General features: G+C 69.1%; 56 protein-coding genes (2 of these 56 only partly in view). 31 read left to right on the top strand and 25 right to left on the bottom strand.

Features of this window, described 5'->3' with window-relative positions; genetic code table 11:
* Nucleotides 1–1,321, top strand: partial view of an MMPL family transporter gene (locus JOF40_RS14520; RefSeq protein ID WP_188111844.1) — the 3' portion only. The gene continues 713 nt to the left of window position 1, outside the view; the window shows 1,321 of its 2,034 coding nt (coding positions 714–2,034); its start codon lies off the left edge, out of view; the stop codon is at nucleotides 1,319–1,321.
* Nucleotides 1,318–1,536: a hypothetical protein gene (locus JOF40_RS14525; protein WP_129184252.1), complete on the top strand. Its 219-nt coding sequence runs from the start codon at nucleotides 1,318–1,320 to the stop codon at nucleotides 1,534–1,536. The genes JOF40_RS14520 and JOF40_RS14525 overlap by 4 nt, the downstream gene beginning before the upstream one ends.
* Here JOF40_RS14525 and JOF40_RS14530 read toward each other — a convergent pair.
* Nucleotides 1,533–2,114, bottom strand: a complete 582-nt coding sequence (locus JOF40_RS14530; protein ID WP_129184250.1) for a flavin reductase family protein — start codon at nucleotides 2,112–2,114, stop codon at nucleotides 1,533–1,535. The two genes, JOF40_RS14525 and JOF40_RS14530, sit on opposite strands and share 4 nt — an antisense overlap.
* On the bottom strand, nucleotides 2,111–2,521 hold the full coding sequence (locus tag JOF40_RS14535; protein ID WP_129184248.1) for a DoxX family protein: 411 nt from the start codon (nucleotides 2,519–2,521) through the stop codon (nucleotides 2,111–2,113). The genes JOF40_RS14530 and JOF40_RS14535 overlap by 4 nt, the downstream gene beginning before the upstream one ends.
* 124 nt (nucleotides 2,522–2,645) lie before the next feature.
* Here JOF40_RS14535 and JOF40_RS14540 point away from each other — a divergent pair, with 124 nt between their 5' ends.
* Nucleotides 2,646–4,121: an MFS transporter gene (locus tag JOF40_RS14540; protein WP_129184246.1), complete on the top strand. Its 1,476-nt coding sequence runs from the start codon at nucleotides 2,646–2,648 to the stop codon at nucleotides 4,119–4,121.
* On the opposite strand, the gene JOF40_RS14545 is transcribed toward JOF40_RS14540, so the two are convergent.
* Nucleotides 4,093–4,869: a hypothetical protein gene (locus tag JOF40_RS14545; RefSeq protein ID WP_129184244.1), complete on the bottom strand. Its 777-nt coding sequence runs from the start codon at nucleotides 4,867–4,869 to the stop codon at nucleotides 4,093–4,095. The two genes, JOF40_RS14540 and JOF40_RS14545, sit on opposite strands and share 29 nt — an antisense overlap.
* A 52-nt stretch (nucleotides 4,870–4,921) precedes the next feature.
* On the opposite strand from JOF40_RS14545, the gene JOF40_RS14550 reads away from it, so the two are divergent.
* The 3 genes from JOF40_RS14550 to JOF40_RS14560 are packed head-to-tail and all read left to right on the top strand — an operon-like array spanning nucleotide 4,922 to nucleotide 7,012.
* A complete protein-coding gene (locus JOF40_RS14550; protein ID WP_188111843.1) occupies nucleotides 4,922–5,653 on the top strand; it encodes a CPBP family intramembrane glutamic endopeptidase in 732 nt (243 codons plus the stop codon).
* Nucleotides 5,654–5,663: 10 nt separating this feature from the next.
* Nucleotides 5,664–6,515, top strand: coding sequence for a phosphatase PAP2 family protein (locus JOF40_RS14555; protein WP_129184240.1), 852 nt, complete (start codon nucleotides 5,664–5,666; stop codon nucleotides 6,513–6,515).
* Nucleotides 6,419–7,012 carry a hypothetical protein gene (locus JOF40_RS14560; RefSeq protein ID WP_129184238.1) on the top strand — a complete coding sequence of 198 codons (594 nt, stop codon included), beginning with the start codon at nucleotides 6,419–6,421 and terminating at the stop codon, nucleotides 7,010–7,012. Before JOF40_RS14555 ends, JOF40_RS14560 begins: the two co-directional genes overlap by 97 nt.
* Here the strand turns inward: JOF40_RS14560 and JOF40_RS14565 are convergent.
* From JOF40_RS14565 to JOF40_RS14575, 3 genes are all read right to left on the bottom strand, one after another.
* Nucleotides 6,963–8,384, bottom strand: coding sequence for a glycoside hydrolase family 16 protein (locus JOF40_RS14565; protein ID WP_129184236.1), 1,422 nt, complete (start codon nucleotides 8,382–8,384; stop codon nucleotides 6,963–6,965). The two genes, JOF40_RS14560 and JOF40_RS14565, sit on opposite strands and share 50 nt — an antisense overlap.
* 73 nt (nucleotides 8,385–8,457) lie before the next feature.
* Nucleotides 8,458–9,843, bottom strand: a complete 1,386-nt coding sequence (locus JOF40_RS14570; protein ID WP_129184234.1) for a VWA domain-containing protein — start codon at nucleotides 9,841–9,843, stop codon at nucleotides 8,458–8,460.
* Nucleotides 9,840–10,718 carry an AAA family ATPase gene (locus JOF40_RS14575; protein WP_209674624.1) on the bottom strand — a complete coding sequence of 293 codons (879 nt, stop codon included), beginning with the start codon at nucleotides 10,716–10,718 and terminating at the stop codon, nucleotides 9,840–9,842. Before JOF40_RS14575 ends, JOF40_RS14570 begins: the two co-directional genes overlap by 4 nt.
* Before the next feature lie 15 nt (nucleotides 10,719–10,733).
* Here JOF40_RS14575 and JOF40_RS14580 point away from each other — a divergent pair, with 15 nt between their 5' ends.
* Both JOF40_RS14580 and JOF40_RS14585 read left to right on the top strand, forming a co-directional pair.
* Nucleotides 10,734–11,129 carry an SRPBCC family protein gene (locus tag JOF40_RS14580; protein ID WP_129184232.1) on the top strand — a complete coding sequence of 132 codons (396 nt, stop codon included), beginning with the start codon at nucleotides 10,734–10,736 and terminating at the stop codon, nucleotides 11,127–11,129.
* Nucleotides 11,130–11,152: 23 nt separating this feature from the next.
* Complete coding sequence (locus JOF40_RS14585) at nucleotides 11,153–12,445, top strand: M20/M25/M40 family metallo-hydrolase (RefSeq protein ID WP_129184230.1); 1,293 nt, start codon at nucleotides 11,153–11,155, stop codon at nucleotides 12,443–12,445.
* Nucleotides 12,446–12,458: 13 nt separating this feature from the next.
* Here JOF40_RS14585 and JOF40_RS14590 read toward each other — a convergent pair whose 3' ends face one another.
* Nucleotides 12,459–12,644: a DUF5703 family protein gene (locus JOF40_RS14590; protein WP_129184837.1), complete on the bottom strand. Its 186-nt coding sequence runs from the start codon at nucleotides 12,642–12,644 to the stop codon at nucleotides 12,459–12,461.
* 14 nt (nucleotides 12,645–12,658) lie between these two features.
* A complete protein-coding gene (locus JOF40_RS14595; protein WP_129184228.1) occupies nucleotides 12,659–13,612 on the bottom strand; it encodes an aldo/keto reductase in 954 nt (317 codons plus the stop codon).
* A 48-nt stretch (nucleotides 13,613–13,660) separates the two neighbouring features.
* Here JOF40_RS14595 and JOF40_RS14600 point away from each other — a divergent pair, with 48 nt between their 5' ends.
* Together JOF40_RS14600 and JOF40_RS14605 are read left to right on the top strand one after the other, a co-directional pair.
* Entirely contained in the window at nucleotides 13,661–14,491 is an 831-nt protein-coding gene (locus tag JOF40_RS14600; RefSeq protein WP_129184225.1) for an undecaprenyl-diphosphate phosphatase, read from the top strand.
* Between the two features lie 10 nt (nucleotides 14,492–14,501).
* Nucleotides 14,502–15,173: a class I SAM-dependent methyltransferase gene (locus JOF40_RS14605; RefSeq protein WP_129184223.1), complete on the top strand. Its 672-nt coding sequence runs from the start codon at nucleotides 14,502–14,504 to the stop codon at nucleotides 15,171–15,173.
* A gap of 10 nt (nucleotides 15,174–15,183) precedes the next feature.
* On the opposite strand, the gene corA is transcribed toward JOF40_RS14605, so the two are convergent.
* A complete protein-coding gene (corA, locus tag JOF40_RS14610; protein ID WP_129184221.1) occupies nucleotides 15,184–16,143 on the bottom strand; it encodes a magnesium/cobalt transporter CorA in 960 nt (319 codons plus the stop codon).
* 30 nt (nucleotides 16,144–16,173) lie between these two features.
* Here corA and mshC point away from each other — a divergent pair, with 30 nt between their 5' ends.
* Nucleotides 16,174–17,400, top strand: a complete 1,227-nt coding sequence (gene mshC, locus JOF40_RS14615) for a cysteine--1-D-myo-inosityl 2-amino-2-deoxy-alpha-D-glucopyranoside ligase (RefSeq protein WP_129184219.1) — start codon at nucleotides 16,174–16,176, stop codon at nucleotides 17,398–17,400.
* 11 nt (nucleotides 17,401–17,411) lie between these two features.
* Here mshC and JOF40_RS14620 read toward each other — a convergent pair whose 3' ends face one another.
* From JOF40_RS14620 to metH, 5 genes are all read right to left on the bottom strand, one after another.
* Entirely contained in the window at nucleotides 17,412–18,296 is an 885-nt protein-coding gene (locus JOF40_RS14620) for an FHA domain-containing protein (RefSeq protein WP_129184217.1), read from the bottom strand.
* A 2-nt stretch (nucleotides 18,297–18,298) separates the two neighbouring features.
* Nucleotides 18,299–18,544, bottom strand: coding sequence for a hypothetical protein (locus tag JOF40_RS14625; protein ID WP_129184215.1), 246 nt, complete (start codon nucleotides 18,542–18,544; stop codon nucleotides 18,299–18,301).
* A gap of 52 nt (nucleotides 18,545–18,596) precedes the next feature.
* Nucleotides 18,597–19,448, bottom strand: a complete 852-nt coding sequence (locus JOF40_RS14630) for a PAC2 family protein (RefSeq protein WP_246152856.1) — start codon at nucleotides 19,446–19,448, stop codon at nucleotides 18,597–18,599.
* Complete coding sequence (locus JOF40_RS14635) at nucleotides 19,445–20,755, bottom strand: hemolysin family protein (protein WP_129184213.1); 1,311 nt, start codon at nucleotides 20,753–20,755, stop codon at nucleotides 19,445–19,447. The genes JOF40_RS14630 and JOF40_RS14635 overlap by 4 nt, the downstream gene beginning before the upstream one ends.
* An 83-nt stretch (nucleotides 20,756–20,838) precedes the next feature.
* Nucleotides 20,839–24,549: a methionine synthase gene (gene metH, locus JOF40_RS14640; RefSeq protein ID WP_245343699.1), complete on the bottom strand. Its 3,711-nt coding sequence runs from the start codon at nucleotides 24,547–24,549 to the stop codon at nucleotides 20,839–20,841.
* A gap of 278 nt (nucleotides 24,550–24,827) precedes the next feature.
* Here metH and JOF40_RS14645 point away from each other — a divergent pair, with 278 nt between their 5' ends.
* On the top strand, nucleotides 24,828–25,481 hold the full coding sequence (locus tag JOF40_RS14645) for an HAD family hydrolase (RefSeq protein WP_129184209.1): 654 nt from the start codon (nucleotides 24,828–24,830) through the stop codon (nucleotides 25,479–25,481).
* Here the strand turns inward: JOF40_RS14645 and JOF40_RS14650 are convergent.
* Nucleotides 25,471–25,962 (bottom strand): hypothetical protein, encoded by a 492-nt coding sequence (locus JOF40_RS14650; protein ID WP_129184207.1) that lies wholly within the window; start codon nucleotides 25,960–25,962, stop codon nucleotides 25,471–25,473. The genes JOF40_RS14645 and JOF40_RS14650 overlap by 11 nt on opposite strands.
* Nucleotides 25,959–26,795, bottom strand: coding sequence for a RecB family exonuclease (locus JOF40_RS14655; RefSeq protein ID WP_129184205.1), 837 nt, complete (start codon nucleotides 26,793–26,795; stop codon nucleotides 25,959–25,961). The genes JOF40_RS14650 and JOF40_RS14655 overlap by 4 nt, the downstream gene beginning before the upstream one ends.
* 57 nt (nucleotides 26,796–26,852) lie before the next feature.
* Here JOF40_RS14655 and JOF40_RS14660 point away from each other — a divergent pair, with 57 nt between their 5' ends.
* The 17 genes from JOF40_RS14660 (at nucleotide 26,853) to JOF40_RS14740 (ending at nucleotide 44,464) form a co-directional block, all read left to right on the top strand.
* The gene (locus JOF40_RS14660; protein ID WP_129184203.1) at nucleotides 26,853–27,788 is read left to right on the top strand and encodes a M50 family metallopeptidase; all 936 of its coding nucleotides are present in this window, start codon (nucleotides 26,853–26,855) and stop codon (nucleotides 27,786–27,788) included.
* Nucleotides 27,785–28,675 carry a tRNA (adenine-N1)-methyltransferase gene (locus tag JOF40_RS14665; protein ID WP_129184201.1) on the top strand — a complete coding sequence of 297 codons (891 nt, stop codon included), beginning with the start codon at nucleotides 27,785–27,787 and terminating at the stop codon, nucleotides 28,673–28,675. The genes JOF40_RS14660 and JOF40_RS14665 overlap by 4 nt, the downstream gene beginning before the upstream one ends.
* Nucleotides 28,676–28,758: 83 nt before the next feature.
* A complete protein-coding gene (gene arc, locus JOF40_RS14670; RefSeq protein WP_129184199.1) occupies nucleotides 28,759–30,465 on the top strand; it encodes a proteasome ATPase in 1,707 nt (568 codons plus the stop codon).
* On the top strand, nucleotides 30,466–30,948 hold the full coding sequence (locus JOF40_RS14675; RefSeq protein WP_129184197.1) for a GNAT family N-acetyltransferase: 483 nt from the start codon (nucleotides 30,466–30,468) through the stop codon (nucleotides 30,946–30,948).
* 9 nt (nucleotides 30,949–30,957) lie between these two features.
* Nucleotides 30,958–32,460, top strand: a complete 1,503-nt coding sequence (gene dop / locus JOF40_RS14680; protein WP_129184195.1) for a depupylase/deamidase Dop — start codon at nucleotides 30,958–30,960, stop codon at nucleotides 32,458–32,460.
* Between the two features lie 16 nt (nucleotides 32,461–32,476).
* Nucleotides 32,477–32,674 (top strand): ubiquitin-like protein Pup, encoded by a 198-nt coding sequence (locus JOF40_RS14685; RefSeq protein ID WP_129184193.1) that lies wholly within the window; start codon nucleotides 32,477–32,479, stop codon nucleotides 32,672–32,674.
* Complete coding sequence (gene prcB / locus JOF40_RS14690; RefSeq protein ID WP_129184833.1) at nucleotides 32,674–33,495, top strand: proteasome subunit beta; 822 nt, start codon at nucleotides 32,674–32,676, stop codon at nucleotides 33,493–33,495. The genes JOF40_RS14685 and prcB overlap by 1 nt, the downstream gene beginning before the upstream one ends.
* Before the next feature lie 27 nt (nucleotides 33,496–33,522).
* A complete protein-coding gene (gene prcA, locus JOF40_RS14695; protein ID WP_129184191.1) occupies nucleotides 33,523–34,218 on the top strand; it encodes a proteasome subunit alpha in 696 nt (231 codons plus the stop codon).
* A gap of 117 nt (nucleotides 34,219–34,335) precedes the next feature.
* Nucleotides 34,336–35,367: a hypothetical protein gene (locus tag JOF40_RS14700; RefSeq protein ID WP_129184189.1), complete on the top strand. Its 1,032-nt coding sequence runs from the start codon at nucleotides 34,336–34,338 to the stop codon at nucleotides 35,365–35,367.
* A 58-nt stretch (nucleotides 35,368–35,425) separates the two neighbouring features.
* Nucleotides 35,426–36,787 (top strand): Pup--protein ligase, encoded by a 1,362-nt coding sequence (gene pafA, locus JOF40_RS14705; RefSeq protein ID WP_129184187.1) that lies wholly within the window; start codon nucleotides 35,426–35,428, stop codon nucleotides 36,785–36,787.
* A gap of 68 nt (nucleotides 36,788–36,855) precedes the next feature.
* Nucleotides 36,856–37,788 (top strand): FKBP-type peptidyl-prolyl cis-trans isomerase, encoded by a 933-nt coding sequence (locus JOF40_RS14710; RefSeq protein ID WP_129184185.1) that lies wholly within the window; start codon nucleotides 36,856–36,858, stop codon nucleotides 37,786–37,788.
* Nucleotides 37,789–37,800: 12 nt separating this feature from the next.
* Complete coding sequence (locus tag JOF40_RS14715; protein WP_129184183.1) at nucleotides 37,801–38,772, top strand: helix-turn-helix transcriptional regulator; 972 nt, start codon at nucleotides 37,801–37,803, stop codon at nucleotides 38,770–38,772.
* A complete protein-coding gene (locus JOF40_RS14720) occupies nucleotides 38,769–39,743 on the top strand; it encodes a helix-turn-helix transcriptional regulator (protein ID WP_129184180.1) in 975 nt (324 codons plus the stop codon). The genes JOF40_RS14715 and JOF40_RS14720 overlap by 4 nt, the downstream gene beginning before the upstream one ends.
* Nucleotides 39,743–39,982 carry a Sec-independent protein translocase subunit TatA gene (gene tatA, locus JOF40_RS14725; RefSeq protein ID WP_129184178.1) on the top strand — a complete coding sequence of 80 codons (240 nt, stop codon included), beginning with the start codon at nucleotides 39,743–39,745 and terminating at the stop codon, nucleotides 39,980–39,982. The genes JOF40_RS14720 and tatA overlap by 1 nt, the downstream gene beginning before the upstream one ends.
* Nucleotides 39,983–39,985: 3 nt before the next feature.
* Complete coding sequence (tatC, locus tag JOF40_RS14730) at nucleotides 39,986–40,843, top strand: twin-arginine translocase subunit TatC (protein WP_245343142.1); 858 nt, start codon at nucleotides 39,986–39,988, stop codon at nucleotides 40,841–40,843.
* 3 nt (nucleotides 40,844–40,846) lie between these two features.
* Entirely contained in the window at nucleotides 40,847–41,728 is an 882-nt protein-coding gene (locus JOF40_RS14735; RefSeq protein WP_129184176.1) for a YegS/Rv2252/BmrU family lipid kinase, read from the top strand.
* 9 nt (nucleotides 41,729–41,737) lie between these two features.
* The gene (locus tag JOF40_RS14740) at nucleotides 41,738–44,464 is read left to right on the top strand and encodes a DEAD/DEAH box helicase (RefSeq protein ID WP_129184174.1); all 2,727 of its coding nucleotides are present in this window, start codon (nucleotides 41,738–41,740) and stop codon (nucleotides 44,462–44,464) included.
* Nucleotides 44,465–44,467: 3 nt separating this feature from the next.
* Here the strand turns inward: JOF40_RS14740 and JOF40_RS14745 are convergent, their stop codons facing one another.
* From JOF40_RS14745 to JOF40_RS14760, 4 genes are all read right to left on the bottom strand, one after another.
* Nucleotides 44,468–45,010, bottom strand: a complete 543-nt coding sequence (locus tag JOF40_RS14745; RefSeq protein ID WP_129184171.1) for a hypothetical protein — start codon at nucleotides 45,008–45,010, stop codon at nucleotides 44,468–44,470.
* Between the two features lie 76 nt (nucleotides 45,011–45,086).
* Nucleotides 45,087–46,331 (bottom strand): HNH endonuclease signature motif containing protein, encoded by a 1,245-nt coding sequence (locus JOF40_RS14750; protein ID WP_129184169.1) that lies wholly within the window; start codon nucleotides 46,329–46,331, stop codon nucleotides 45,087–45,089.
* 74 nt (nucleotides 46,332–46,405) lie between these two features.
* Complete coding sequence (locus JOF40_RS14755; protein WP_129184167.1) at nucleotides 46,406–47,311, bottom strand: 5'-3' exonuclease; 906 nt, start codon at nucleotides 47,309–47,311, stop codon at nucleotides 46,406–46,408.
* A 22-nt stretch (nucleotides 47,312–47,333) separates the two neighbouring features.
* Complete coding sequence (locus JOF40_RS14760) at nucleotides 47,334–47,714, bottom strand: PLD nuclease N-terminal domain-containing protein (RefSeq protein WP_223148478.1); 381 nt, start codon at nucleotides 47,712–47,714, stop codon at nucleotides 47,334–47,336.
* A gap of 109 nt (nucleotides 47,715–47,823) precedes the next feature.
* On the opposite strand from JOF40_RS14760, the gene JOF40_RS14765 reads away from it, so the two are divergent.
* Together JOF40_RS14765 and lnt are read left to right on the top strand one after the other, a co-directional pair.
* Nucleotides 47,824–48,903, top strand: coding sequence for a M24 family metallopeptidase (locus JOF40_RS14765; protein ID WP_129184163.1), 1,080 nt, complete (start codon nucleotides 47,824–47,826; stop codon nucleotides 48,901–48,903).
* Nucleotides 48,900–50,393, top strand: a complete 1,494-nt coding sequence (gene lnt, locus JOF40_RS14770; RefSeq protein ID WP_129184161.1) for an apolipoprotein N-acyltransferase — start codon at nucleotides 48,900–48,902, stop codon at nucleotides 50,391–50,393. The genes JOF40_RS14765 and lnt overlap by 4 nt, the downstream gene beginning before the upstream one ends.
* A 56-nt stretch (nucleotides 50,394–50,449) precedes the next feature.
* Here lnt and JOF40_RS14775 read toward each other — a convergent pair whose 3' ends face one another.
* The 5 genes from JOF40_RS14775 to JOF40_RS14795 form a co-directional block, all read right to left on the bottom strand.
* Nucleotides 50,450–50,842 (bottom strand): RNA polymerase-binding protein RbpA, encoded by a 393-nt coding sequence (locus tag JOF40_RS14775; protein WP_129184159.1) that lies wholly within the window; start codon nucleotides 50,840–50,842, stop codon nucleotides 50,450–50,452.
* A 74-nt stretch (nucleotides 50,843–50,916) separates the two neighbouring features.
* Nucleotides 50,917–52,248, bottom strand: coding sequence for an MFS transporter (locus tag JOF40_RS14780; protein ID WP_129184157.1), 1,332 nt, complete (start codon nucleotides 52,246–52,248; stop codon nucleotides 50,917–50,919).
* Nucleotides 52,245–53,012 (bottom strand): glycerophosphodiester phosphodiesterase family protein, encoded by a 768-nt coding sequence (locus JOF40_RS14785; protein WP_129184155.1) that lies wholly within the window; start codon nucleotides 53,010–53,012, stop codon nucleotides 52,245–52,247. Before JOF40_RS14785 ends, JOF40_RS14780 begins: the two co-directional genes overlap by 4 nt.
* A 35-nt stretch (nucleotides 53,013–53,047) precedes the next feature.
* Entirely contained in the window at nucleotides 53,048–54,583 is a 1,536-nt protein-coding gene (locus JOF40_RS14790) for a UDP-N-acetylglucosamine 1-carboxyvinyltransferase (RefSeq protein ID WP_129184153.1), read from the bottom strand.
* A 15-nt stretch (nucleotides 54,584–54,598) separates the two neighbouring features.
* A protein-coding gene (locus JOF40_RS14795) for an MBL fold metallo-hydrolase (protein ID WP_188111841.1) crosses the window boundary here: on the bottom strand, nucleotides 54,599–55,207 show its 3' portion. Its footprint extends 45 nt past the window's final position; 609 of the gene's 654 nt are visible here — the last part of the coding sequence; its start codon lies beyond the right edge, outside the window; its stop codon occupies nucleotides 54,599–54,601.

Raw genomic sequence — 55,207 nt, forward strand, 5'->3', positions numbered from 1 at the left:
GTTGCTGATCGCGCGCTACCGGGAGGAGCTGCGCCGGCACGACGACCGCTTCGCCGCGATGCGTGCCGCCTGGCGACAGGCGGCGCCGGCGATCCTCGCGAGCTCCGGCACCGTGACGCTCGCGCTGCTGACCCTGTCGTTCGCCGACACGCCGTCCAACCGCGCCCTCGGCTGGTCGGCCGCGATCGGCATCGTCGTCGCGGTGCTGTTCGGCCTGCTCGCGCTGCCCGCCGCGATGGTGCTGTTCGGACGCGGCCTGTTCTGGCCCTTCGTGCCACGTGTCGGCCAGGACGAGCCGTCGCGCACAGGCACCTGGTCGAAGGTGGGGCACCGGGTCGTCACCCGTCCGAAGACCTTCGTCGCCGCATCGCTGGTCTTCCTGGCGGTCCTGTCGGTCGGTGCCGTGGGACTGGACGTCGGGTTGACGCAGAACGACCGCTTTCGGCAGACCCCCGAGTCGGTGCTGGGGCAGGAGACCCTGGCCAAGGCGTTCCCGGCCGGCTCCACCCAGCCGACCGTCGTGCTCGCCCGGCCCGGCGCCGTCGCCGACGTGGCCGCGCGCGTCGACGGCGTCGACGGCGTCTCGTCGGTGAAGGGTGGGGCGTCGTCGTACGAGTGGACGTCCCTCGACGTCGTGCTCGACAGCGACCGGGGCTCCGCACGGGCGGCCGACACCGTCGAGCGACTGCGCACCGAGCTTGGCGACGATGCTCTGGTCGGCGGTCCGGACGCGCAGGACCTCGACGCCGCCGAGGCCGCTGCGCACGACAGGCTGTTGATCATCCCGCTCGTGCTGGCGATCGTGATGCTGATCCTGCTGGTGCTGCTGCGTTCGGTCGTGGCTGCCGTCGTCCTGGCGCTGACGGTCGTCGCGACCTACGTGACCGCGATGGGTGCCGGGTGGTTCGTGTTCACCCACGTCTTCGACTTCCCGGCCCTCGACCTGCCGGTGCCGCTGTTCGCGTTCATCTTCCTGGTGGCCTTGGGTGTCGACTACAACATCTTCCTGACGACCCGTGCGCGCGAGGAGGCGGCCTCGCAGCCCGTCGCCGGCGCGATGACGACGGCGCTGGCCGTCACCGGCGGGGTCATCACGAGCGCCGGCGTGGTGCTGGCCGCGGTGTTCGCGGTGCTCGGCGTGCTGCCGGTCGTGGCGCTCACCCAGATCGGGGTCATCGTCGGGATCGGTGTGCTGCTCGACACCCTGGTCGTTCGAAGCCTGCTGGTGCCCGCGCTGGCGACGCTGATCGGCGAGCGGTTCTGGTGGCCCAGCCATCCGGGACGGTTGGTGCCGTCGGACCGGGGTACGCCGCGATCATGAGTGACTACGAGAGCGAACAGATCGAAGCCATCCAGAACGTCGTCGACCGCGTGGCGGCCTACCAGGACGGGGCCACCGAGGTCGTCGTCGTCGAAGAGCTGCGCAAAGGGTTCGACGAGGTCGCGGTCGAGGTGCAGCCCGACGACGTCACCACGATCGCCGACGCGATCGAGTCCGAGGACGGCGACGTATCGGTGCAGGAGCTGCTGGGCTAACGCGGTCGGTCGACCGCCCTGACCTCGGGGGGCAGCCCCCATTCGTTGATGCCCAGCCGGGAGACCGTCTGCAGCTTCGCGAAGTCGGGGTGGTCGCCGTCCATCGCGTCCTCGTCGACCGTCACCACGACGACGTCGCCCAGCACCAGCACCGAGTCGCCGAGGTCGATCGTCGAGTGCAGCGCGCACTCCAGCGATGCCGGCGAGCTCACGACTCGTGGTACGGCGACACGCTCGCTGGGCTCCATCGCGATGCCGAGCTCTTGGCACTCGTCGATCGTGGCATCGAAGCTCGCGCTGGTGGCGTTGACCAGATCGAGGTCGGGGAGCGTGGCCAGGTTCACCACGAACTCCCCGGTGGCGAGCACGTTGGCCAGCGTGTCCTTGTGGCCGACCGACGTCCAGGAGATGATCGGCGGGTTCGCGCAGGCAATGCTGAAGAACGAGTGCGGCGCGAGGTTGCCGATGCCGTCGACCGACACCGTCGAGATCCAGGCGATGGGGCGCGGCACGACCAGCGAGTTGAGCAGGGCGTAGGCACCCGCGTCGGGAACATCGGTGTGGATGACTCGTCTCATGGGTCCATCCTTGCCCGTCCCGGTCGGTGCCGCCACGCGTCGGTCGACCACAGCGCCCACGCGATCAGCAGCGGCTGGAACGGCAGCCGCAGCCACCGTGACAGGTCGGAGTCGAGGCCGAAGGCATCGGTGTGCGTCACGAGCTGGTTGACGTTGCCCGGGAACACCGCGACGAAGAACGCTGCGACGACCCAGCCGACTGCGACGCGTCGGCTGGTGAGACAGATGAGTGCCAACCCCAGCGCGATCTCGATGACGCCGGACGCCACGACGACGAACGTGACGTCGAGCGGCAGCCACTCCGGCACCTGGGCCCGGAAGGTGTCGCGCGCCCAGAACAGGTGGCTGAGGCCGGCGAAAAGCAGGAAGGCGCCGAGCAGACGACGGGCGATGGGGCGGGCGGTCATGCGGCGAGTGTGACATGCGCCGCAGCGGCGTTTTTGTCGGTGCGGAATAGCAGGATGCTCACGGGTGCTGATCTCGACGGCGCCGAACGGCCGTCCATCATCCCGTCTCCTCGTGAGGACCCCCATGTCCACTGCACCAGCAGCCCCCGATCCGCGGCGCTGGCTCGCCCTCGGCGTCATCGCCGTCGCGCAGCTGATGATCGTGCTCGACGCCTCCATCGTCAACATCGCCCTGCCGTCCGCGCAGCGCGACCTTGGCATCAGCGACGCCGACCGCCAGTGGGTCGTCACGGCCTACACGCTGGCCTTCGGCGGCCTGCTCCTGCTCGGCGGCCGTATCGCCGACTTCGTCGGACGCAAGCGGGTCTTCGTGATCGGCCTGATCGGCTTCGCCGCGGCCTCGGCGCTCGGCGGCATCGCCGGCACGGCCGTGCTTCTCTACGCCGCACGCGGCCTGCAGGGTGTCTTCGCGGCGCTGCTGGCACCTGCGGCGCTGTCGCTCATCTCGGTCACGTTCACCGAGACCAAGGAGCGCGCCACGGCGTTCGGCGTCTTCGGCGCGATCTCCGGCGGTGGCGCGGCGATCGGCCTGATCCTCGGCGGCGTGCTCACCGAGTACGCCTCGTGGCGCTGGTGCCTCGGCGTCAACGTGCCGATCGCGCTGCTGGCGGCCTGGGCGGCCACCCGCGTCGTGCGCGAGAGCAAGGCCGAGGGCGACACCAAGTACGACATCCCGGGTGCCGTGATGGTCACCCTCGGACTCGTCTCCCTGGTCTACGGCTTCACCGAGGCGGCCAAGGAGAAGAACCCCGGTCAGAGCACCGAGGTGCAGGGCTGGACCGACCCCACCACCGTCGGCTTCCTCGTGGCGGCCGTCGTGCTGCTCGTGGCCTTCGTGCTCTGGGAGCGCCGCACCGCCCACCCGCTGCTGCCGCTGCGCGTCGCGCTCGACCGCAACCGCGGCGGGTCCTACCTGGTCTTCCTGTTCATCGGCGCGGGCCTGTTCGCGATGTTCCTGTTCCTGACGTTCTACTTCCAGGCCACGCTCGGCTACAGCCCGCTGCGGTCGGGCTTCGCCTTCCTGCCGTTCAGCATCGGCATCATCGTGGGTGCCGGCGTCATCTCGCAGCTGCTGCCCCGGTTCGGTCCCCGGCCGATCATGCTTCCCGGTCTGACCAGCGCCGCGATCGGCATGCTGCTGCTGACCCAGATCACGGCCGACAGCTCGTACTGGTTGCACATCCTGCCGTCGCTCGTGCTCATGAGCGTCGGCATGGCCGCGGTGTTCATCCCGGCGTCCAGCACGGCGCTGGTCGGGGTGGGATCGCACGACGCGGGTGTCGCGAGCGCCCTGCTCAACACCTCGCAGCAAGTCGGCGGCTCGCTCGGCACGGCCCTGCTCAACACGTTGTACGCAGGGGCCGTCACGACGTTCCTCACCGAGAAGAAGGGCAGCCCGGCCGACGCACTCCTGAGCGGCTATCACACGGCCTTTTTCTGGGGCGCGATGATGCTGGTCCTGGCGCTCATCACCGCCGCGGTGCTGATCAACGCCAAGAAGGACGACATCCCTAGCGAGGGCGCGGTGGGCGTGGCCTGATCTGCACCGTGCAGACCAGGCCGAGGTGGTCCGAGCTGTCCGGCTCGGTCACCTGCACGCGACCGGCGAGCGCCTCGACGCGAGGTCCCAGGTAGATCGCGTCGAGGTGCTTGCCGGTGCGCGGGTTGTCCCGGCCGATCGCGTGGTGCACGTCGTGGTCGACGTTCTCCACGTCGACGGCGGCACGCCAGTCGACCCAACCGGCGGCCTGCAGGATGCCGCGAGGGGTGTCGTCGCGCACGACGATGTTGTTGATGTCGCCGGCCAGCACGTCGACGTCGTGCTCGGCGCACAGCTCGGCCAGACGGGTGCCCTGCACCTGCCGGCTGGCCTGCGCCTTCTCGACCGTCGTGCCGACCGACGACGACAGGTGCGTCGTCGCTCCCGTCCACTCCACGCCGCTGGCCAGGTGCTCGTAGCGGGCGATCGTCACGTAGCGCTGCTGGCGCGTGCGGGTGCCGAGGGCGATCTCCTGCCAGTCGACCAGCCGGTGCACGGCCGGATCGCTGTAGACGTCGTTGTGCCCGCGCGGCGACCGCACGACGTCCCAGCCCGGCAGGATCGCCGACAGGCTGCGCCGTTCGGGCCGCTGGTTGACCTCGACCAGGAAGTAGGCACTCGCGCGCATGCCGTCGGGGCCGTTCATCTCGCGGTCGAGCATCACCGCGCGCCCCGGCCACCGGTTGCGGGTGAGGGTCCAGTTGGATCCGAGGACGTTCTTGAAGCCCAGGCGGAAGGTCGCCGTCATCCGGTGAGGCTAGCCGATGCGGACCCGGGGGAGACCTTGTAGCGTCGAGGTGATGAGTCTTCTGCGCAGCCTGGCCGCCAAGGTGCCCCGTGACCACCTCGAGAGCGACGCCGCCTTCCACCGCCGACGACGGGTCGTGGCCGGCGTCAGCCTGGCCGGTGCCGCCCTTCTGGGAAAGTCGCTGTCGACCGAGCCGGACTCCAAGGAGTTCTACGGCCTCACGTTCGGCGTCGCCGCCACCTGGACGTCGGGGGCGCTCGCCTCGGGCCCACTGCACCTGGGCTACGAGCAGACCGATGACGACGGGTTGCGGCGGCCTTTCATCACTCCCGTCGCGCTCGGTGTCGGTGCCTTCGGGGCCTTCTACGGTGCGGCGCTCGTCGCCCGCCGCATCCCGTTGCTCAACCGCGCCCTCACCGACATCCTGGCCTTCGCCGACCAGGGCTCGGCACCGCTCGTGACCCTCACGACCTTTGCCAACGGCGCCGCCGAGGAGTTCTTCTTCCGCGGAGCCCTCTACGCGGCCGTCGGCACCGACAACCCCGTCGCCAAGTCGACCGCCGTCTACGCGCTCGCCACCACCGCGACCCGCAACCCCGCGCTCGTGCTGGCCAGCGGCGTGATGGGCACGCTGTTCGGCCTGCAGCGCCGGGCATCCGGCGGCATCCAGGCACCCATGCTGACGCACCTGACATGGTCGGGGCTCATGCTGCGGTTCATGCCGCCGCTGTTCCGCCGCACCGGCTCGGACGAGGTGCAGCAGGGGAGCCCGCCGCAGGTGTGACAATGGTCGGGTGCCGTGGCCGTCGTGGGAGCAGTCAGGCACAGCCGCTCTCCTCAGCCTGATCGCCTGGATCGTGTGCACGCGGCTGCCGCGCTCGCGCGTGGTCGACGCGCTGGTGCCGGCTTTCCGCGAGTTCGCGCTCGTCGCCGGCCTCTACGCCGTGTGGCGGCTGGCCCGCATGCTGCCGATCACGCACGAGTCGGGTGCCCTCGAGCGCGCCCGCGACATCGACCACGTCCAGCGGCTGCTCCACCTGCCGACCGAGATCTCCGTGCAGCACCTCGTCATCGCGCACGACTGGCTCGCCCGGTTCGTCAACGGCTACTACGCGATCGTGCACGTCCCCGCCCTGATCGCGTTCATGGTGTGGGCCTTCGTGCGCCACCGCGACAGCTACCCCCACTGGCGCAACGGACTCGTCGCCGTCACGGCCGGGTGCCTGGTCATCCGTTTCATCCGGGTCGCACCGCCCCGCTTCGTCGACGAGCTGGGCTTCGTCGACCTGTCGACGCGCTACGGGCTCGGCGTCTACGGCGACGTCGGGACGGGCGTGTCCGACCAGTTCGCTGCGATGCCGTCGATCCACGTCGGCTGGGCGGCCGTCGTGGCGCTCGGGACGTTCGCCATGACCCGCAGCCGCGTGAGGTGGCTCGTGCTGATGCACCTGCCGGTCACGGTGTTCGTCGTCGCCGCGACCGGCCACCACTGGTGGCTCGACGGTGTCGTCGCCGTGCTGCTCCTCGTCGTCGGGCTTAGGCTCGACACATGGATGCGTCGGTCAGCAGGCTCCGCACGACCGTCGCAGTCCTCGCGCCGCCGGTCGTCATCGGCCTCGTCGGCCTCACCCACCCCGCCCACCTGACGCAGGACGCGTCGGCGTGGTGGCGAGATCTCCACGTCGTCCTGCTGCCGCTGTTCCCGCTGCTGGCGGTCGGACCGTGGCTCGTGGCGCGCTCCATCGAGCCGGTGTACGGGCGCATCACCCTGGTGCTCGGCTACGTCTACGCGTGCTTCTACAGCGCGCTCGACATCCTCGCCGGCATCGCCGCGGGTGCCCTCAAGCACGACCGCGAGGGCGGCCTGGGGACCGTGTTCGGCTATGCGAGCGATCTTGGACAGATAGGGTCGATCGCGTTCATCGGTGCGACGGCCGCCGCCGCGGGATGCCTCGTGCGCGTCGCGGGTTTCAAGGTGCTGCCGGGTGCCGTGGTCGCCCTGCTGGGTGCCTATGGCTTCATGCAGGAGCACGTCTACCCGCCGTGGGGCGTCCTGTCGATGGCGGCGATCGCGGTCGGCTGGGCCTGGATGCTCACGGTGTCAGGCCGTGTCCCTGGTGCACGCGCACCCAGTCGATCTTGAAGCTGAACTCCGACCGGGTGTGCTCGGGGTCGGCCCAGCCCCAGTACTTCGATCCGACCTGCATGTTGAGCCGGATGTGGAACGTGTCAGCGAACGTCGGACCGCGGAAGTAGCTCAGCGTCTTCGGATCGTCGAACAGCACGGTCGCCACGGTACGCCCGTCGTAGGTGTAGCGCAGGCACGTCGGTGACCAGTTGACGCCGTACGTGTGCCAGCCCTGCCAGATCTTGTCGGCACCGACGTCCGCGCGTCCCTGCGTCTTCTGCTTGACCGGGTCGCTCGTCGAACCCTGCGCGGTGTCTGACCAGCTGTTCCACTCGTACGAGCTGGAGGGGTCGAACGAGCGGATCGTGGGTGCGCCGTACGACTCCATGGGGTCGATCTCGCCGGGCTGGTGGTCGGCGCGCAGCCAGAACGCGGGCCAGATGCCGCGCGACATCGTCGACGCGCTGGGCACCCAGGCACGCACCTCGAAGTGCCCGTAGCGCTGGCTGAAGCGGTCGATCGAGTCGACGTAGCCCGTGGAGTAGTCGCGGACCGCGTTCTCCTCCTTGTAGAGCGGGTTGTTGTTGCGCCTCCACTGGTCCTGTGGCAGGCGTCGTCCCGTGATGTCGAGGTAGCCGTCGTGCACCGACACGGCGTCCTTCGTGATCCAGGCCTTGTCGTGGTTGAGGGACGTGTTGTCGCGCACGCGCCAGCTCGCGGGGTCGATCGAGGTGCCGGAGAAGTCGTCGGTGAATGTCCGCACGCCCTGGGCCGGGTCGGAGTAGTCGATCGCCTCGCAGGCTGCCGCCGTCGCCGGGGGCGGCTTCGCCGGGCTCGGTGTGGGCGTGATTCGTTTCACCGTGACGTCGGCGAGGCGGACGAGATGGCGGCCCGACACGCGCGAGGCCCGGGTGGAGAGCTGGATGCGGCTGCCGGGACGGGTCGTGTGCAACGACACCTCGAGCCGCCGCCAGCTGCGCGACGCGGCCTTGACCGTCCGCGAGCGGCTCGCGACGACCCGGCCGGCGCTGACCTCCATGATCCGCAGGGTCAGGCGACGACCAGGCTGCGTCGACCGCACGCGCGCGGACGCCGTCACGAGGGTCCCGGCCCGGTCGATCACGTCGGTCGACACGGGGGACCGGGCCGCGAGCGTCGCACGTCCCGACGTCTTGCGGGGCCTGATCTGCAGGGTGCGGACCCCGCCGACCGTGACCGTGCGCAGACGGGCCGCGGCGGACGGCTTCCAGCTCGCGGCACTGGTCGAGATGCCCAGCCGGTCTGCCGTGGAGCGCTCGTGCGCTTCGGCGGGGCCGTGCAACGCAGCGGCAGTCGCGGCGACGGCGACGATGCCCGCGACGGTGGCCCGGCGGCTCCTGCTCCCCATGAACAGACGGTAGGCCTACAGAGGTTCAATACCTAGGACGGGCCTGGGTTGGTCCCTAGTTCTTCCCGGGTGATCAGACCGGCAGCAGGCGGGTGATGAACCGGGTCAGCTGGTCGACGTTGCTGCACTGGTGCATCTCGACGATCTCGGCGTACAGCGGGGCGACGGAGTCACCGAGCCCCCAGCGCATCGTTGCCTCCGGGTTGAGCCAGAACGTGCGGTGGGCGCGCTGGCTGATGTCGTGCAGCGCGGCCAGATTGGGGTCCTGGTTGTTGTTGCGGGCGTCGCCCAGGATCAGCACCGACGTCCGGGGGCCGATCGCTGCCATGTGGTCGGCGTGGAAGTCGGCGAACGCCTCCCCGTAGTCGCTGCTGGTGTGCCACTTGGTGATGTGGGCCTCGGCCTGGATGCGCGCCGACAGGTCGTCCGACTGCTCCTTGACCAGATCGGTCACCTCGTCCATCGCATTGACGAAGGCGAAGGCCCGCACCTTGCTGAACTGCCCGCTCAACGCCTGCACGAGGTGCATCGTGAATCCCGAGAAGCCGGCGACCGACCCCGAGACGTCGCACAGCAGCACCAGCTCAGGCCGCGACGGGTGGGGCTTCTCGAATGCGGGATTCATCGGCACGCCGCCGGTCGACATCGACCGGCGCAGCGTGCGGCGGATGTCGATGCGTCCGCGCCGGTTCCTGCGACGTCGAGCCGCGAGCCGGGTGGCCAGCTTGCGAGACAGGGGCTGCACCTCGCGCACGAGCTCCTCGAGCTGTTGCCGGTTGGCGCTGAGGAAGTCGACGCGGTCGGTGCCGGACCGGACGGCGTGGCGGGTGACGACGTCGCGGCCCCGCACCTCGGCCGTGCGTCGCCTGGCCTCGGCCGCGACGAGCTCGCGGAACCGGTCGATGTCCTGTCGCACCTCGTCGCGCTCGAGGCGATCGGCGAAGTCGCCCTGACCCTGACCCTGGCCTTGTCCCTGGCCCCCGCCCGCGCCCCGCATCTGCAGGGCCTGCATGAGCAGCGTCTGCGGACGCAGCCGTTCGAGGGTCTGATAGGCCGAGAAGCCGGCGCTCTGGGTCTCGGGGGTGCCGACCTGTCCCAGCGCGTCCACCGCGATCGCAGCGACCTGCTCGAGCGTGCGCAGGTCGTGCTCGGCCAACGCCATCGCCAACAGGTCACGCAGGTCGTCGACGTCCATGTCGTCATCCGCGTCCAGCGCCGCCTGGGGCGCCCCGACGCCGGCCGGGAAGTAGATGTCGAAGGCCATGTCGAACACCGAACGCTGCCCGCCGCGGCGGATCAGTGCTGAGGCGAGTCCCTCACGCAGCTGTTCGCGGTCGGCCATGCCGAGCACCTCGACGACGGCTGCCGCGTCGACGGTCTCGCTGGTGCCCGCCTGGATGCCCTTGCTGCGCAGCGCCGCGACGAGCTCGATCAGCCGGCCGGCGACGTCCTGGGTCACGGCGAGAGCACCGCGTCGAGATCCAGGCGGGTGCGTGCCTTCTCGAGATCGTCCTGGTGCTTGAGGATGACGCCCAGGCTGTCCTTGACGACCTCGTCGTCGAGGATGTCGGTGCCCAAGGCGACCAATGTGCGGGCCCAGTCGATCGTCTCCGACACCGAGGGCGCCTTGCGCAGCGGCATCGCGCGCAGGGCGTTGACGACCCGCACGAGCGACTCGCCCAGGGTCTGGTCGAGACCGGGCACCTTGAGGCGGACGATCTCCTCCTCGAGCGCGGTGTCCGGGAAGTCGACGTGCAGGAACAGGCAGCGACGTCGCAGCGCCTCCGACAGCTCGCGGGTCGCGTTGGAGGTGAGGACGACGAAGGGCCGGTGCCGTGCGGTGATCGTGCCGAGCTCGGGCACCGTGACCTGGAACTCGCCCAGCACCTCGAGCAGCAGACCCTCGATCTCGACATCGGCCTTGTCGGTCTCGTCGATCAGCAGCACGATGGGCTCCTCGCTGCGGATCGCCGTCAGCAGCGGGCGGGGGAGCAGGAACTCCTCGCTGAAGATGTCGTTGCGCGCCTCGTCCCACGTCTCGCCCTGACCGGCCGTGATGCGCAGCAGCTGCTTGGCGTGGTTCCACTCGTACAGGGCGCGGGCCTCGTCGACGCCCTCGTAGCACTGCAGGCGCACCAGATCGGTCGAGCACGCGGTGGCGACGGCGGTGGCCAGCGCGGTCTTGCCGACACCGGCCGGGCCCTCCACGAGCAGGGGCTTGCCGAGCTCGCTCGCGAGGTAGACGGTGGTCGCGATCGCGTCGGAGGCGAGATAGCCCGCCGACGCCAGCTTGGCCTTGACATCGGCGATCGAGTCGAACGGCATGGTGCGCATGCCTACGATGATGCCGTGGCCCTGATCGAGATCGTCCGTGAGGTACCTCTGAGTGCGACCGAGGCGTGGGCGCGCGTGACGGCGTGGCAACGGCACGGCGAGTTCGTCCCGCTGACCCGCATCTCGCTGACGTCCGACGGTTTCGACGCCTTCACCGGAGTCGGACGCATCGGATTCCACGACCCCATGGAGGTCGTCGAGTGGCGTGCGCCCTCCTTCTGCCGGCTCGAGAAGCGCGGGCGCGTCGTGACCGGTTGGGCCGAGCTGTCCGTCGACCCCCTGCCTGCCGGCAGCCGCGTCACGTGGCGCGAGGACCTGCACGTCAAGGGCATGCCGCGATTCATGGACGGCGTCACCCGGACGTCCAGCAAGGCGTTGTTCTCCCGCGTCATCGACGGGTTGCTCGCCTGACTACTCCCCGTACGATCGCGGGTATGGCCTACGCACCGGAGACCGAAGCCGTCGACATCTGCCGCGACCTGATCCGCATCGACACCAGCAACTACGGTGACGACTCGGGGCCGGGGGAGCGGGCCGCCGCCGAGTACGTCGCGGCGTCGCTGGCCGAGGTCGGCATCATGTCCGAGGTCATCGAGTCCGAGCGCGGACGGGCCAGCGTCGTCGCGCGCTGGGGCAACCAGGACTCGACGCGACCGGGGCTGCTGATCCACGGTCACCTCGACGTCGTCCCGGCCCAGGCGGCAGACTGGACGGTCGACCCGTTCGCCGCCGAGATCGTCGACGGCTACCTCTACGGGCGCGGCGCGGTCGACATGAAGGACTTCGACGCGATGCTGCTGTCGGTCGTGCGGGCCCGCCAGCGCGCGGGCGTCATTCCCGACCGTCCGATCCTGCTGGTGTTCACCGCCGACGAGGAGGCCGGCGGCGTCAAGGGCGCGCACTGGCTCGTCGAGCACCGTCCAGAGCTGTTCGAGGGCTGCACCGAGGCGATCGGCGAGGTCGGTGGCTTCTCGACCGAGGTCGGCGGCAAGCGCCTCTACCTCATCGAGTCGGGTGAGAAGGGCATCGCATGGATGCGTCTGCGGGCCCGCGGCACCGCCGGCCACGGCTCGATGCGCAACGACGACAACGCCGTGATGCACCTGTCACGCGGCCTCCTGGCGCTCGGTGAGCACGAGTGGCCCGCCGAGCCGGGGCCGTCGATGCAGCTGCTGCTGGCCAAGGTGCGCGAGCTCACCGGCTCGCACGGCAGCCCCGACGAGCTGCTCGAGCACTTCGGACCCGCGGTGCGCATGATCGGTGCCGGCATCCGCAACACGACCAACGCCACGATGCTGCAGGCCGGCTACAAGCACAACGTCGTGCCGGGCGAGGCCGTCGCGTACGTCGACGGGCGCTTCCTGCCCGGTCACGGCGACAGCTTCGTGCCGGCCGTCGAGGGCATCGTGGGCGACGCGGTCTCGGTCGAGCCCTACATCGGCCAGCCGGCGCTCGAGTACGCCTTCGAGGGCGACCTGGTCGACGCCATGACCGTCTCGCTGCATGCCCTCGACCCCGAGGCGCACATCGCGCCGTTCGTGATGTCGGGCGGCACCGACGCCAAGGCCTGGGACAAGCTGGGCATCACGTCCTTCGGCTTCGTGCCGCTGCAGCTGCCCGCCGATCTCGACTTCACGGCGCTGTTCCACGGCGTCGACGAGCGGGTGCCGACCGCGTCACTGGAGTTCGGCAGCCGGGTCTTCGACCACTTCCTGGGGATCGCCTGACCTTCGGTGCCAGCTACAGCGTGCTGCGCATGCGGATGATCTTGCGGCGCAGCGTGACGGTGCGCTGACCCGTCCCGTCCTTGCGGAGGCGGTCGAGCTCCCAGCCCTGGTACTCGGCGGCATCGGTCAGCATGCGACAGACGGCCGATCGCGACTTGGTGCGATCGATCGTGAGATTCCAGAACTCGTACTCCAGCATGGCTTCACCTCTCATCAGCGAGCAGCGTGCGACACGTCGTCCAGCGCCTGCAGGATCTCGGGCGGGAGCTCGAGGTCCTCTGCGGCGAGGTTCTCCTGCAGCTGCGGCGTCGTGCGGGCACCGACGATCGCGGCCGAGAGCTGCGGGCGGGCCAGCAACCAGGCGAGGGCGACATGCGCGATCGACACGTGCAGTCCCTCCGAGGCGCGGGCCAGGGCCTCGACGACGCCCGACTTGCCGGGCGTCAGGTAGGCACCGACGAACTCGTCCCACCCGGGCGTCGCGCCACGGGAGTCGGACGGCACGCCGCCGCGGTACTTGCCCGTGAGCACGCCACGGCCGAGCGGCGACCAGGCCAGCAGCCCCATGCCGAGGTGGGCTGATGCGGGCACGACCTCGTCCTCGGGATCGCGGTTGACCAGCGAGTACTCGACCTGGTTGCTGACCAGCGCGATGCCCTCGGGCCGTCCGGCGAGCCAGGTGTTCGCGATGCCGAGCTGCCAGCCCGTGAAGTTGGAGACGCCGACATAGCGGGTGCGTCCCGTGCGGACGGCGTGCTCGAGCGCGCCCAGCGTCTCCTCGAGCGGCACCGACAGGTCGGGGGTGTGGATCTGCCACAGGTCGAGGTGGTCGGTGCCGAGCTGGCGCAGAGAGACGTCGAGCTGGTCGAGCAGGCCGCGTCGTGAACCGTCCTTGACGACCTCGCCGCCGCGGCGGGCGAAGCCTGCCTTGCCGGCCAGCACGATCTCGTCGCGGACGCCGGACGTGGCCAGCAGCGTGCCGAGCAGCTCCTCGCAGGCCCCGTCGCCGTAGATGGGGGCGGTGTCGATCAGCGTGCCGCCCGCGTCGAGGAACGTCGTGAGCTGGTCACCCGCCTCGTACGCGTCGACCGTCGAGCCCCAGGTCATGGTGCCCAGGCCGAGACGCGAGACCTCCAGGCCGGAGTGACCGACGCGACGACGTTGCATGCCGCAAAGATAGTCGGCGGCGTGAAGACGCGGCGGTAGGCTCGCACGGTGGACTTTCTCCGTGCCGTCGTCCTGGGGGTGGTGCAGGGGCTGACCGAGTTCCTGCCGATCTCCAGCAGTGCCCATCTCGCGATCATTCCCAAGTTCCTCGGCTGGGACGATCCGGGAGCCGCCTACACCGCCGTGATCCAGATCGGCACCGAGCTCGCGGTGCTCCTCTACTTCTGGCGCGACATCTGGACGATCGGCTCTGGCTGGGTGCGTGGCGTGTTCTCCGCCGAGGCGCGGCAGGCCCCGGAGTGGCGCATGGGGTGGTTCGTCATCATCGGCTCGGTGCCGATCGTGGTGCTCGGCCTCGTGCTGCAGGACGCGATCGACCGTGAGTTCCGCAATCTGTGGGTCATCGGCACGACGTTGATCGTCCTCGGCATCGTCCTCGGCATCGCCGAGCGGGTCGGGCGCAAGACCAGCCCGATCGAGAACCTGACGATGAAGCACGCGATCCTTCTGGGCGTGGCGCAGGCCGGCGCGCTCGTGCCCGGAGTGTCGCGCTCGGGCGCGACGATCAGCATGGGGCTGTTCCTGGGCTACGAGCGGGCTGCCGCGACCCGGTACGCCTTCCTGCTCGCGATCCCGGCCGTCGTGGGTGCCGGTGTGTTCAAGCTCAAGGACATAGGCGGCGACAACGCGTACGGGACGGGCCCCACGATCGTCGGCACCGTGGTGTCGTTCGTGGTCGGCCTGGCTGTCATCCACTGGTTGCTCAAGTACGTCAGCACGCACTCCTACACGCCGTTCGTCCTCTACCGCGTGGGGCTGGGCAGCCTCGTCCTGGTGCTCGTCGGCGCGGGTGCCATCACCGCTGGCGTCGCCGGTTAGGCTCGCCCCCATGTCTTCCTTCGACCGCGTCACAGAGACCTGGGGCGACCTCAAGTACATGAACCTGGCCCGCGCCAAGTACCTGCGCGACCTGATCGTCCGCGAGGACCTGAGCGACCTGCTCGAGCTGGGGTTCTACAAGGGCAAGAGCAGCGCCTACATGGGTGCCGTGCTCGAGGACCTCGGCCGCGGCCACCTCACGACGATGGACCGCATCTCCGCCCGCGGTCACCAGCCCGAGATCAACGAGGTGCTCGAGACGGTCGGGCTGGCCCACCGGGTCACGCCGATCTTCGCCCACCGCTCGTTCACGTGGGAGCTCGGCCGCATGGTCGAGCAGACCCCCCGCCCGCAGTTCGACTTCTGCTACCTCGACGGCGGCCACACCTGGGACGTCACCGGATTCGGCTTCCTGCTCGTCGACATGATGCTCAAGCCCGGCGGCATCATCCTGCTCGACGACCTCGACTGGTCGATCGCTGGCTCGCCGCAGGCCCGCACGCCCGAGGGTGCCAAGACGTACGAGGCGTACTCCGACGACGAGAAGGCCGCCAAGGGCGTCCGCATGACCTTCGAGCTCATCGCCGACCACCTCGGCTACGACATCGAGGAGGTGCCCAAGTTCCAGTGGGGCATCGCCCGCAAGCGGGTGCCCAAGAAGGGTCTGTTCGGACGCGGGTAGGTCTGGCGACCTACAGCCAGCCCGAACGCTTGAAGCGCCAGTAGATGTAGCCGCAGAGCGTGCCGATGACGCCGACGCACAGCGGGTAGCCGTAGGTCCACGTCAATTCAGGCATGTGCTCGAAGTTCATGCCGTAGATGCCGGCGATCGCGGTCGGGACGGCGAAGATCGTGGCACCCGCGGTGAGCTTGCGCATGTCCTCGTTCTGCTGGACGCTCAGCTGCGCCAGGTGCGCCTGCAGGGCGTTGTCGAGCAGGTGGTCGATCGAGTCGATGGCCTCCGCAGCGCGCGCGAGGTGGTCGGCGATGTCGCGGAAGTACGGTCGCGCGTCCTCGGTGGCCGCTGCCAGGGCGAAGCGGTGCAGGGGCTCGCGCAGGGGCAGCACCGCACGGCGGAACTCGAGCGTCTCGCGCTTGAGCCGGTAGATGCGGGTCGAGTCGCTCGAGCGCTGCGCCGAGAAGACCGAGGTCTCCACCTCCTGAACGTCGGTCTCGAGCTCGGCCGCGACGTCCTCGTAGTGGTCGACGATGCTGTCGACGACGGCGTACAGGGCCGCGGTCGGTCCGTGCGACAACGGTTCGATCATCCGCTCGGCGGCCTTGCGGGCGTTCTTGAGCGTCGGGCCGCCGTGCCGCACCGTGAGCAGGTAGTTGACGCCGAGGAAGATGTTGACCTCATGGGTCGTGATGTCGTCGTCGCTGTACGACACGGTGCGGATCGAGATGAACGTGTGGTCGGGGTAGCGCTCGACCTTCGGACGCTGGTGCGCCTCGAGGGCGTCCTCGACCGCCAGGGGGTGCAGCCCGAGCGACCCCGCCACCCGGTGCATCTCGTCGGCGGTGGGGTTGCCGATGCCGACCCACAGGAAGTCGTCCTCGCCGAGCCGGGCGAGCGCTGCGTCGAGCGACTCCGAGTCGTGCTCGGTCGTCTCCCTGACGCCGTCGCGGTAGACCGCGCAGTCGATGATCACGTCGTTATTGTCCACCGATAGGCTCACGGCATGCGCAGCTGGTCGAGTCCTGAGGTCCCGTCACTCGACGAGCTGGGTCTCGGACGTGGTCCGGAGGTGTCGGTGCACGACACCTCGACCGCCGGATCGGTCGCCGTCGACCCGGCTGACCGGGCCCGGCTCTACGTCTGCGGCATCACGCCCTACGACGCCACCCACATGGGGCACGCTGCGACCTACCTGACGTTCGACCTGCTGCAGCGCGCCTGGCGCGACCGCGGCCTCGACGTCACGTACACCCAGAACGTCACCGACGTCGACGACCCGCTGCTCGAGCGGGCCACCGCGACGGGCGTCGACTGGGTCGAGCTCGCCGAGCGCGAGACGCAGCTGTTCCGTGAGGACATGACCGCCCTGCGCGTCATCGCGCCGGCCCACTACATCGGTGCCGTCGAGTCGATCGACCTCGTGGTCGACCTGGTCGAGCGGCTCCGGGCGGCCGGTGCCGTCTACGCCGTCGACGACGACCTCTACTTCGACGTCCACGCCGACGAGGGCTTCGGTCTGGTCTCGGGCTTCGACGAGCAGACGATGCTGCGCATCTTCCCCGAGCGCGGGGGAGACCCCGACCGTCTGGGCAAGAAGCACCCGCTCGACTGCCTGCTGTGGCAGGCCGAGCGTCCCGGCGAGCCCGCGTGGGACACCCGCCTGGGTCGTGGTCGCCCCGGTTGGCACATCGAGTGCGCGGCGATCGCCCTGCACCACTTGGGCACCGCGTTCGACGTACAGGGCGGCGGCTCCGACCTGGTGTTCCCGCACCACGAGATGTCGGCTTCCGAGGCCACGGTCGCGACAGGCGAGCCGTTCGCGGGGGCCTACGTGCACGCCGGCATGGTCGGCTTCGAGGGCGAGAAGATGTCCAAGTCGAAGGGCAACCTCGTGCTCGTCTCGAAGCTGCGCGCGGCCGGGCACGACCCCATGGCGATCCGGTTGGCCCTGCTGGCGCACCACTACCGCAGCGACTGGGAGTGGTTCGACGACGAGATCGTGCGGGCCGAGGAGCGTCTGGCCCGCTGGCGCGCAGCCGTGGCTCGGACTGTCGCGCCGTCGGGCGAGGCGCTGCTCGCACAGGTCCGCCACGCGATGGCTCACGACCTCGACGCGCCGGCGGCCCTCGCCGCGGTCGACGCGTGGGCGGCTGACGATGCAGGCGAGGACCCGCAGGCCGGCCGCACGGTCCGCAGCGCACTTGATGCGCTGCTCGGAGTGGCTCTCTAGAAGAGAGCCTCCTAGAACCCCTGGTCGCTGCGGTTGACCGGCTTCGGCTGGGTGCGTTGCCGTCCCAGCTCACCACCGATGCGTCCGCCGTACGGCCGACCGTGATCGGCGAACTCGTCACGGACGTACGACAGCCGCCACGAGCCGAGCTGGATGCGTGATCCTGTGCGCAGCCGCTGACGGGGCAGCTGCAGGCCGCCCACGGTCGTCAGCACCTGGGTGCTGCGCGCGATCAGCACGTACTCGTCGTCGTCGGTGCGGATGATCTCGGCCTGGACGGCATCCACGCCGGCCAGTCGGAGCCCCGAGCCCTCGGCGCTGCCGATCGTGACGCCCTCGAGCGGCAGCGCGAACACGCCCACACGCCGGTCGGCACCCGGGTCGGACGTGTCGGACAGGTAGAGCCGCGGATGACCACGTCCGCCGACGGGGTCGTGGGTCGTCGTGACGACCCGGGGCATGCCGCGCAGCGGGACGGGGGGCCACGGCGTGCCGGGCGGAAGGCCTGCGCTCGACAGATCGACCGCACCGGGCGCGGAAGGACGCCGGGCGATGACGGCGCGCAGCGCCTGCGACCAGCTGCCGAGGCGCATGTGCCGCGAGCGGGTGACGAGGCGTTGCAGGGCGTGGGCGCGAACGGCACCCATCGTGACCACCGTGCCGTCGGGTCCGGAGACCTCGACGACGAGTCCGAGACGGGCGAGCTGCTCGGCCATCCCTCGCACCGCGGCCCGTGACGGCTGCCCGGCGACGGCCATGAGGTCATCGGTCTGGATCGTGATCCGGTTGCCCGAGGCCTGCACGGTCCCACGCAGCTGCCTGCCGGCTGCGCCGTCGGGACCCGGGGTCTCGATGTCGAAGGTGAGATCGGCCTCGAGGTGAAGCACGGCGGTCATGGCTAGGAGCGGTGCTGGTCGGCGCCGGCGAGCTCGTCGTCGCTGGTCGTGATGCGCAGGGTGCCGTTGAGCTTCCAGGTGGCACGGGGTGCGTCGTCGCCCGTGTCGCGAGGCACCTCGACGGCCATGTCGATGAACTCGTAGTTGACGGCCGCCCCCTTGCCGGTGAGGTAGTTCCACATCTCCTGGCCGAGGTCGGCCCAGTCGGTGACGGGCTGGATGGTCGGCGAGCTGTTGTCTGAGGTCATGCCTCGAGTGTGGCCTCGTTCGGCCGTTGCGCAAGTTGTGAACAGGTTCAGTTCACTCCGGGTCGACGTTGCGGCGGCGCAGGTAGCGCTCGAACTCGCGGGCGATCGCGTCACCGCTCGCCTCGGGCAGCTCGCTGGTGTCGCGCTCGTTCTCCAGTGCCTTGACGTACTCGGCGATCTCGACGTCCTGGGAGGTCAGCTCTTCTGCACCACGCTGCCACGCCTCGGTCATCTCGGTCAGGACGCCCTGGGGGAGTGGCATGCCGACGGCGTCCTCGAGCGCACCCAACAAGGCGAGGGTTGCCTTCGGGCAGGGCGGCTCGGCGAGGTAGTGCGGCACTGCTGCCCACAGCGACGCCGAGGCGATGCCCTCGCGGGCCGCGACCTCGCCCAGAACCGACGTGATGCCGACGGGTCCGTTGTAGGTCGATGCGCTGAGCGACATGCGCTCCATCAGGGCCGGATCGGACGTCGACCCGCTGACCGGCACGGGGCGCGTGTGCGGCGAGTCGGCCAGGAGCGCGCCGAGCGTCACGAGCTCGGTGACGCCGGCCAGCTGGGCGACGCCGATGACCGTCGAGCAGAACGCCTTCCAGCGAAAGTTCGGCTCCGGCCCGCGCAGCAGCAGCACATCGCGATCGAGCCGGGCCGGACGGGCGTGGAAGATCTGCGGCGCCGGCCACGTGATCAGGCGGTCACCGTCGTCGGTCGTGTGGACGTGTGGACGGTGCACCTGGAAGTCGTAGTAGTCCTCGGGATCGAGCTCGATCAGCAGCTCGGCGTCCCACTCGTCGATGAGGTGGTCGACGGCACCCGATGCGGCATCGGCGGCGTCGTTCCACCCCTCGAACGCGGCGACCATCCAGGGGTTGCGCAGCTGCGGGATGTCAGGGGTGGAGGTCACCCGTCCAGCCTATCCCCGTCCTCGGGAGCCTCGATGCGTTCGACCATGATCTGCGAGATGCGTCGCCCGTCGAGCTCGGCCACCGACAGGGAGGCGTCGTCGACCACGATCGTGTCGCCGACCTCGGGCATGCGGCCGAGCTGGTCGATCACGAATCCGGCGACGGTCTCGTAGGCTCCGTCGACCAGCTCGATGCCCGTGACCTCCGAGAAGTCCTCGATGTTGAGGCCACCGTCGAACAGGCCGTCGCGGCGCACGTCGTGGGCCTCCTCGGTCTGTCCGGGCAGGTCGTACTCGTCGCGGATCTCGCCGACGAGCTCCTCGACGAGGTCCTCCAGCGTCACGATGCCGTCGGTGCCGCCGTACTCGTCGATCACCAGGGCGATGTGCACGCCGTCGTTGCGCATCTGCGCCATCGCCGGGAGGATCCGGTTGGTGCCGGGCAGCACCGGGATGTCGCGCGCCAGCGAGCCGACCGTCGCGGCGGGCTCGACGTCGGCCTGCAGCAGGTCGCGCACGTGCACGAAGCCCAGCACGTCGTCGACCGAGGTGCCCGTGACGGGGTAGCGCGAGTGCGGCATGTCGCGGACGGTGGCCGCGGCCTCGGCCAGACGTGTCGATGCGGCCAGGAAGTCGACGTTGTGCCGGGGCTGCATGACCTCCTTGACGGTGCGCTGGGTCGCCGAGAAGACGTCCTGGACGATGCGGCGCTCGTCGATGTCGAAGCCCTCGTGCCCGCCGACGAGGTCGCGCAGCTCGTCCTCGCTCATCTCCTCGTTGGTCGCGTGGGGGTCGCCGCCGAGCAGGCGAACGACCGCATTGGTCGACAGCGACAGGAACCAGATGACCGGACGCATGAGCGTCGCGAAGCGCGACAGCGGGGGAGCGACGGCCGTGGCCAGTCCCGCCGACTTCTGCAGGGCGAAGCGCTTGGGCACGAGCTCGCCGAGCACGAGCGACATGTAGGCGATGAGCAGCGTCATGACGACGAGCGCGACGTTGTCGGCCGCACGTTCGGACAGGCCGAGCCCCGTGAAGATCGGGGCGACGTCAGGCGCCAGTGTCGATGCGCCGTAGGCGGCAGACAAGAAGCCCGCGACCGTCACGCCGATCTGCACCGCGGCGAGGAACCGGTTGGGGTCACGAGCCAGCGAGGCGACCTTGGCCCCGCGACCGCCCTGCTGCTCCAGGCGGTCGAGCTGGCTGGGCCGCAGGGACACCAGAGCCATCTCGGTGGCCGAGAACACCCCGCCGACCAGCACGAACACCAGCACGAGGCCGAAGTTGAGCAGCGTCTGCTGGTCCATCAGCGCCCACCTGCCCGATGCGACGGGAGGTGGGCGTGACGTATTCGGGGGCGCTTCATGACGAGAAGTCTAGTGGCGGCGGGCTATTCGTTCTCGGTGCGGTAGCCGAGGTTGGGCGAGAGCCACTTCTCGGCCTCGTCGAGCGTCCAGCCCTTGCGGTCGGCGTAGTCCTGCACCTGATCACGACCGATGCGTCCCAGCACGAAGTACTGCGACTCGGGATGCGAGAAGTACAGGCCGCTGACCGATGCGCCCGGCCACATGGCCATGCTCTCGGTGAGCTCGATGCCGGTGTTGGCCTCGACGTCGAGCAGCTCCCAGATGGTCTGCTTCTCGGTGTGCTCGGGGCACGCCGGGTAGCCCGGGGCCGGACGGATGCCGGCGTACTTCTCGCCGATCAGGTCGGCGTTGCTGAGCGACTCGTTGGGCACGTACGCCCAGAACTCCTTGCGGACGCGCTCGTGCATGCGTTCGGCGAAGGCCTCGGCCAAGCGGTCGGCCAGCGACTCCAGCAGGATCGCGTTGTAGTCGTCGAGGTCCTTCTTGAACTCGGCGATCTTCTCGCCGATGTGCACGCCCGCCGTGACGGCGAAGGCACCGACGTAGTCGCGCAGCCCCGTCTCCTTCGGGGCCACGAAGTCGGCCAGCGACTTGCGGGCCGAGCCCTCACGTCCCTCGCCCTGCTGCCGCAACTGGTGCAGGGTCGTCAGAACCGTCGCGCGCGACTCGTCGGTGTACAGCTCGATGTCGTCGCCCGGAACCTGGCTGGCCGGGAACAGGCCGAACACGCCGTTGGCGCGGATCCATTTCTCCTCCACGAGCTGGTCGAGCATCGCCTGCGCGTCGTCGTACAGCTTGCGGGCGGCCTCGCCCGTCGCGGGATTGTTGAGGATGTCGGGAAAGCGGCCCTTCATCTCCCAGGCGTTGAAGAACGGCTGCCAGTCGATGTACGCACGCAGCTCCTCGAGCGAGTAGTCGGTGAACGTCTTGACGAACTGCGACGCGGCACCGTGGCGGTGGTCGCACCCCGGCCCCGAGCACAGGTCACGGGCCTGCTGCGCCAGCATGCGGGGGCGTGGCGGCTGGTAGTCGCTCCAGTCGATCGGCGTGGCCTTCTCGCGTGCGGCCGCGATCGTCAGCAGCGAACGGGTGTCCTGGCGCGCCGCGTGACGCTCGCGCAGCGTCTCGTACTCGGCGTTGGTGTCGGCCACCAGCTTCGGGCGTTGCTCGTCGGACAGCAGGGCCGCGACGACCGGCACCGACCGCGAGGCGTCCTTCACCCAGATGACCGGGCCGTGGTACTTCTGGGCGACCTTGACCGCGGTGTGGGCGCGCGACGTCGTCGCACCGCCGATCATCAGCGGGATGTCGAAGCCCTGCCGCTCCATCTCGGCGGCGAAGTTGACCATCTCGTCGAGCGAGGGCGTGATGAGTCCGGAGAGGCCGATGACGTCGGCACCCTCCTCCTTGGCCGCGTCGAGGATCTTCTGCGCCGGCACCATCACGCCGAGGTCGACCACGTCGTAGTTGTTGCACTGCAGCACGACGCCGACGATGTTCTTGCCGATGTCGTGCACGTCGCCCTTGACCGTGGCCATGATGACCTTGCCGTTGCTGCGCTCGACGTCGCCGGGCTGCTTCTCGGCCTCGATGAACGGGATGAGGTAGGCGACGGCCTTCTTCATGACGCGGGCCGACTTGACGACCTGCGGCAGGAACATCTTGCCCTCGCCGAACAGGTCGCCGACGACGTTCATGCCGGCCATCAGCGGGCCCTCGATGACCTCGATCGGACGTCCGCCGCGGGCGCTGATCTCGGCGCGCAGCTCCTCGGTGTCGGACTCGGCGAACTCGTCGATGCCCTTGACCAGTGCGTGCGTGATCCGCTCGCCGACCGGCAGCGAGCGCCACTCCTCGGTGGCGACCTCCTTGACGGAGCCGTCGCCGGCGAAGTCGGCCGCGATCTCGAGCAGGCGCTCGGTGCTGTCGGGTCGACGGTTGAGGATGACGTCTTCGATGCGGTCGCGCAGCAGCTCGGGCACCTCGTCGTACACCTCGAGAGCGCCCGCGTTGACGATTCCCATGTCCATGCCGGCGTTGATCGCGTGGTACAGGAACACCGCGTGGATCGCCTCGCGCACGGGGTTGTTGCCGCGGAACGAGAACGACACGTTGGACACGCCGCCGGACACGAGCGCACCGGGCAGGTTCTGCTTGATCCAGCGGGTCGCCTCGATGAAGTCGACACCGTAGTTGGCGTGCTCCTCGATGCCCGTGGCGACGGCGAACACGTTGGGATCGAAGATGATGTCCTCGGCCGGGAAGCCGACCTGGTCGACGAGGATGTCGTACGCGCGCCGGCAGATCTGCTTGCGACGCTCGAGGTTGTCGGCCTGTCCGTCCTCGTCGAAGGCCATGACGACGACCGCCGCACCGTACTTGCGGCACAGCCGGGCCTCGCGGATGAACTTCTCCTCGCCCTCCTTCATCGAGATCGAGTTGACGATCGCCTTGCCCTGGACGCACTTGAGCCCGGCCTCGATGACCTCCCACTTGGAGGAGTCGATCATCGTCGGCACGCGGCAGATGTCGGGCTCGGTGGCGATGAGCTTCATGAAGCGGTCCATCGCCTCGACGCCGTCGATCATGCCCTCGTCCATGTTGACGTCGATGACCTCGGCCCCGGCCTCGACCTGCTGGCGCGCGACGGCCAGGGCGGTGGTGTAGTCGCCGGCCTTGATCAGGTTGCGGAAGCGGGCCGAGCCCGTGATGTTGGTGCGCTCGCCGACGTTGACGAACAACGTGTCCTCGACCACCGTGACGGGCTCGAGACCCGACAGCCGCAGCGCGGGGCTCGTCTCGGCGACGACCCGCGGGGTCTTGCCCTCGACGTCGCGCGCGATCGACGCGATGTGGGCCGGCGTCGTGCCGCAGCAGCCGCCGACCATGTTGACGAAGCCGGCATCGGCGAACTCGCTGACGATCGCCGAGGTCTGGTCGGGCTCCTCGTCGTACTCGCCGAAGGCGTTGGGCAGGCCGGCATTGGGATAGCACGACACGAACGTGTCGGCGACGCGAGCCATCTCGGCGATGTAGGGACGCATCTCCTTGGCACCGAGGGCGCAGTTGAGCCCCACGAGCAGCGGCTTGGCGTGCCGGATCGAGTGCCAGAACGCCTCGGTGACCTGGCCGGACAGCGTGCGCCCCGAGGCGTCCGTGATCGTGCCCGAGATGACGATGGGCCAGCGCCGGCCGAAGTCCTCGAAGACCGACTCGACCGCGAAGATCGCGGCCTTGGCGTTGAGGGTGTCGAAGATCGTCTCGATGAAAATGACGTCGGAGCCGCCCTCGAGGAGGCCTCGGGTTGCTTCCCGGTAGGTCTCGACCAGCTCGTCGTACGTCACGTTGCGGGCACCCGGGTCGTTGACGTCGGGCGAGATCGACGCGGTGCGGCTGGTGGGGCCGAGCGTTCCGGCGACGTACCGCGGACGTCCGGTGGCCTCGGCGACGGCGTCGCACTCGCGACGGGCCAGGCGAGCCGACTCGAAGTTCAGCTCGTAGGCGAGCTCCTCCATGCCGTAGTCGCTCAGCGAGATCGTCGTGGCGTTGAACGTGTTGGTCTCGATCATGTCGGCGCCGGCCTCGAGGTACTCGCGGTGGATGCCCGCGATGATCTCCGGCTGCGTCAACGTCAGCAGGTCGTTGTTGCCCTGCACGTCGGACGGCCAGTCCTTGAACCGCTCGCCGCGGTAGCCGGCCTCATCGGGCCGGTCGCGCTGGATCGCGGTTCCCATTGCGCCGTCGAGCACCAGGATGCGGCTCTGGAGCAGCTCCGTGAGCTCGGCGGTGGCGTCGGGGCGGATGGTGGTCTCTGACACAAGCAGTCCTCGAGGTGCGAATCGGTAAGGAGTGCTGGGGAACTCCAGCCGGCGGCGGGCTCGCCTGGGCCTTGGTGGGTTCCCGAACTGGTGGTCTCCATTGTCTCATGGGGCACCAGCACCCGTGGGATGTCGACCACCGCATGGACAACGCGGTGGGCGACGCAGCGTTACGCCCGACTACCGTGATCGACGTGACCTCGTACGCAGCCGTGCTCTGGGACCTCGACGGCACGATCGTCGACACCGAACCGCTCTGGATGGCCGCCGAGCACCGGCTCGCCGTCGAGCACGGCAAGATCTGGACCGACGAGGACGCGATGCAGCTCGTGGGCAACTCGCTCATCGCGTCGGGGGAGTACATCCGCGACCGGCTCGAGCTGGAGATGACGGCCGAGCAGATCGTCGACTACCTGGTCGCCTCGCTCGCCGGATCTCTCCGCGAACACGTCGAGTGGCGTCCGGGAGCCCGCGAGCTGATCACGGCGTTGGACGCTGCTGGCGTGCCGCAAGCGCTCGTGACGATGTCGTACACCGCGATCGCCGAGCCGATCGTGGCGCAGCTGCCGTTCGCGGCGGTCGTCACCGGCGACACGGTCGCCCGACCGAAGCCGTTTCCGGACCCCTATCTGCTGGCCGCCGAGAAGCTCGGCGTCGACCCGGCGAGGTGCCTGGCGATCGAGGACTCGCGCACGGGTGCCGCCTCGGCCAACGCGGCCGGCTGCGACGTGCTGGCCGTGCCCCACTTCGTGACGGTGCCGGAGGCCGACCGTCGCGTGCTCGTGCCGACCCTGGAGGGCCTGCACCCCGACGACCTCGGTGCCCTCTTCGGTGCTCTCAGCGGTTGAAGAGGCCTCCGAGGAAGCCCTTCTTGCGCTTCCAGCCGTGCTGCTCGAGGAAGGCGAACAGCGGATCCTTGATGCGGCTGGTCTCGAAGGAATAGACCAGCGGCGCGACGGTGAGCGGCTCGTCATCCTTCTTGGTGATGCCGCCGAACGAGACGTTGAACTGCTTGCTCGTGCTCTTGCCGGAGAAGAACTGCTTCTCGCCACCGAGCTTCAGGGTGTCGCCGTCGATGTCGGCCGAGCCGGTCGTCGACGTGCGGTTCTCGGTGACGTCGTACGTGCCCTTGTCGGCGTCGAGCTCGACCGTGATGCGGTAGTCCTCGTCGACGTGCTCGACCTCGAGCGCCGAGGGGTAGAGGGTCGTGGCCTTGACGATGTCCCAGGCACCGATGATGCGGTCGCCCTCGACCGTGAAGACGAAGGGCTCCTGCGGGTCGTTGATCGCGGGGACGGCAGCGAGCAGGTCGGGAATCGGCGTGGTCATGAGGGCGACGCTACCTGCAGCAGCGGCAGCTCGGGGGGCGTGCCGCCCCACGCCGGGCAGAGCGACTGGTGGGCGCAGAACGTGCACAGGCCGCTCTTGCGCGGTGGGAAGTCGCGCAGCTCGATGGCACGCTCGATCGCGGCCCAGAGCGCGAGCAGCTTGGCCTCGGTGTGCAGCAGATCGGACTCGGTGGGCTCGTAGCGCAGGAACTGGCCGTCGCCGAAGTACATCAGTTGCAGCAGCGTCGGGATGACCCCACGGGTGCGCCAGATGACCAGTGCGTAGAACCGCATCTGGAACATCGCCTTGCCCTCGAACGACGGACTCGGGGACCTTCCGCCTTTGTAGTCCACCACGCGGATGCGTCCGTCGGGGGCGACGTCGATGCGGTCGACGATGCCGCCGAACGACAGACCGGGCTCCGGCTGGTACGTCACCCGCTCCTCCCGGGCTGCGGGCTCGAGGTAGCGAGGATCCTCCATCGTGAAGTAGGTCCGGAGCAGGTCAACTGCGGACGCGAGCCACGCTGTCTCGTCGGCAGCCTGCTCAGCGGTGAACAGCTCCGCGGTTCGGGGATCGGACTGGCGGAGCTGCTCCCACTCGCTGGGCAGCAGCTCGACCGCGCGATCAAGCGTGCGTGCGGGTGCCGGCTCGGCGAACAGGTCCTCGAGCACGGCGTGCACCAGCGTGCCGCGCACCATGGCGGGGCTGGCGGGCTCGGGCAGGCGGTCGATCGTCCGGAACCGGTAGAGCAGCGGGCAGTTCTGGAAGTCGCCCGCGCGGCTCGGCGACAGCGACCGCCGGTAGGTCAGGGGCGGGGCCGCTTCAGTCATGCCGACGACTCTAGTTGCGCCCACCGACAGCGTCCGGGCACCCGATAGGTTGGCGCCGTGAGCAGCTCCCAGCGACCCGGCACGTGGCGCATCGGCCGGGTCGTCGGCGTCGACGTGCTGATCAAGCCGTCGCTGCTCCTGATGGGCGTCGCACTCGTGGTGCTGTTCGCACCCCGCTGGGAGGACCGCTCCGACACGAGCCCCTACCTGCTGGCCACGGTGTTCGTCGTCGCGCTCTACGTCTCCGTGCTGGTGCACGAGATCGCCCACGTGCTGGCCGCGCGGGCGTACCGGATGCGGGTCGACTCCGTGACGCTGCACCTGCTGGGCGGCGAGACCGTCATCGAGGGGGAGAGCCGCACGCCCGTGCAGGAGCTCGTGACGTCGATCGTCGGTCCGCTCGCCTCGCTGGCCATCGCAGCGGGGGCCTTCGCTGCCTCCGACGCGATGGGCTTCAACATCGCGTCCGACGTCGTGTGGTCGATCGCCTGGGTCAATCTGCTGGTCGCCGGCTTCAACATGCTGCCCGGCCTGCCGCTCGACGGCGGCCGGGTCTTCCGGGCGCTCGTCTGGCAGGTGACGGGACGCGAGGAGACCGGCGTGCGCATCGCCGCGTGGATCGGACGCGCGACGGCCGTCGCGGTCCTCGTGGTCGCGCTGCTCACCCGCGGCGACACCCGCGACACGACCATCAACCTGCTGATCGCCGCGTTCGTGGCGTGGTTCCTGTGGGAGGGCGCGAGCGACGCCCTCCGCAACGCCGGACGCACGGCGCGCATCAACCTGCTGGTGGCCCGCGACATCGGGTTCCCCGGCGCCACACCGCCACCGGGGGCACCGACGCTGTCGGTCGACCTGCGGGGCTCCGACCTCCTCCGGGCCATGGCGGCGCACCCGGCGGAGGCGTACGCGCTCACGAGGCCTGACGGCTCCGTGTTCGGCGTGCTCACGTCCCGCGCCGTCGACGATGCCTACCGAGCGAGCCGCCGATGACCTCCTACACCCGCAGTGGACCCCTCGTCGAGGGCGAGTGGGTCCGCCTGACCGATCCCAAGGGACGCCGGCACAACGTGCAGCTCGTCGCCGGCAAGGAGTTCTCGACCAAGAAGGGCCAGCTGCGCCACGACGACATGCTGGGCCAGCCCGAGGGCATCGTGATCCACTCGTCGATGGACCACCCGTACCAGGTGTTCCGGCCGCTGCTGTTCGAGTACGTCGTCTCGATGCCCCGCGGCGCCGCGATCATCTACCCCAAGGACGCAGCGCAGATCATCGTGCAGGCCGACATCTACCCGGGCGCGCGCGTCGTCGAGGCCGGAGCCGGATCGGGCGCCCTGACGTCATACCTGCTGCGCGCGGTCGGCCCCACCGGCACGCTCGGCTCGTACGAGATGCGCGAGGAGTTCGCCGACAACGTCCTGCGCAACGTCCACGAGGTCTCGGGCACCGACCTGCCCGGCTGGACGCTGACGGTCGGCGATGTCCGCGAGGTCATCACCGAGACCGAGATCGACCGGCTCATCCTCGACATGGTCGACCCGTGGAGCTGCATCCCGCTGGCCGCCGAACGACTCACGCCGGGCGGCATCGTGTGCGCCTACGTCGCCACGACGACCCAGCTGTCGCGGTTCGTCGAGACGGTCCGCGAGCACGGCGGCTTCACCGAGCCCCGCGCATGGGAGACGCTCGAGCGCGAGTGGCACCTCGAGGGGCTCGCCGTCCGTCCGCAGCACAGCATGAACGGGCACACCGCCTTCCTGGTCACGGCACGGCGCATGGCACCGGGCCACCACTCGATGGGCACGTCGCGGCGTCCCGCGCCGGGCGCCTACGGGCCCGACTACACGGGTCCGCGACCCTTCGGGCACGACGAGGAGTGACCGACGCCGCGCGGCGTGTCTGAGATGACATTCGCATCCTGGCCGCTACGGGTAGGGTCATTCACACGAGCAGGAGGTGACGTATGAGTGACAACGGATCTGACCAGGAGATCGCCTACTTGCGCGCGGAGGTGGAGCACCTGCGGCGCCGACTCGGCACCGAACGGTCCACCGACACGCGCCTCACCGAGCTCGAGGCCAAGCTCGCCGCGACCAGCGGTCAGAACGAGCGGCTCTCGTCGACGCTGCGCGAGGCCCGCGACCAGATCGTGACCCTCAAGGAAGAGGTCGACCGCCTCGCCCAGCCGCCCACGGGCTTCGGCACGTTCCTGCAGCGCAACGACGACGAGTCCGTCGACGTCTTCACGGGCGGCCGCAAGCTGCGGGTCAACGTCAGCCCCGCGGTCGACAAGGACGCCCTGCGCCGCGGCCAGGAGGTCATCCTCAACGAGGCCATGAACGTCGTCCTGGCCCTGGAGTTCGAGCAGACCGGCGAGGTCGTCTCGCTCAAGGAGATCCTCGCCGACGGCGAGCGCGCGCTCGTCATGGGCAATGCCGACGAGGAGCGGGTCGTCCGCCTCGCCGAGCCGCTCATCGGACTCAAGATCCGTCCGGGCGACTCGCTGCTGCTCGACGGAAGGTCGGGCTACGTCTACGAGCGCGTCCCGAAGTCCGAGGTCGAGGAGCTCGTCCTCGAAGAGGTCCCCGACATCGACTACGACTCGATCGGTGGCCTGCGCCAGCAGATCGAGTCGATCCGCGACGCCGTCGAGCTGCCCTACCTGCACCCCGAGATCTTCATCGAGCACGAGCTCAAGCCACCCAAGGGCGTCCTGCTGTACGGCCCGCCCGGCTGCGGCAAGACCATGATCGCCAAGGCCGTCGCGGCCTCGCTGGCCAAGAAGGTCACCGAGCGCACCGGCGAGGAGGGACGCTCGTTCTTCCTCAACATCAAGGGCCCCGAGCTGCTCAACAAGTACGTCGGCGAGACCGAGCGGCACATCCGCCTGGTCTTCCAGCGGGCCCGTGAGAAGGCCAACGAGGGCACGCCCGTCATCATCTTCTTCGACGAGATGGACTCGCTGTTCCGCACGCGTGGCACGGGGGTGTCGTCCGATGTCGAGAACACCATCGTCCCGCAGCTGCTGAGCGAGATCGACGGCGTCGAGGGGCTCGAGAACGTGCTCGTGATCGGTGCGTCCAACCGCGAGGACATGATCGACCCCGCGATCCTGCGTCCGGGTCGCCTCGACGTCAAGATCAAGATCGAGCGTCCCGACGCGGAGTCGGCGCGCGACATCTTCAGCAAGTACCTCACGGCCAACCTGCCGCTCCACGCCGACGACCTGGCCGAGTGGGCCGGCGACCGGCAGGCGTGCGTGAGTGGCATGATCCAGCGCACCGTCGAGCGGATGTACACCGAGTCCGAGGACAACCAGTTCCTCGAGGTCACGTACGCCAACGGCGACAAGGAGGTCCTGTACTTCAAGGACTTCAACTCCGGTGCCATGATCCAGAACATCGTCGACCGGGCCAAGAAGATGGCGATCAAGGACCTCCTCGAGCACCAGCAGCGAGGTCTGCGCGTGCAGCACATGCTGCAGGCATGCCTCGACGAGTTCAAGGAGAACGAGGACCTGCCCAACACCACCAACCCCGACGACTGGGCGCGGATCTCGGGCAAGAAGGGTGAGCGCATCGTGTTCATCCGCACCCTCATCTCGGGCAAGAGCGGCAACGAGCCCGGACGCTCGATCGACACCGTCGCCAACACGGGGCAGTACCTGTAGATGCCCGGGACCGACCTGCGTGTCGTCTCGTACGCGAGTGACGACGCGCAGCTGCTGACCGTCGAGGTGCAGGCCGAGTACGGGCGGAGGTACGGCGGCGAGGGCGACATCTCGCCGATCGACCTGCATCAGTTCGACGCGCCCGAGGGCCACTTCGTGATGATCTACGTCGACGACGTGCCGGCGGCGATGGGTGGGTGGCGGCGCGGGGGACCGGGAGGCGCGACCGATGGCGAGATCAAGCGGATGTTCGTGCGTCCCGCCTTCGCCCGCCGTGGTCTGGCGCGCACGATCCTCGCCGAGCTGGAGCGCACGGCGATCGCGGCGGGCATCACCCGGCTGGTGCTCGAGACCGGGACGGCGCAGCCCGAGGCGATCGCTCTCTACGAGTCGTCGGGCTACGCGACGATCCCGGCATTCGGCTTCTACGCCGACTACGACGACAGCGTGCACCTGGCCAAGACGATCGCCAGCACCCCGTAGGGTCACGGCATGACAGTTCGGCGTGTGCAAGGCAGTGAGGTCGAGTACGGCATCGCGGTGCAGGGCAAGCCGAACGCCAATCCCATGGTGTCCTCGACCCACGTCGTCAACGCGTACGCGGCCGCCCACGGCCTGACCCGCCGCGCCCGCTGGGACTACGAGGAGGAGAGCCCCCTGCGCGACGCGCGGGGGTTCGACCTGAGCCGCGAGGCCGCCGATCCCTCGCAGCTGACCGATGACGACATGGGCCTGGCCAACATCATCCTGACCAACGGGGCGCGGCTCTACGTCGACCACGCGCACCCCGAGTACTCCAGCCCCGAGGTCACCAACCCGCTCGACGTCGTCCGGTGGGAGAAGGCCGGCGAGAACGTCATGCGCCTCGGTGCCGAGCTGGCCGCGCAGATACCCGGCACGCAGCCGATCGTGCTCTACAAGAACAACATCGACAACAAGGGCGCCTCGTACGGCTCGCACGAGAACTACCTGATGCGGCGCGACGTGCCGTTCGTCGAGATCGTCGACCACCTGACGCCGTTCTTCGTGTCCCGACAGGTCTTCACGGGGGCCGGGCGGGTGGGTCAGCAGCAGGACGGCAGCGTGCACGCCTTCCAGATCAGCCAGCGCGCCGACTACTTCGAGGTCGGGGTCGGCCTGGAGACGACCCTCAAGCGTCCCATCATCAACACCCGCGACGAGCCCCACGCCGATCCCAAGAAGTACCGCCGGCTGCACGTCATCATCGGCGACGCCAACTGCTCCGAGATCGCGATCTACCTCAAGCACGGCACGACGTCTCTGGTGCTGGCGATGATCGAGGCCGGCTTCATGGGCCGGGCCCTCGAGCTCGTCGATCCCGTTCGTGCGGTCCACGACATCTCTCACGACCCGACGCTGACCCGCACGGTCGAGCTCGTCGACGGCCGGCACCTCACGGCCCTTCAGCTGCAGGGCGAGTACCTCGAGCTCGCCAAGGCCTTCGTCGCGCGAGGGGGCTCCGACGAGCAGACCGACGACGTGCTGCGTCGCTGGGAGAGCGTGCTCGAGCGCCTCGCCCGCGACCCCATGGAGTGCGTGCGCGAGCTCGACTGGGTCGCCAAGCTGGCGCTGCTCGAGCGCTACCGCGAGCGCGACTCGCTCGACTGGGACCACGCCAAGCTGCATCTCGTCGACCTGCAGTACCACGACATCCGGCTCGGCAAGGGGCTCTACCACCAGCTCGTCCGCACGGGCCGCGTCGACCGGCTGTTCACCGACGCCGAGATCGCCGCTGCCGTGACCGATCCGCCGCACGACACGCGCGCCTACTTCCGCGGCATGTGCCTGGCGCGCTTCAGCAAGGACATCGCGGCGGCGTCGTGGGACTCGGTGATCTTCGACCTGCCTGGCCGCGACTCCCTGCAGCGCATTCCGACGATGGAGCCCCTGCGCGGCACGGCCGAGCACGTCGGCGCGCTGTTCGACACCAGCGCCACGGCGCAGGAGCTGTTCACCGCGATCACTGGCCGGTAAGGGCTAGGCTTGACACATGTCTGAGCAGCAGCACAAGAGCACCCGCAAGCCCTCCGAGGCCGACGAGGCGCAGGTCGAGCCCACCGAGGTCGACACCGAGGCCAAGGCCAAGCTCGACGACGACGTCGACTCGATCCTCGACGAGATCGACGACGTCCTCGAGGAGAACGCCGAGGAGTTCGTCCGCAGCTTCGTGCAGAAGGGCGGACAGTGATGCTGCCGGAGGGCACCCGCCTGACCGGTTCGTCGTCGTTCGCCGACTACCTCGCCGCCACGGCACCCGAGCTCATGCCGGGTGCGGCTTCACGTGCGTCGGGAGCGCACGGCGACCTCGCGCCCCATGCGACCACGATCGTGTCGGCGACGTTCGACGGTGGCGTCATCATGGCCGGTGACCGGCGCGCCACGATGGGCAACGTCATCGCCCAGCGCGACATCGAGAAGGTCTTCCCGGCCGATGAGTACTCCTGCATCGGCATCGCCGGCAGCGCCGGTCTGGCGATCGAGATGGTGCGGCTGTTCCAGGTCGAGCTCGAGCACTACGAGAAGATCGAGGGCACGGTGCTGTCGGCCGACGGCAAGGCCAACCGCCTCGCCGCACTGATCCGCGGCAACCTGGGCCTGGCCATGCAGGGCCTGGCCGTCGTCCCCCTGTTCGCGAGCTTCGACCTCGAGACGCAGCAGGGCCGCATCTTCAGCTACGACGTCACGGGAGGCCGCTACGAGGAGCACAGCGGCTTCCACACCGTCGGGTCCGGATCGCTGTTCGCGCGAGGATCGCTCAAGAAGCTGTACAACCGCGGCATGACCGAGGGCGACTGCGTCACCGCCGCGATCCAGGCCCTCTATGACGCGGCCGACGACGACTCCGCCACGGGCGGCCCCGACCTGACGCGACGCATCTTCCCGGTCGTGGCGGTCGTGACGGCCGACGGCTACCGGCGCCTGGCCGACGACGAGGTCGGCGCGATCGCCGACGACGTGATCGGCGGGCGACTCGCGCGCCCCGACGGACCGTCCGCACCCCTGAGCTGAGAGCACTGACCCGATGAGGATGGCCGCATGACCCAGCAGTTCTACGTCTCGCCCGAGCAGCTCATGAAGGACCGGGCCGACTTCGCCCGCAAGGGCATCTCCCGCGGACGCAGCGTCGCGGTCGTCCACTACGCCGACGGCATCGTCTTCGTGGCCGAGAACCCCTCGCAGGCGCTGCACAAGATCAGCGAGATCTACGACCGCATCGGCTTCGCCGCGGTCGGTCGCTACAACGAGTTCGAGAACCTTCGCATCGCCGGCGTGCGGCTGGCCGACATGCGCGGCTACGCCTACGACCGTCGCGACGTCACGGCGCGCGGCCTGGCCAACGCCTACGCGCAGACGCTCGGCGCGATCTTCTCCTCCGGCGGCGAGAAGCCGTACGAGGTCGAGATCTTCGTCGGCGAGCTCGGCGACGACGCGGCCCACGACCAGGTCTACCGCCTGATGTACGACGGGTCCGTCGCCGACGTGCAGCGCTTCGGCGTCATGGGCGGCCAGAGCGAGCAGGTCGAGACCTACCTCGGCGAGCACTACACCGACGGTCTCGATCTCTCATCGGCGATCCGGCTCGCCGTGACGGCACTCGGCCAGGACACCGACCCGGCCCGCACGGTCGACGCGTCCCAGCTCGAGATCGCGACGCTCTCTCGGGTGCGACCCCAGCCGCGCAAGTTCAAGCGCCTCAGCGACGCGGATGTCGTGGCGGCCTTACGGGCCTGACCGGTTGCACGGCGCTGTCCTCCTTTCCGCCAGGGCCCGGCTGTCTGCGCCCCGACGACGTCCGCCTTCAGTAGCGTGCGAGGCGTCGTGGATGCGACATCTGGCAGGAGGATGGACATGGTTGACGGTCTCAGGAGCGTGCTCGCAGCGTTGGCGGCGATGACGGCCCTTGCAGCGTGCGGGTCAACCGGCGGAGGGCAGTCCGACGACTCGTCGTCGAAGGACGTCACGTCCTTTCTCAACGTCACAGCGACGTCGTCCAGTCCGGCAGAGGCCCTGGACCAGCCCGTGGCTGACCTGGCCTTCTCGGTGGTCTCGCCCGATGGCACGTCAGTGGGCTCGCAGGTCACCGCCGACGACGGGACCGCGTCCGTGCAGCTGGAGGCGGGTGACTACCGGATCGCGATCGACACGACGACCGTTCCACCAGGAATGGCCCTGATCTCGGACCTCACCGAGACAGTCACGATGACCGGCGATGGCGACCTGGCGGTGCCCCTCGCCTTCGGCCCGGCACCGGAGCCTGCCGTCGCCGGGACATCGCGATGGGACTACGCGACGGAGGACGGATACAGCTACGACCTCGAGATCTCGGTCAAGGAACCCGTGGAGGGCGGCGTCAACGGCGACAACGTCATCGGCAGCGTCTGCGACTTCGATCCTGCTCTCGACATCGCCGTGCCCGGCGTCCTGAGGGCGACTGCCACCACGGCTGACTTCGGCACCTCGATCCGCGCGGCCTTCATCGTCCAGCACATCGACGGCGACTACTCCGGTGCAGGCACCCCACCGACGCGCGACGACGACCGCGTCCGCGTGGAGCAGTACTTCTCCTCGGATCCGACGTGCCGCGAGTACTCCAGCACGAATCTCTGGGGCTACGCGGCTCCCGAGGCGTCATCGGTGGCCTTCGGCGATCCAGTCGCCGCAGGTGACACCGTGGAGCATCGATTCACCGTCATCGTGAAGAACTACCGAAGCCCCAACACGCCCGACGGCGACCGTGCGCTGCTCGACTGGATCACGATCCGTCCGATGGCCAAGGGGCCGGGGCGGGTCGGCGAGCCCGGAACCTTCAGCGACCAGAAGGGCACAGACCTGTACAGCAGCAGCGTGGGCCTGACGCTCTCGGGCCGCCAAGTGGGCTGAACCGGAGACCTTCGCGCGTCGACCCGCGTGGCGCACGACACCGGACTAGGCTGACGTCATGGACCGGCGGATCTTCGGTATCGAGAACGAGTACGGCGTGACCTGCTCGTTCAAGGGTCAGCGCCGCCTGTCGCCCGACGAGGTCGCGCGCTACCTGTTCCGGCGGGTCGTGTCGTGGGGGCGCAGCAGCAACGTGTTCCTGCGCAACGGAGCGCGGCTCTACCTCGACGTCGGCAGCCACCCCGAGTACGCGACGCCCGAGTGCGACGACCTGGTCGACCTCGTCACGCACGACCGCGCGGGTGAGCGCATCCTCGAGGGCCTCATGATCGACGCCCAGCAGCGACTCGCCGACGACGGCGTCGAGGGCGACATCTACCTGTTCAAGAACAACACCGACTCCGCAGGCAACTCGTACGGGTGCCACGAGAACTACCTCGTCAGCAGGCAAGGCGAGTTCAGTCGCCTCGCCGACGTCCTCATCCCGTTCCTCGTGACCCGGCAGATCATCTGCGGAGCCGGCAAGGTGCAGCAGACGCCGCGGGGCACGGTCTTCAGCGTCAGCCAGCGCGCCGAGCACATCTGGGAGGGCGTCTCCAGCGCCACGACCCGGTCGCGCCCGATCATCAACACGCGCGACGAGCCCCACGCCGACGCCGAGCGGTTCCGCCGCCTGCACGTCATCGTGGGCGACTCCAACATGAGCGAGACCACGACGCTGCTGAAGGTCGCGACGACCGACCTGGTGCTGCGGATGATCGAGGCCGGGGTGTCGATGCGCGACATGACGCTCGACAACCCCATCCGGGCGATCCGCGAGATCTCGCACGACATGACAGGACGCCGCAAGGTGCTGCTGGCCAACGGCCGCGAGCTGTCGGCCCTCGAGATCCAGGCCGAGTACTTCGGCAAGGCCGCCGAGTTCGTCGACAAGCACGGCCTCCACACGCCCACCATCACCCGGGTGCTCGACCTGTGGGAGCGCACGCTCAAGGCCGTCGAGTCCGAGGACCTGTCGCTCGTCGAGCGCGAGATCGACTGGGTCATCAAGTACAAGCTGCTCGACCGCTACCGCACCAAGAACGGCCTGGGCTGGGGCGATCCACGCATCGCCCAGCTCGACCTGGCGTACCACGACATCCGCCGTGACCGCGGCATCTTCTACCTGCTCGAGAAGAAGGGTGCCGTCGCGCGGGTCACCAACGACCTCGACGTGTTCACCGCCAAGTCGATCCCTCCGCAGACCACGCGCGCCCGGCTCCGCGGCGACTTCATCAAGCGTGCGCAGGAGCGCCGCCGCGACTTCACGGTCGACTGGGTGCACCTCAAGCTCAACGACCAGGCGCAGCGCACGGTGCTCTGCAAGGACCCGTTCCGCTCCGAGGACGAGCGCGTGCAGCGGCTCATCGACGGCATGTGACGTCCCGGCCTTGGCAGAGGCCGATACGCTGATCGGCGTTCTGTGCCCTCGATCGAAGGACGTCCCACGTGCGTCGCATCCTGCTGGTCTCAGCCGCTGCCGCCCTGCTCCTCGCGGGATGTGGCAGCAGCGACACCGACACCACGGTCGGCAGCCTCGGCGACGTCGAGGTCAGCAGCGGTGACACCCCCAAGGTGACCGTCGCGAAGGGCTTCTCGGTCGCGAAGACCGAGACCAAGGTGCTCACCAAGGGCACGGGGGCCGAGGTCGTCTCCGGCGAGGCCGTCAAGGTCAATTACGTCGCTGTGAACGGGCGCACCGGCAAGCAGTTCGACAGCTCGTTCACGACCGGCAAGCCGTACACGGTCGACCTGATCGACGGCAAGATCCTCCCGGGATTCATCAAGGGCCTCGAGGGCCAGAAGATCGGCAGCCGGGTGCTGGTCGCCATCTCGCCGAAGGACGGCTTCGGGCAGGCCCAGAAGAAGCTCGACATCGAGAAGAACGACACGATCGTGTTCCTGTTCGACATCGACTCCACGGTGCCCCCCGAGGCTTCCGGCGCGGCGGTCAAGCTGCCGAAGGACCTCCCCAAGATCGTCCTCGACGCCGACAACCACCCCAGCGGCTTCAAGAAGACCGCCGACACCGCCGCCCAGCAGAGCGACCCCAGCGCCCACGTGGTGATCCAGGGCGACGGGCCCGCGATCGAGGCCGGCCAGACCGTCCGCATGGAATACGTCGGTCAGGTCTACCCCGACGGGAAGATCTTCGACGAGTCGTGGTCGCGTCCTGACGCGTTCATCGCCCCCATCGGCAAGGGCGCTCTCATCAAGTGCTGGGACGACCTGCTCCCCGGTCAGAAGATCGGCAGCCGCGTGGTCCTGGTGTGCCCCTCGGACGTCGCCTACGGTGACGATCCGAACGACGCCAACCGCAGCCCCGACATCAAGGCGGGCGACACGCTGCTCTTCGCGATCGACTTGCTCGACGCTTCCTGACATCCTCCTCCTATGGCCGAGCGCAAGACCGAGAGGTTGATGAACCTCATCTTCGCGTTGCTGGTCAGTCGCCAGTACCTGACGAAGGAACAGATCCGCGAGTCGATCGCCGACTACCGCGACTCGACTCCCCAGGCGTTCGACCGCAAGTTCGAGCGCGACAAGGAGGAGCTGCGTGAGCTGGGCATCAACGTCGAGACCGGGTCGATCGACAAGTACTTCAACGACGAGCCGGGCTACCGCATACGCCGCGACGAGGCAGAGCTGCCCGATCTCGAGCTGACGCGTGAGGAGGCCGCGGTCATCGGCCTGGCCACCCAGGTCTGGGAGCACGCCGGTCTGGCCAGCGAGTCGACCACGGCGCTGGTCAAGCTCAAGGCGATCGGTGTCGACGTCGACACCAGCGTCCTGCGCATGGCCGAGCCGCGGCTGTCGACCGACGAGCCGTCCTTCGACGCGATGTGGGACGCCGCGACCCGCCGCATCCCCATCGCGTTCCACTACGCCCGGCCGGGAGCCGAGGCCATGGAGCGGCACCTGCAGCCCTGGGGCATCCTCTCGTGGCACGACCGCTGGTACGTCGGAGGTCATGACCTCGACCGGGGCGCGCCGCGCATCTTCCGGCTGTCGCGCGTCATCGGCGAGGTGACGACCGAGGGCGAGCCCGGCTCGTACGACGTGCCCGAGGGCGTCGACATGAAGACCATCGCGCGTGAGCTCTTCCCGCCCGAGCCCGAGACGGCGGCCGTCCTCCACGTCCGCACCGGTCGCGGGCAGTCGCTGCGCCGCATCGCCGAGAAGGTCACCCCGCTGGGCGACGGCATCGACGAGGTGCACCTGCGCTACTCGTCCCCCTGGGAGCTCGCCTCCGAGGTCGCCTCCCACGGTCCCGACGTCGTCGTCGTGTCGCCGCGGGACGTGCGCGACGCGGTCGTCCACCGACTCACCGCGGCCGTCTCCGGACGCCTGGAGGGACGGTCATGAGCCGCTCACGGCAACAGGTCGTGCGCATGCTGGCCCTCGTGCCGTACCTGCAGGGCAATGACGGCGTCCCCGTCAACGAGGTGGCCGCCGAGTTTGGCGTCACGCCCAAGGTCATCCGCGACGACCTGCGGCTGCTGATGTACACCGGCACGGGGGAGTACGCAGGCGAGCTCATCGACTTCGACCTGACGGCGCTCGAGCAGGACGGCATCGTCCACATCCGCGATGCGGAGTTCATGACCCGTCCGCTGCGCATCAGCGCGCGTGAGGGCATCGCCCTGATCGTCGCGCTGCGCACGCTGCGGGCGTCCGCCAGCGGCCTCGAGGTCGACGTCATCGACAGTGCCCTGGCCAAGCTCGAGAGCGCCGTCGGCGACACCGTCTCGGCGTCGGTCGACGTGCTGCTCGACAAGGTCGACCCCGCGATCCACGGGACGATCGTCGAGGCCCTCACGGGCCGCAAGCGGCTCGCGTTGACCTATGCGACGGCTTCGCGCGACGAGCGGTCCGATCGCGACGTCGACCCCAAGCGACTGTTCACCGAGCAGGGCAAGCTCTACCTCGAGGCCTACTGCCTCAAGGTAGAGGACATGCGGTTCTTCCGCCTCGACCGCATCGTCTCGGCGGACGTGCTCGCGGTCGACGCCGAGGACCACGACGACGCCCCGCGCGATCTGTCCGAGGGGTTCTTCACGGTGGGGGAGGAGACCCCGTTCGTCGTGGTCGATCTCCACCCCAAGGCGCACTGGCTGACCGAGTACTACCAGGTCGACCTCGTCTCGCAGGACGACGACGGCATCTGGCGGGCCAAGATCTACGGGGCCGACTGGTCGTGGCTGCGCCGGCTCGTGCTCCGCAACGCCGGCAGCGTCTCGGTGATCGAACCGGACACACTGCGTTCACAGGTGGTTGACGACGCCCGGCTGGCCCTGCAGGCGTACAGTGATGACGTCGTCCCTAAGGAGTCATGATGTTCCGTCAGATCGGTCCCACCGAGATCCTGATCGTCCTGGGAGTCGTGCTCCTGCTGTTCGGCGGCAAGAAGCTCCCCGAACTCGCGCGCGGTTCAGGCAAGGCCCTGCGCATCTTCAAGTCCGAGGTCAAGGCCATGAACGACGACGACGAGCAGCCCGAGACGAAGCCGGTCCGTCCGGCGTCGCTCGAGGCCGTCGAAGCCGCCGAGGCCGACAAGAAGCGCGAACAGGCCTGACGCTTGGCGCTGACCAGCGGCAAGCCTGCTCCCGCACCGGGCGGCTCGATGCCGCTCATGGAACACCTGCGTGAGCTGCGCACGCGACTGACCCGTGGGGTCCTGGCGATCCTGCTGGGCACCATCGCCGCGTGGATCGCGTACGAGCCGATCCTCGACTTCCTCACCCAGCCGTACAACGACATCCGCCCGCTGCTGGCCGATCGGGGCATCGAGACCGATATCGTCATCACGGGCATCGGCGGAGCATTCCAGTTCCAGCTCAAGATCTCGCTGGTCGTCGGCATCCTGATCTCCAGCCCGCTGTGGCTGTGGCAGATCTGGGCGTTCGTGCTGCCGGCCATGCACCGCAACGAGAAGAAGTGGGCCGCGCTGCTCACCGCGGCGGGCGCGCCGTTGTTCGTCGGTGGTGCCGCCCTGGCCTACGTCGTGCTGCCCAAGGCGATGGACGTCCTGATCGGCTTCGTGCCCGAGGGATTCGGCTCTCTGGTCACGGGCGCGGAGTACTTCGACTTCATCATCCGGATGATGCTGGTGTTCGGCGTCGCCGCGGAGATTCCTCTCATCGTGGTGATCCTCAACCGCATCGGCGCGGTCAGTGCCGTCCAGCTGGCCAATGCCCGGCCGTGGACCATCATCAGCATCTTCGTGTTCGCGGCCGTGGCCACGCCCACGACCGACCCGCTGACGATGCTGTTCCTCGCCGCGCCGATGGTCGTGCTGTACCTGATCTCCGAGGTCATCGCCAAGCTCACCGACCGCAAGCGTCGCAAGATCGCCGATGCCGGTGTCGCCGACGACGAGGCCGCACCCATCGACGGTCCGGCCGAGCTCGGCGGCCCGTCCGACCTGCGCGACTGACCTGTGCGCCTCGCCCTCGTCGTCAATCCGGCGTCCGGACGGCGACGCGCGCCCGCCATCGCGGATCGCGTCGCTGGGCGGCTGGCTCGCGCCGGGCACAACATCCAGCTGATCGAGGGGTCCGACGGTCCGTCGGCGCTCCGACTGCTCCGGCAGGCGATCGACACGGGCGTCGACGGTGTCGTGGTCGTGGGCGGGGACGGAGCAGTCCACGACGTCCTCGACCTCGTGGCCGGCACCGAGCTCGTGCTCGGACTCGTCCCCGCCGGAACCGGCAACGACACGGCCCGTGCGCTCGGCATCCCGACCAAGGACGTCGACGGAGCGATCGACGTGCTGCTGGCCGGACACGTGCGGACGATCGACCTCGCTCGCACGGGCACCACCGACGTCGTGACGGTGATCGCCTCGGGATTCGACTCCAAGGTCAACGAGCGCGCCAACGACATGACGTGGCCCCGCGGCAACATGCGCTACAACTTGGCGATCGTGGCCGAGCTGCGCGCGTTCGAGCCGCTGGAGTTCACGCTGACGCTCGACGGCAGCACGATCCAGCGCGAGGCGATGCTCGTGGCCGTCGGCAACGGACCGTCGTTCGGCGGTGGCCTGCGCATCTGCGAGGGTGCCGTGATCGACGACGGCCTGCTCGACGTCGTCGTCATCAATCCCGTCAGCAAGGGCAAGCTGCTGCGCGTGTTCCCGCAGCTCTACCGCGGCACCCACGTCCGTCTGCCGGAGTTCGAGCGCCACCTGGTGCGCGAGGTGACGCTGTCGTCGCCGGGCATCGTCGCCTACGGCGACGGCGAACGGCTCGGGCCGCTGCCGCTCACCACGACCGTCCGACCGGGCGCGTTGCACGTCCTCGTGCCTCGCCCGCCCGCGTAGGCTGGAGCCATGAGCAGCCCGGCGGAGAAGTACGCACAGTCCCGCACGAGCAGGCAGTATCCGCACCTGGCCGAGTTCCGCGGGCTCTACGACTTCGGGCTCGACGGCTTCCAGGTCGAGGCGTGCAAGGTCGTCGAGGACGGGCACGGCGTCCTGGTCGCCGCACCCACCGGATCCGGCAAGACCCTGGTGGGCGAGTTCGCGGTGCACCTCGCCCTGCAGACCGGCCGCAAGTGCTTCTACACGACCCCCATCAAGGCGCTGTCGAACCAGAAGTTCACCGACCTGGTCGAGCGCTACGGGGCCGAGAACGTCGGTCTGCTGACCGGTGACAACACGATCAACGGCGAGGCGCCGATCGTCGTCATGACCACCGAGGTGCTGCGCAACATGCTGTACGCCGGCTCGCGGACGCTCGACACGCTCGGCTACGTCGTGATGGACGAGGTGCACTACCTCGCCGATCGCACGCGCGGAGCGGTCTGGGAGGAGGTCATCATCCACCTGGCTGAGTCGGTGTCGGTCGTGGCGCTCTCGGCGACGGTGTCGAACGCTGAGGAGTTCGGCGACTGGCTCACCGCGGTGCGGGGTGACACCGTCACGATCGTCGAGGAGCGTCGGCCGATCCCGCTGCACCAGCACGTGCTGGTCGGACGGAAGATGTTCCCGCTGTTCGAGCCCAGCCCCGACGACCGAGGCGTGGAGGTCAACAAGGCGCTCGAGCGTCTGGCCCGCGAGGACTGGCAGCTGACCCGCACGATGCGGGGGCACAAGGCCAAGGGCGGACGCCGGCCTCAGAGCCGCAACCGCACGCCCAGCCGGGTCGACGTCGTCGAACGCCTCGACGCCGAGGGCCTGCTGCCCGCCATCACCTTCGTGTTCAGCCGCGCGGGCTGCGCCGCCGCGGTGCAGCAGTGCCTCGACGCGCGGCTCTCGCTCACCACGCCCGAGGAGCAGGCTGAGATCACGGCGTTCGTCGACGCCGCCTGCGCCCACCTGCCCGAGGCAGACCTGCACGTGCTGGGCTTCTACGAGTTCCGCGACGGCCTGGCCCGCGGCATCGCGGCGCACCATGCCGGCATGCTGCCGACGTTCAAGGAGTGCGTCGAGGACCTGTTCAGCGCCGGCTTCGTCAAGGTCATCTTCGCGACCGAGACCCTCGCGCTGGGCATCAACATGCCGGCCCGGTCGGTCGTCATCGAGAAGCTCTCGAAGTGGAACGGCGAGACGCACGCCAACATCACGCCGGGGGAGTACACCCAGCTGACGGGCCGCGCCGGGCGCCGCGGCATCGACGTCGAGGGGCACGGCGTCGTGCTCTGGCAGCCAGGCCTCGACCCCAAGCAGGTCGCCGGCCTGGCCAGCACCCGCACGTATCCGCTCAACTCCTCCTTCCACCCCTCCTACAACATGGCCGTCAACCTGGTCGGCCAGGTGGGCCGCGGTGTGGCCCGTGAGCTGCTCGAGCAGTCGTTCGCCCAGTTCCAGGCCGATCGGGCGGTCGTCGGCATGGCGCGCACGATCCGCAAGGCCGACGACACGCTCGAGGGATACCGCGAGAACGTCGTGTGCGACCGCGGCGACTTCATGGAGTACGCGTCGCTGCGCCGCGAGCTCACCGACATCGAGGCGTCCGGCTCGAAGGCCAGGCGGCAGTCCGAGCGCGAGGACGTCGCGCGGTCGCTGGTCACGCTGCGACCGGGCGACGTCATCCACGTCCCGGTCGGCAAGTACGCCGGCATCGCCGTCGTGCTCGACCCGGGCCGTGTCACCGACACCGAGGGACCACGCCCCATGGTGCTGACGGCGAGCCGCAACGCCCGGCGACTCGCGATGATCGACTTCACGGTGCCGGTCGTCCCGCTGACCACGATGCGCATCCCCAAGTCGTTCAACGCCCGCAACCCCCAGTCCCGCCGCGATCTCGCCTCGGCCCTGCGTCAGCGCGCCGACGGCGTCGCGTGGCAGCAGGAGAAGCGCAACCGGGCGCAGCCGTCCCGCGAGGACCCGCGCATCGGCGCGATCCGCGAGAAGATCCGCGACCACCCCTGCCACCAGTGCCCCGACCGCGAGAAGCACGCACGCTGGGCCGAGCGCTACCTCAAGCTCGAGCGAGACACCCAGAACCAGCGGGGACGCATCGAGCAGCGCACCAACACCGTGGCCCGCCAGTTCGACCGCGTGTGCGAGGTGCTCGACGTCCTGGGCTACCTCGACGGCGACGAAGTGACGGCCGACGGCAAGAAGCTCAAGCGGCTCTACAGCGATGTCGACCTGCTCGTCAGCGAGTGCCTGCGCAAGCACGTGTGGGACGGGCTCGACGCCGCCGAGCTCGCCGCCGTCGTGAGCGGCCTGACCTACCAGTCGCGCATGGCCGAGGACGTGCCGGCACCACGGCTGCCGACCCAGCACGTGCGGGAGGTCGCCGCCACGATGTCCGGGTTGTGTACCGATCTCCAGCAGCTCGAGCGCGAGCACCGGGTCAAGTTCCTGCACCAGCCCGACTTCGGCTTCTCGCAGGCCGTCTGGCAGTGGTGCAACGACGCGACGCTCGACGACGTCCTCGGCGAGATGGACCTCGCGGCCGGCGACTTCGTGCGGGCCATGAAGCAGCTCATCGACGTCACCGCACAGATCGCCGATGCCGCCGGTGCCGGACCGCTGCGCGACACCGCCCGCGATTCGCTCGACCTGCTGCGCCACGGCGTCGTGAGCTACACCAGCATGAACGCGTGATGTTCAGCTATCGTCGCGGTGCAGGATCTCGTCTCTGCTCGACGTGAGCAGCTTGATGCGGTGCCGGATAGTTCTGGGCGTCAGCCACTGACCTGCCAGTAGGGCCAGGAAGATCCCCGTGGCCAGCAACCACCACGGACTGTCTGCCACGAAGACGATCGACGCTACCGTCAGCGCCGCGAAGAGGACTGAGCCGAAGGTGCGCTGCCTGAGGTTGGCGTCCAGCTGATGGGTTGCGGCGCGCAAAGCAGCTGCACGGAGCTCCGGATCTACTGGGACAGGCCCACGCCTCGATGCCCGCATCACGGCGCTGACCTGATGCGGGGAGATGTCGCCGATCGCCGACCGTTGCCGACGTGCTTGACGAGCCGTCACAGGACCCATGAAGGCCCCGAAGATCACTCCGCCGACAAGGCCCCCCAAGGCGCTGGAGGCGACACCGCCCGACTCGGCGACGAGTGAGTACAACGTCATAGCGGTGCCATAGATCGATCCGAAGACCAGCGACAGCACCCACCACGAGGAGTGAATCAGACGATTGCGCACCGCTTGAGTGTTTCTCACGTGACTCAGATGCCAGCGTCCGGGCTGGCTTTGTGTGGTGTTTCTGCTTGAGTGCTCCTTATTGGCGCAGGTGCCCGAGGTCTCGTCCGGGCAGGACGGGTGGTGGGGTCGACGTGTACGTGTGGCCGGTGGGGGTGGTCCACTTCGTGATCTTGCCGTCTCCGGTGACCTGCCATCCGGGTTGGTGCTTGATGGTGTGGGACCTCTTGCAGAGGCCTTGGGCGTTGTCGGCGATGGAGGGGCCGGCGTGTTGGTGGGATCGGATGTGGTCGTCGTCGCGGATTGCGAGGTCGCATCCGGGTTGGCGGCAGTACTTGTCACGGGCTCGGACGTGGGCCGATGTGGTGCGGTCGAAGCGGCGGCGGCGCTTCTCACGCACGAGCAGGGTGCCGTCGACGGGGTCGACCAGCAACCGGCGGACCGACGCGGTCTTGGCTCTGGCGATGATGTCGTCGGCGACATCAGGCGCGATGGGCCCGTAACCGGTCAGCTCGACCGGGGTGTCGCCATCGGGCCCCGCCAGGAGGGTCTTGGCGTCAAGCACGAGCTGCAGCTCGACATCGGCACCGTCGGCATAGGCCAGGCCGGTGACTCGCTCGACCAGTGTCTGGCACATGATCTGGCCACGGGTGCGGGGGTCACCGGTCGACCGGAGACCTGTGGCCCAGTCGTCCAGCGTCTTGTACGCCGCAAGGATCTGTTCGGCCGGGCCACGCACAATCATCGTCGCGACCCCATCAGCCTCAGGGGCCATCGTCACCCTCGCGTCGGCACGGTTACGACGCGACCGCTCGTACGCGGCCTCAGCATCGATGCCGATCACGACACGTGCGGCGCACTGACGTGCCTGCACGGTCGTCATCCCGACGATCTTGCCGGCGATTTCCGCATCGGCCACGACCATGTCGTCGACGTGCAGGCTCTGGGTCTCGCGGGCGACGGCGCGGGCGGTGGCCTCGCTGATCGTCCCGTCAGCGAACAGGGCGAACACCTGCGGCAACCGGTCCATGCCCATGGCGAGCTCGAGCTGGGTACCAGCTGCAGTCGGGCCGATCATCCGGGCCATCGAGACCTCGCCGATCACCGACAGGCACGGATCACCAGCACCGACCATCAGCTGGGTGCGTTCGTCGAGCAGCGCGACGATCTGCCGGACCTGCTCAGCCTGCGCCGCCCGCGCAGCACGGTCGAGGGCCTTGATCGCCTCGACCCGCTCATGGCCAGCCTCGATCACCGGCAGAGCGTCGAAGTCGAAACCACGCACCTCATCCAGGACCCGTCCCGGTGCCATGGTCTCGAACATACCTCCAACCTAGACGCCACCACCGACAGAAAAACTCTGCCATCCCAGCGCTTTCCACACCTCGAGAAAAGGAGTCAGCCGCGGGCCTTCAGCGCCCGCTCAGCGACGGTGCCAAGGCCCCACGTGGTGCCGAACGAGGTGAAACCGTCCGTGTCGACCGCGCCGTCGAGCGCGGGGATCTCGCAGACGTCGCGCTTGACCGCGACGACCTCGCGGGCCGCACGGATGTAGTCGACCGAGTCGAGCAGCGACTGACGTACGCGGGGCTTGATCGACGAGGAGTCGTCGCCGGCTGCGGTGATGATGCCGTCGAGGTCGCCAAACTCCTCGATCAGCGCCGCGGCGGTCTTGTCGCCGATGCCGGCGACACCCGGCAGGCCGTCGGACGGGTCGCCCCGCATGACGGCGAAGTCGACGTAGTCGGCGGCACCGATGCCGTACTTGGCGCGGATCCACGCGTCGTCGACGACATCGTGCTTCGAGACGCCCTTGGCGACGTAGAGCACGCGGACGTCGCGGGCGTCGTCGACGACCTGGAAGAGGTCGCGGTCGCCCGTCACGACGTCGACGGGACCGTCCCACAGCGTGGCCAGGGTGCCGATGACGTCATCGGCCTCCGCATCAGCCGCGCCCACGACGGGGATGCCGAGCAGCGCGAACGCCTCCGCGATGAGCGGCACCTGCGGCCCGAGCAGGCCGTCGGTCGTGTCGGCCTCGCCGCCGTCGGCGTCGAGCCGCTGCGTCTTGTAGGTGTCGACGAGGTCGACCCGCCACTGGGGGCGCCAGGCGTCGTCCCAGCACGCCACGACGGCCTCGGGCTCATACTGCGTCGTCAGCGACGACGTGAAGTCGAGGATGCCGCGCAGGGCGTTGACCGCTGTGCCGTCGGGTGCCGTGAGCGTCTTCGGGATGCCGAAGAAGGCCCTGAAGTACAGGCTCGCGCTGTCGAGCAGGAGAAGACGGCCGCGGGTCTGGGACATGCCCCGAGCCTAGAGGCCGCGACTACGACTCGCGGGGTCCCTCGCCGAGCTCGCGCTGCTGCCTGGCGCGGTAGGCCTGACGCTGCTCCTCGGCCCGGGCTCGCAGCGCCCGCTGGTACTCGGCCTCCGCATCGGGATCGGGGTCGACGTGGTGGGCGGGACGCTCGCGGTCGTACACCGCCGGGACAGCCGTGCCGCGGTTGCCCTTGTAGGGCAGATCAGCGGGTGCCTGCGGGCGACCGGCGATGAGCCACGCCAGCGAGCCGACGGCCGGCAGGAACAGCACCAGCAGCACCCACATGGTCTTGGAGAGATTGCGGCAGAGACTCTCGTCGGTCGTGATCACATCGATGAGGCAGAAGATCCACAGCCCCAGGACCACCACGCTCAGCAGCCCGTCCATGTACAGCACGTCGCGTCTCCCAGCTCGTCGTCGGTCAGGACATCCTGTCAGGCCGCGAGGGTCGCGTGCACGAGAACGGCCACGATGATCCCACCGGTATCGTCGACGCGTGAGCACATGGCGCAAGGCACAGCAGCTGGCAGCATCCAACGGCATCGACGCACTCCTGGTCACCCCGGGCGCGGATCTTCGCTACCTCACGGGTTACGTGGCCCTTCCGCTCGAGCGGCTGACGTGCCTGGTGCTGCCCGCGCACGGTGATCCGACGCTGGTCGTGCCGGCGCTGGAGCGTCACGCCGCCGAGGCGTCCGGGGTCGACGTCGAGATCGCCACGTGGGGCGAGACGGACGATCCGTTCGCGTTGGTCGCCGGGCTGGTCGGCGATGCGGGCACGATCGGCGTCGACGACCACATGTGGGCCTCGCGGGTGTTCGCGCTGGGCGAGGCCATCCCGACCGCCGACCAGGTGCTCGCGGGCTGGCTCGTGCAGCAGCTGCGCATCCGCAAGGACGCCGACGAGGTCGACGCGTTGCGCCAGGCGGGGCTCGCGATCGACCGGGTGCACGGCCGCGTGGACGAGTGGCTGCGTCCCGGCCGCACCGAGCGTGAGGTGGGTGCCGACATCGCCCGGGCGATCATCGACGAGGGTCACGAGACGGTCGACTTCGTGATCGTCGGCTCCGGTCCCAACGGGGCATCCCCGCACCACGAGCTGTCCGACCGCGTCATCGAGGCCGGAGACCCTGTGGTCGTCGACATCGGCGGCACGATGCCGTCGGGCTACTGCTCCGACAGCACCCGCAACTACCTGGCCGGGGGCGCGGTCGACCCCGCCTACGCCGACGCGTATGCCGTCCTCGAGGAGGCGCAGCGGGCGCAGCTCGAGCACGCGCGACCCGGGGTCACCGCCGAGTCCGTCGATGCCGTCGGGCGCCGGATCATCGCCGACGCCGGCTACGGCGACCTGTTCATCCATCGCACGGGCCACGGCATCGGGCAGGAGACCCACGAGGAGCCCTACATCGTCGAGGGCAACGACCTCGTCCTCGAGGAGGGCATGGCGTTCTCGATCGAGCCCGGCATCTACTTCGACGGACGCTTCGGTGCGCGCATCGAGGACATCGTCGTCTGCACGGCGGACGGCCTCGAGGTGCTCAACAACACTCCGCGCGGGCTCGTCGCGCTGTGACGCCCCGCCGGCTGGGGTGGAAGGCCGCCTGGCCGGCCGCGGCGGCGCTCGGCGTCGTCTCGTCGTTCAACTTCGACCCCGTCGGTGCGCCGTTCGCGATGGTCGTCGGCGTCGCCGGGCTGATCGGCGTCGCGCGGGGCCTGTCTGACGCTCGCAAGCGGACGGTCGCCGTGGCCGGTCTCCTGTACGGGCTCGGCTTCATGGGTCCGCTGATCTGGTGGATGAACGCCGTGAGCCAGGGCGCGTACATCGGCCTGGTGCTGGCCGAGGCGCTGTTCTTCGTCCCGATCATGCTCGCCCTGCGGGCTGCCGTCCGTCTGCGGGCATGGCCGCTGTGGGGCGCTGCCGTGTGGGTCGCGGGGGAGTGGGCCCGTGGCCGGTTCCCGTTCACGGGGTTCCCGTGGGGACGGTTCGCGCACACCTCGATCGACACGCCGTTCTCGTCGTACGCACGACTCGTGGCGATGCCCGGGACGAGCGCCGTGCTGTTCGTCGTCGCCGCGCTGGTCCTGATCGTCGTGCTGGGGCCCGGGGTTCGGGCACGTGCCGCCGCAGGAGCCGGCGTCGCGGCGCTACTGGGCATCGGGGTGCTGCTGCCGACCGGCATCGCAGGCGCCGACGGGACGCGTCAGGTGGCGCTGGTCCAGGGCGACGTACCCGGGGTCTTCCTCACCTGGCCGCGCGGAGAGATCTTCGACCTCCACGTCGCCGAGACCGCGCGCCTGGTCGAGAAGATCCGCGACGGCGACGTGCCGCAGCCCGACATGGTGCTGTGGCCGGAGAACGCGACCGACATCGACCCGTACCACGACGAGCTCGTCCGGTCGCAGATCGAGAACCTCTCCGCGCTGCTCAAGGCACCGATCCTGGTCGGCGGCATCTTCGATGGCCCCACGGTCGAGACCGCACGCAACTCCGGCGTCGTCTGGACGGCCGATGGTCCCGGCGACCGCTACGACAAGCTCAAGCCCGTCCCGTTCGGCGAGTACGTGCCGTTCCGCAAGCAGGCCGGCGTGATCGTCAACCGCCTCGCCCGGGACATCCCGCGCGACATGCTCCCCGGTGACCAGCCGGGAGCCATCACGATCGGCGACACCCGCATCGGTGACACGATCTGCTACGACATCGCCTACGACAGCGTGACCCGCCGGGCGGTCGACGGGGGAGCGCAGCTCATGGTCGTCCAGACCAGCAACGCGGCGTTCACCGGCACCTCCCAGCCCGAGCAGCAGTGGGACATCTCGCGGCTGCGGGCCATCGAGACCGGACGCTGGGTCGTCGTCCCGTCGACCAACGGCATCTCCGGGGTCGTCGACCCGTCGGGACGCAGTGTCGAGCGCGCGCCCCTGCACCAACCGGCGACGATCAGCGCGAAGGTCACCCTGGCGTCCGGCACGACTCCGGCCCTGGTCATCGGCCGCTACCTCGAGTGGCTGCTCGTCGCGGGCGGGTTCGGTGCCTGGTGGCTCGGCACGCGCCGCAGACGATGAAGGACCCCGGCCGGAGCCGGGGTCCCTGTCGTACGTCGCCTTTGGTGACGCGTGACCTAGGCGGTCTTCTTCTTCGCCGCCGACTTCTTGGCCGGACGGTGCAGGTGCGGCGGACCGATCTCGCCGCCGCGGAGCAGCTCGAGCCGCTCCGTCAGGATCTCCTCGAGCTCGTCGACCGATCGACGCTCCAAGAGCATGTCCCAGTGCGTACGGATCGGCTTCTCGGCCTTGCCCTCGGGCTTGACACCGTGAGCCAGCTGTCCGACCTGACCCGTCTTGGGGTCTTCCCACTCGAACGGGATCTCGGCCTCGTCGGCCATGACCACCGTGAACGTGTGGCCGTCGGCGCAGACGTACTCGACCTGCTGTCGGGGAGCCATCTCGACTCCGCGCTCGTCCTCGAAGCTCTGCGTCCCGAGTCGAGCACCTCGCAATGCACGTTCAGCCATGTGCGTCCCCTTTCGTGTGCCTTACCAATGTCCAACGTAGATGACACACATGAGATTCCCCTGAGCGGGTTTTTCTACACAGTTGCCGGTGAGGACGCGCGGTCGCCGGTCAGCGGCGGCACCTTGAGCAACGCCAGCAGGCCGACCAGGAGCACCAGCATGATGCCGATGATGCCCCACCGGTCGTCGCCGAGGGCGAACGCGAACAGGCCGAAGAGCGTCGGTGCGAGGAAGGATGCCGCCCGCCCGGTCATGGCGTAGAGGCCGAAGTGCTGGCCCTCCTTGCCCGGGGGCGTCAGGCGCACGAGGTACGTGCGCGAGGCCGACTGCGCCGGGCCGACGAACAGGCACAGCACCAGGCCGAACACCCAGAACGCGGCCATGCCGTCGAGGAACAGCAGGATCGCACCGGCGCCGAGCATCGCGAGCAGCGAGAAGACGATGACGCGTCGCGGGCCGAGCCGGTCGTCGAGCCTTCCGGCGACGATCGCTCCCGCGGCGGCGGCGACGTTGGCGGCGATGCCGAACGGGATCACGGTGTCGTCGGTGAAGCCGTAGACGCTGACCGCGATGACGGCGCCGAAGGTGAACACTCCTGCGAGGCCGTCGCGGAACAGGGCGCTCGCGATGAGGAACTGCAGCACGTGACGGTCGTCGCGCCACATCGTCCGGATCTCGGCGAACAGGACCCGGTACGACTCCCGGAAGCCCACGTTCGGCACGGGGCTGGCGTCAGCCGGAAGCTCCGGCACCGCGAAGAGCACCGGGATCGAGAAGACCAGGAACCACACCGCGGCGACGACGGCGACCCACCGGATGTTGAGACCGTTGTCGGTGCTGACGCCGAGCAGCCCGCCGTCGCCGGAGATCAGTCCGACGTAGACGATGATCAGCAGGACGATGCCGCCGAGGTAGCCGAACGCCCAGCCGACGCCGGAGACCCGTCCGACGGTCTCGGGGGTCGAGACCTGACGCAGCATCGAGAAGTACGGCACCTGCGCGAGCTCGAACAGCACCGTGCCGACGGCGATCAGCACGAGGCCGAGCCACAGGTACGAGGGGCTGTCCTCGACCAGGAACATCAGGGCAGTCGTCACCACGACCGACAGCGTCAGCAGCGCGAGCGAGCGCTTGCGGTGCCCCGACGCGTCCGAGCGCTGGCCCATGACGGGTGCGAGCACCGCGATCACGAGGCTCGCGGCACCGACCGACCAGCCCAGCCAGGAGCTCGCCGAGACCGGTCCCGACAGGTCGTCGCCGACCGAGTCGGTCAGGTAGACCGAGAAGACGAAGGTCACGATCACTGCGTTGAACGCGGCCGAGCCCCAGTCCCACAGGCTCCACGCGATGACGGGCCCGCGCCGGGTGGCGTCGGCGACGGCGGAGGAGGCGGGGGAGCTGCTCATCGTGGGTCCTTCCAGGAACCTCGTGCGGTCAGGACGTCCTTGAGCACATCGGTGCGATCGGTCACGATGCCGTCGACGCCGAGGTCGAGCAGCCGGTGCATCTCGGCCGCGTCGTCGATCGTCCAGACGTGCACCTGCAGCCCCAGGGCGTGTGCCTTGTGGACGAAACCGGGGGTCACGACCTGCACCGGTCCGTGGTCGACCGGCACCTGCAGGCACACCGGAGCCAGCCTGAGTCGGCGCAGCAGCATCGTGGGCAGCAGCTTGACCAGCGCGGCCTCGACGCTCGACGCCGAGGTGGCGACCCCGGGCAGCAGCCGGCGGGCCTGACGCAGCCGGCGGTGCGAGAACGACGCCAGCAGGGTCCGGTCGACGACGCCGAGGCGACGGACGAGCTCGCAGGTCGCCTCGACCACGTCGGCGGACTTGAGGTCGATGTTGAGCCGGGCGTCGCCGAAGGTCTCGTACAGCGCCTCGAGCCTCGCGAACGGCTCACGCTGGTCGAGTCGTTGCAGGTCGAGCGACTCGGCCGTCAGGTCGCTGACGGCGCCGGCGTTGCCGGTGAGCCGGTCGAGCGCGGCGTCGTGGATGGCGTAGACCACCCCGTCCGACGACGAGCGCACGTCGGTCTCGAGGTAGCGGAAGCCCAGCTGGTAGGCGTGGGCGAACGCCGCCATCGAGTTCTCGATGCCGACGTTGTCGCCCACACCCGATCCTCCGCGGTGCGCGAGGGCCAGGGGAGGGGAGTCGAGGTAGCCGGACACGCCCCCACGCTAAGCCCTCGCAGGTGCAGCTGCGCTCAGATGTCGCGGAAGGTCTCGATCTGCGCGCCGAGGGCGTTGAGCCGCTCGGCGAGATCCTCGTAGCCGCGGTTGATGACGTAGACGCTGCGCAGGACGCTCGTGCCCTTGGCCGCGAGCATCGCCAGCAGGATCACGACGGCCGGACGCAGCGCCGGAGGGCACACGAGCTCGGTGCCGCTCCAGTGCGTCGGACCCTCGATCAGCACGCGGTGAGGGTCGAGCAGCTTGACCGACGCACCCAGCTTGTTGAGCTCGGTCAGGTAGATCGCCCGGTTCTCGTAGACCCAGTCGTGCAGCATCGTCTGGCCCTCGGCCGTCGCCGCGATGACGGCGAAGAACGGCAGGTTGTCGATGTTGAGGCCCGGGAACGGCATGGGGTGGATCTTGTCGATCGGGGCGTGCAGCACAGATGCGTGCGTCGTGATGTCGACGAGACGGGTCTCGCCGTTCTCGGCGGGGTACTCCTCGGTGCGATCGTACTCGAAGCCCATCTCCTCGAGCAGGGCGAGCTCGATCTCCATGAACTCGATCGGCACCCGGCGCACCGTGATGCTCGACTTGGTGACGATCGCCGCCGCGATGAGGCTCATCGCCTCGATGGGATCCTCGCTGGGGGCGTACTCGACGTCGCAGTTGATGACGGGCTTGCCGGTGACGCGCAGCGTCGTGGTGCCGATGCCGTCGATGCCGACACCGAGCTTGACCAGGAAGAAGCACAGGTCCTGCACCATGTAGTTGGGGCTGGCGTTGCGGATGACGGTGACGCCGTCGTAGCGGGCGGCCGCCAGCAGCGCGTTCTCGGTGACGGTGTCGCCGCGCTCGGTCAGGACAATCGGACGCTCGGGGCCGGCACCCGCGGCAGCTGTGGCGTGGTAGCTGCCCTCGGTCGCGACGACCTTGAGGCCGAACGGACGCAGCGCCGTCATGTGCGGCTCGACGGTGCGCGTGCCGAGATCGCAGCCACCGGCGTACGGCAGCTCGAAGTCGTCGTAGCGGTGCATCAGGGGGCCCAGGAACATGATGATGCTGCGGGTGCGTCGAGCGGCGTCGGCGTCCATCGCGGCGAGGTCGAGCTCGGCCGGCACGACCAGCTCGAGGTCGTTCTCGGCGTTGAGCCACGTGGCCTTGACGCCGATCGACGTCAGCACCTCGAGGAGTCGGTTGACCTCCTCGATGCGGGCGACCTTGCGCAGGACCGTGGTGCCGGCGTTGAGCAGCGAGGCGCACAGCAGGGCGACGCCGGCGTTCTTGCTCGACTTGACGTCGATCGTGCCCGACAGCGTCGTGCCACCGGCCACTCGCAGGTGGCTGGGGCCGGACGTTCCGACGCTGACGAGCTCGGAGTCGAGGGCGCTGCCGATGCGGGCCAGCATGTCGAGGGTCAGGTTCTGCTGACCCTTCTCGATGCGGTTGATGGCGCTCTGGCTGGTCTTCAGCTCGGTCGCCAGCTCAGCCTGGGTGAGCCCGCTGTGCTGTCGAGCGTCCCTGATGAGGGCCCCGATGCGGGAGGGGTAGTCGTCGCGAACACTCATGTCGGCAACGTTATCTCAGTTATGAGATAACTCAAACGACCCGGTCTGGTCGACGAGTCGTGCGTCGTCGACACCGCCGTGCCCCGACACCTGGCCCCAGTAGATGCCGTAGGCGACGTCCGAGATCGTGCAGTCGTGGATGGGGAAGATCGTCGTGGGGGAGACCCGCTGGACGAAGTCGACCGTCTCGCTCGACTTGGCCCAGGGTGCCGACAGCGGGACCGCGAGGACGTCGACGCCGTCCGGTGCGTACTCGTACGTGTCGCCGGGGTGGAACAGGGTCGGCTCGCCGGGCGCACTCACGATGACGCCGACGTTGCCGATGCGGGGGATCGACGGCAGGATCACGGCGTGCTGCGCACCGACGCCGCGCAGCGTCACGGGTCCGACCGGCGTGTCGAGGCCGTCGGCGTTCTCGGCCCACGACCCGAACGACACGAGGGCGGCGGTCTCGGGGTCGCACAGCAGCAGGGCGTCGGGGTTGTGCCCGAGCAGCGCCGGCGCACGGTCCTGGTCGAGGTGATCGGGGTGCTGGTGCGTGACGACGATCGCATCGAGGCCCGTGAGCTCGAAGACCTCGCCGGTGCTGAAGGTGCCGGGATCGATCAGGATGCGGGTGCCGGC

The sequence above is a fragment of the Aeromicrobium fastidiosum genome (assembly GCF_017876595.1).
Taxonomy (GTDB): domain Bacteria; phylum Actinomycetota; class Actinomycetes; order Propionibacteriales; family Nocardioidaceae; genus Aeromicrobium; species Aeromicrobium fastidiosum.

What these genes read in the sequence shown, in the direction of transcription:
- JOF40_RS14620 (WP_129184217.1), bottom strand. Translation starts at nt 18,296, where the DNA reads ATGACCGCCGTGCTTCACCTCGAGGCCGATCTCACCTTCGACATCGAG.
- JOF40_RS14700 (WP_129184189.1), top strand. Translation starts at nt 34,336, where the DNA reads ATGGTTGACGGTCTCAGGAGCGTGCTCGCAGCGTTGGCGGCGATGACG.
- JOF40_RS14595 (WP_129184228.1), bottom strand. Translation starts at nt 13,612, where the DNA reads ATGCAACGTCGTCGCGTCGGTCACTCCGGCCTGGAGGTCTCGCGTCTC.
- JOF40_RS14540 (WP_129184246.1), top strand. Translation starts at nt 2,646, where the DNA reads ATGTCCACTGCACCAGCAGCCCCCGATCCGCGGCGCTGGCTCGCCCTC.
- JOF40_RS14605 (WP_129184223.1), top strand. Translation starts at nt 14,502, where the DNA reads ATGTCTTCCTTCGACCGCGTCACAGAGACCTGGGGCGACCTCAAGTAC.
- JOF40_RS14585 (WP_129184230.1), top strand. Translation starts at nt 11,153, where the DNA reads ATGGCCTACGCACCGGAGACCGAAGCCGTCGACATCTGCCGCGACCTG.
- JOF40_RS14750 (WP_129184169.1), bottom strand. Translation starts at nt 46,331, where the DNA reads ATGTTCGAGACCATGGCACCGGGACGGGTCCTGGATGAGGTGCGTGGT.
- JOF40_RS14790 (WP_129184153.1), bottom strand. Translation starts at nt 54,583, where the DNA reads ATGAGTGTTCGCGACGACTACCCCTCCCGCATCGGGGCCCTCATCAGG.
- JOF40_RS14545 (WP_129184244.1), bottom strand. Translation starts at nt 4,869, where the DNA reads ATGACGGCGACCTTCCGCCTGGGCTTCAAGAACGTCCTCGGATCCAAC.
- tatA (WP_129184178.1), top strand. Translation starts at nt 39,743, where the DNA reads ATGTTCCGTCAGATCGGTCCCACCGAGATCCTGATCGTCCTGGGAGTC.
- pafA (WP_129184187.1), top strand. Translation starts at nt 35,426, where the DNA reads ATGGACCGGCGGATCTTCGGTATCGAGAACGAGTACGGCGTGACCTGC.
- JOF40_RS14565 (WP_129184236.1), bottom strand. Translation starts at nt 8,384, where the DNA reads ATGGGGAGCAGGAGCCGCCGGGCCACCGTCGCGGGCATCGTCGCCGTC.
- JOF40_RS14755 (WP_129184167.1), bottom strand. Translation starts at nt 47,311, where the DNA reads ATGTCCCAGACCCGCGGCCGTCTTCTCCTGCTCGACAGCGCGAGCCTG.
- metH (WP_245343699.1), bottom strand. Translation starts at nt 24,549, where the DNA reads ATGGGAACCGCGATCCAGCGCGACCGGCCCGATGAGGCCGGCTACCGC.
- JOF40_RS14550 (WP_188111843.1), top strand. Translation starts at nt 4,922, where the DNA reads ATGAGTCTTCTGCGCAGCCTGGCCGCCAAGGTGCCCCGTGACCACCTC.
- JOF40_RS14740 (WP_129184174.1), top strand. Translation starts at nt 41,738, where the DNA reads ATGAGCAGCCCGGCGGAGAAGTACGCACAGTCCCGCACGAGCAGGCAG.
- JOF40_RS14575 (WP_209674624.1), bottom strand. Translation starts at nt 10,718, where the DNA reads ATGCGCACCATGCCGTTCGACTCGATCGCCGATGTCAAGGCCAAGCTG.
- JOF40_RS14715 (WP_129184183.1), top strand. Translation starts at nt 37,801, where the DNA reads ATGGCCGAGCGCAAGACCGAGAGGTTGATGAACCTCATCTTCGCGTTG.
- JOF40_RS14775 (WP_129184159.1), bottom strand. Translation starts at nt 50,842, where the DNA reads ATGGCTGAACGTGCATTGCGAGGTGCTCGACTCGGGACGCAGAGCTTC.
- JOF40_RS14650 (WP_129184207.1), bottom strand. Translation starts at nt 25,962, where the DNA reads ATGACCACGCCGATTCCCGACCTGCTCGCTGCCGTCCCCGCGATCAAC.
- JOF40_RS14685 (WP_129184193.1), top strand. Translation starts at nt 32,477, where the DNA reads ATGTCTGAGCAGCAGCACAAGAGCACCCGCAAGCCCTCCGAGGCCGAC.
- JOF40_RS14560 (WP_129184238.1), top strand. Translation starts at nt 6,419, where the DNA reads ATGGATGCGTCGGTCAGCAGGCTCCGCACGACCGTCGCAGTCCTCGCG.
- JOF40_RS14530 (WP_129184250.1), bottom strand. Translation starts at nt 2,114, where the DNA reads ATGAGACGAGTCATCCACACCGATGTTCCCGACGCGGGTGCCTACGCC.
- JOF40_RS14780 (WP_129184157.1), bottom strand. Translation starts at nt 52,248, where the DNA reads ATGAGCAGCTCCCCCGCCTCCTCCGCCGTCGCCGACGCCACCCGGCGC.
- arc (WP_129184199.1), top strand. Translation starts at nt 28,759, where the DNA reads ATGAGTGACAACGGATCTGACCAGGAGATCGCCTACTTGCGCGCGGAG.
- JOF40_RS14635 (WP_129184213.1), bottom strand. Translation starts at nt 20,755, where the DNA reads ATGGACCAGCAGACGCTGCTCAACTTCGGCCTCGTGCTGGTGTTCGTG.
- JOF40_RS14525 (WP_129184252.1), top strand. Translation starts at nt 1,318, where the DNA reads ATGAGTGACTACGAGAGCGAACAGATCGAAGCCATCCAGAACGTCGTC.
- JOF40_RS14655 (WP_129184205.1), bottom strand. Translation starts at nt 26,795, where the DNA reads ATGACTGAAGCGGCCCCGCCCCTGACCTACCGGCGGTCGCTGTCGCCG.
- JOF40_RS14625 (WP_129184215.1), bottom strand. Translation starts at nt 18,544, where the DNA reads ATGACCTCAGACAACAGCTCGCCGACCATCCAGCCCGTCACCGACTGG.
- prcB (WP_129184833.1), top strand. Translation starts at nt 32,674, where the DNA reads ATGCTGCCGGAGGGCACCCGCCTGACCGGTTCGTCGTCGTTCGCCGAC.
- JOF40_RS14720 (WP_129184180.1), top strand. Translation starts at nt 38,769, where the DNA reads ATGAGCCGCTCACGGCAACAGGTCGTGCGCATGCTGGCCCTCGTGCCG.
- JOF40_RS14760 (WP_223148478.1), bottom strand. Translation starts at nt 47,714, where the DNA reads ATGGACGGGCTGCTGAGCGTGGTGGTCCTGGGGCTGTGGATCTTCTGC.
- JOF40_RS14590 (WP_129184837.1), bottom strand. Translation starts at nt 12,644, where the DNA reads ATGCTGGAGTACGAGTTCTGGAATCTCACGATCGATCGCACCAAGTCG.
- JOF40_RS14675 (WP_129184197.1), top strand. Translation starts at nt 30,466, where the DNA reads ATGCCCGGGACCGACCTGCGTGTCGTCTCGTACGCGAGTGACGACGCG.
- mshC (WP_129184219.1), top strand. Translation starts at nt 16,174, where the DNA reads ATGCGCAGCTGGTCGAGTCCTGAGGTCCCGTCACTCGACGAGCTGGGT.
- prcA (WP_129184191.1), top strand. Translation starts at nt 33,523, where the DNA reads ATGACCCAGCAGTTCTACGTCTCGCCCGAGCAGCTCATGAAGGACCGG.
- JOF40_RS14535 (WP_129184248.1), bottom strand. Translation starts at nt 2,521, where the DNA reads ATGACCGCCCGCCCCATCGCCCGTCGTCTGCTCGGCGCCTTCCTGCTT.
- dop (WP_129184195.1), top strand. Translation starts at nt 30,958, where the DNA reads ATGACAGTTCGGCGTGTGCAAGGCAGTGAGGTCGAGTACGGCATCGCG.
- JOF40_RS14665 (WP_129184201.1), top strand. Translation starts at nt 27,785, where the DNA reads ATGACCTCCTACACCCGCAGTGGACCCCTCGTCGAGGGCGAGTGGGTC.